Annotated in this window: 46 protein-coding genes; 23 read left to right on the top strand and 23 right to left on the bottom strand. The window is 58.5% G+C overall.

The window, feature by feature from the left end; genetic code table 11:
- Positions 1 to 38: 38 nt before the first annotated feature.
- From AC4GMC_RS03260 to AC4GMC_RS03270, 3 genes are all read left to right on the top strand, one after another.
- On the top strand, positions 39 to 845 hold the full coding sequence (locus AC4GMC_RS03260; RefSeq protein ID WP_487877679.1) for a taurine ABC transporter ATP-binding protein: 807 nt from the start codon (positions 39 to 41) through the stop codon (positions 843 to 845).
- Entirely contained in the window at positions 846 to 2,117 is a 1,272-nt protein-coding gene (locus AC4GMC_RS03265; RefSeq protein WP_487877678.1) for an ABC transporter permease, read from the top strand.
- A 106-nt stretch (positions 2,118 to 2,223) separates the two neighbouring features.
- Entirely contained in the window at positions 2,224 to 2,529 is a 306-nt protein-coding gene (locus AC4GMC_RS03270; RefSeq protein WP_487877677.1) for a Dabb family protein, read from the top strand.
- Here the strand turns inward: AC4GMC_RS03270 and mnmA are convergent.
- Positions 2,526 to 3,665 (bottom strand): tRNA 2-thiouridine(34) synthase MnmA, encoded by a 1,140-nt coding sequence (gene mnmA / locus AC4GMC_RS03275; RefSeq protein WP_487877683.1) that lies wholly within the window; start codon positions 3,663 to 3,665, stop codon positions 2,526 to 2,528. The genes AC4GMC_RS03270 and mnmA overlap by 4 nt on opposite strands.
- Positions 3,666 to 3,791: 126 nt before the next feature.
- On the opposite strand from mnmA, the gene sciP reads away from it, so the two are divergent.
- From sciP to recG, 4 genes are all read left to right on the top strand, one after another.
- Complete coding sequence (gene sciP / locus AC4GMC_RS03280) at positions 3,792 to 4,064, top strand: CtrA inhibitor SciP (RefSeq protein ID WP_487879044.1); 273 nt, start codon at positions 3,792 to 3,794, stop codon at positions 4,062 to 4,064.
- A gap of 100 nt (positions 4,065 to 4,164) precedes the next feature.
- On the top strand, positions 4,165 to 4,878 hold the full coding sequence (ctrA, locus tag AC4GMC_RS03285; protein ID WP_487879043.1) for a response regulator transcription factor CtrA: 714 nt from the start codon (positions 4,165 to 4,167) through the stop codon (positions 4,876 to 4,878).
- A gap of 69 nt (positions 4,879 to 4,947) precedes the next feature.
- Complete coding sequence (gene ligA / locus AC4GMC_RS03290; RefSeq protein ID WP_487876808.1) at positions 4,948 to 7,068, top strand: NAD-dependent DNA ligase LigA; 2,121 nt, start codon at positions 4,948 to 4,950, stop codon at positions 7,066 to 7,068.
- Positions 7,065 to 9,149 carry an ATP-dependent DNA helicase RecG gene (gene recG, locus AC4GMC_RS03295; RefSeq protein WP_487876797.1) on the top strand — a complete coding sequence of 695 codons (2,085 nt, stop codon included), beginning with the start codon at positions 7,065 to 7,067 and terminating at the stop codon, positions 9,147 to 9,149. The genes ligA and recG overlap by 4 nt, the downstream gene beginning before the upstream one ends.
- Positions 9,150 to 9,522: 373 nt before the next feature.
- On the opposite strand, the gene AC4GMC_RS03300 is transcribed toward recG, so the two are convergent.
- Complete coding sequence (locus tag AC4GMC_RS03300; RefSeq protein ID WP_487876798.1) at positions 9,523 to 10,944, bottom strand: methyl-accepting chemotaxis protein; 1,422 nt, start codon at positions 10,942 to 10,944, stop codon at positions 9,523 to 9,525.
- A 45-nt stretch (positions 10,945 to 10,989) separates the two neighbouring features.
- Complete coding sequence (locus tag AC4GMC_RS03305; RefSeq protein ID WP_487876799.1) at positions 10,990 to 11,460, bottom strand: iron-sulfur cluster assembly scaffold protein; 471 nt, start codon at positions 11,458 to 11,460, stop codon at positions 10,990 to 10,992.
- A 92-nt stretch (positions 11,461 to 11,552) separates the two neighbouring features.
- Between AC4GMC_RS03305 and hisI the strand changes: the two genes are divergently transcribed.
- The 3 genes from hisI to eda all read left to right on the top strand — a co-directional run bounded on the left by hisI (position 11,553) and on the right by eda (position 14,505).
- Positions 11,553 to 11,912 (top strand): phosphoribosyl-AMP cyclohydrolase, encoded by a 360-nt coding sequence (hisI, locus tag AC4GMC_RS03310; RefSeq protein ID WP_487876800.1) that lies wholly within the window; start codon positions 11,553 to 11,555, stop codon positions 11,910 to 11,912.
- 74 nt (positions 11,913 to 11,986) lie between these two features.
- Positions 11,987 to 13,792: a phosphogluconate dehydratase gene (edd, locus tag AC4GMC_RS03315; protein WP_487876801.1), complete on the top strand. Its 1,806-nt coding sequence runs from the start codon at positions 11,987 to 11,989 to the stop codon at positions 13,790 to 13,792.
- Positions 13,793 to 13,863: 71 nt separating this feature from the next.
- On the top strand, positions 13,864 to 14,505 hold the full coding sequence (gene eda / locus AC4GMC_RS03320; RefSeq protein WP_487876802.1) for a bifunctional 4-hydroxy-2-oxoglutarate aldolase/2-dehydro-3-deoxy-phosphogluconate aldolase: 642 nt from the start codon (positions 13,864 to 13,866) through the stop codon (positions 14,503 to 14,505).
- Between the two features lie 3 nt (positions 14,506 to 14,508).
- Here the strand turns inward: eda and AC4GMC_RS03325 are convergent, their stop codons facing one another.
- The 3 genes from AC4GMC_RS03325 to AC4GMC_RS03335 form a co-directional block, all read right to left on the bottom strand.
- Positions 14,509 to 16,059, bottom strand: a complete 1,551-nt coding sequence (locus AC4GMC_RS03325) for a trimethylamine methyltransferase family protein (protein WP_487876803.1) — start codon at positions 16,057 to 16,059, stop codon at positions 14,509 to 14,511.
- 242 nt (positions 16,060 to 16,301) lie between these two features.
- On the bottom strand, positions 16,302 to 17,489 hold the full coding sequence (locus AC4GMC_RS03330) for a pyridoxal phosphate-dependent aminotransferase (RefSeq protein ID WP_487876804.1): 1,188 nt from the start codon (positions 17,487 to 17,489) through the stop codon (positions 16,302 to 16,304).
- A gap of 75 nt (positions 17,490 to 17,564) precedes the next feature.
- Entirely contained in the window at positions 17,565 to 17,915 is a 351-nt protein-coding gene (locus AC4GMC_RS03335) for an MmcQ/YjbR family DNA-binding protein (protein ID WP_487876805.1), read from the bottom strand.
- A 155-nt stretch (positions 17,916 to 18,070) separates the two neighbouring features.
- On the opposite strand from AC4GMC_RS03335, the gene cysS reads away from it, so the two are divergent.
- Genes cysS through AC4GMC_RS03350 form a run of 3 tightly spaced genes read left to right on the top strand, consistent with a single transcriptional unit; the run spans position 18,071 to position 21,826 of the window.
- Positions 18,071 to 19,438, top strand: a complete 1,368-nt coding sequence (gene cysS / locus AC4GMC_RS03340; protein WP_487876806.1) for a cysteine--tRNA ligase — start codon at positions 18,071 to 18,073, stop codon at positions 19,436 to 19,438.
- A gap of 46 nt (positions 19,439 to 19,484) precedes the next feature.
- On the top strand, positions 19,485 to 21,092 hold the full coding sequence (cimA, locus tag AC4GMC_RS03345) for a citramalate synthase (protein WP_487879138.1): 1,608 nt from the start codon (positions 19,485 to 19,487) through the stop codon (positions 21,090 to 21,092).
- Positions 21,089 to 21,826 (top strand): squalene/phytoene synthase family protein, encoded by a 738-nt coding sequence (locus tag AC4GMC_RS03350; RefSeq protein ID WP_487879137.1) that lies wholly within the window; start codon positions 21,089 to 21,091, stop codon positions 21,824 to 21,826. The genes cimA and AC4GMC_RS03350 overlap by 4 nt, the downstream gene beginning before the upstream one ends.
- A 72-nt stretch (positions 21,827 to 21,898) precedes the next feature.
- Here AC4GMC_RS03350 and AC4GMC_RS03355 read toward each other — a convergent pair whose 3' ends face one another.
- Genes AC4GMC_RS03355 through cobA form a run of 3 tightly spaced genes read right to left on the bottom strand, consistent with a single transcriptional unit; the run spans position 21,899 to position 25,288 of the window.
- On the bottom strand, positions 21,899 to 23,119 hold the full coding sequence (locus AC4GMC_RS03355) for an MFS transporter (protein ID WP_487879136.1): 1,221 nt from the start codon (positions 23,117 to 23,119) through the stop codon (positions 21,899 to 21,901).
- Between the two features lie 49 nt (positions 23,120 to 23,168).
- Positions 23,169 to 24,440, bottom strand: a complete 1,272-nt coding sequence (locus AC4GMC_RS03360; RefSeq protein WP_487878521.1) for a cobyrinic acid a,c-diamide synthase CobB — start codon at positions 24,438 to 24,440, stop codon at positions 23,169 to 23,171.
- Positions 24,437 to 25,288 (bottom strand): uroporphyrinogen-III C-methyltransferase, encoded by an 852-nt coding sequence (gene cobA / locus AC4GMC_RS03365; protein WP_487878522.1) that lies wholly within the window; start codon positions 25,286 to 25,288, stop codon positions 24,437 to 24,439. The genes AC4GMC_RS03360 and cobA overlap by 4 nt, the downstream gene beginning before the upstream one ends.
- 97 nt (positions 25,289 to 25,385) lie before the next feature.
- On the opposite strand from cobA, the gene AC4GMC_RS03370 reads away from it, so the two are divergent.
- From AC4GMC_RS03370 to AC4GMC_RS03390, 5 genes are all read left to right on the top strand, one after another.
- Positions 25,386 to 26,423 carry a cobalt-precorrin-5B (C(1))-methyltransferase gene (locus AC4GMC_RS03370; RefSeq protein WP_487880194.1) on the top strand — a complete coding sequence of 346 codons (1,038 nt, stop codon included), beginning with the start codon at positions 25,386 to 25,388 and terminating at the stop codon, positions 26,421 to 26,423.
- A complete protein-coding gene (locus tag AC4GMC_RS03375) occupies positions 26,420 to 27,145 on the top strand; it encodes a precorrin-6A/cobalt-precorrin-6A reductase (protein WP_487878732.1) in 726 nt (241 codons plus the stop codon). The genes AC4GMC_RS03370 and AC4GMC_RS03375 overlap by 4 nt, the downstream gene beginning before the upstream one ends.
- Complete coding sequence (locus AC4GMC_RS03380) at positions 27,135 to 27,770, top strand: DNA-3-methyladenine glycosylase family protein (RefSeq protein WP_487878733.1); 636 nt, start codon at positions 27,135 to 27,137, stop codon at positions 27,768 to 27,770. The genes AC4GMC_RS03375 and AC4GMC_RS03380 overlap by 11 nt, the downstream gene beginning before the upstream one ends.
- Positions 27,767 to 28,435 carry an alpha/beta hydrolase gene (locus AC4GMC_RS03385; protein ID WP_487878734.1) on the top strand — a complete coding sequence of 223 codons (669 nt, stop codon included), beginning with the start codon at positions 27,767 to 27,769 and terminating at the stop codon, positions 28,433 to 28,435. Before AC4GMC_RS03380 ends, AC4GMC_RS03385 begins: the two co-directional genes overlap by 4 nt.
- Before the next feature lie 156 nt (positions 28,436 to 28,591).
- On the top strand, positions 28,592 to 29,233 hold the full coding sequence (locus AC4GMC_RS03390; protein ID WP_487878580.1) for an HNH endonuclease: 642 nt from the start codon (positions 28,592 to 28,594) through the stop codon (positions 29,231 to 29,233).
- On the opposite strand, the gene AC4GMC_RS03395 is transcribed toward AC4GMC_RS03390, so the two are convergent.
- From AC4GMC_RS03395 to mazG, 8 genes are all read right to left on the bottom strand, one after another.
- Positions 29,230 to 29,673 (bottom strand): cupin domain-containing protein, encoded by a 444-nt coding sequence (locus AC4GMC_RS03395; RefSeq protein WP_487878581.1) that lies wholly within the window; start codon positions 29,671 to 29,673, stop codon positions 29,230 to 29,232. The genes AC4GMC_RS03390 and AC4GMC_RS03395 overlap by 4 nt on opposite strands.
- Positions 29,670 to 30,569 carry a DMT family transporter gene (locus AC4GMC_RS03400; protein WP_487878582.1) on the bottom strand — a complete coding sequence of 300 codons (900 nt, stop codon included), beginning with the start codon at positions 30,567 to 30,569 and terminating at the stop codon, positions 29,670 to 29,672. The genes AC4GMC_RS03395 and AC4GMC_RS03400 overlap by 4 nt, the downstream gene beginning before the upstream one ends.
- A gap of 45 nt (positions 30,570 to 30,614) precedes the next feature.
- On the bottom strand, positions 30,615 to 31,892 hold the full coding sequence (gene eno / locus AC4GMC_RS03405) for a phosphopyruvate hydratase (protein ID WP_038003404.1): 1,278 nt from the start codon (positions 31,890 to 31,892) through the stop codon (positions 30,615 to 30,617).
- Between the two features lie 57 nt (positions 31,893 to 31,949).
- Positions 31,950 to 32,837: a DMT family transporter gene (locus tag AC4GMC_RS03410; protein WP_487877296.1), complete on the bottom strand. Its 888-nt coding sequence runs from the start codon at positions 32,835 to 32,837 to the stop codon at positions 31,950 to 31,952.
- A gap of 43 nt (positions 32,838 to 32,880) precedes the next feature.
- Positions 32,881 to 33,291, bottom strand: coding sequence for a Fur family transcriptional regulator (locus AC4GMC_RS03415; RefSeq protein WP_038003401.1), 411 nt, complete (start codon positions 33,289 to 33,291; stop codon positions 32,881 to 32,883).
- A 66-nt stretch (positions 33,292 to 33,357) separates the two neighbouring features.
- The gene (locus tag AC4GMC_RS03420) at positions 33,358 to 34,749 is read right to left on the bottom strand and encodes a protein adenylyltransferase SelO (RefSeq protein WP_487877295.1); all 1,392 of its coding nucleotides are present in this window, start codon (positions 34,747 to 34,749) and stop codon (positions 33,358 to 33,360) included.
- Positions 34,750 to 34,797: 48 nt separating this feature from the next.
- A complete protein-coding gene (locus AC4GMC_RS03425) occupies positions 34,798 to 35,733 on the bottom strand; it encodes a nucleoside hydrolase (RefSeq protein ID WP_487877294.1) in 936 nt (311 codons plus the stop codon).
- 65 nt (positions 35,734 to 35,798) lie between these two features.
- A complete protein-coding gene (gene mazG / locus AC4GMC_RS03430; RefSeq protein WP_487877293.1) occupies positions 35,799 to 36,617 on the bottom strand; it encodes a nucleoside triphosphate pyrophosphohydrolase in 819 nt (272 codons plus the stop codon).
- A gap of 63 nt (positions 36,618 to 36,680) precedes the next feature.
- Between mazG and AC4GMC_RS03435 the strand changes: the two genes are divergently transcribed.
- A complete protein-coding gene (locus tag AC4GMC_RS03435; RefSeq protein WP_487877292.1) occupies positions 36,681 to 37,841 on the top strand; it encodes a M20 aminoacylase family protein in 1,161 nt (386 codons plus the stop codon).
- 13 nt (positions 37,842 to 37,854) lie between these two features.
- Here AC4GMC_RS03435 and ocd read toward each other — a convergent pair whose 3' ends face one another.
- Both ocd and rocF read right to left on the bottom strand, forming a co-directional pair.
- Positions 37,855 to 38,907: an ornithine cyclodeaminase gene (gene ocd, locus AC4GMC_RS03440; RefSeq protein ID WP_487877291.1), complete on the bottom strand. Its 1,053-nt coding sequence runs from the start codon at positions 38,905 to 38,907 to the stop codon at positions 37,855 to 37,857.
- A 13-nt stretch (positions 38,908 to 38,920) separates the two neighbouring features.
- Complete coding sequence (rocF, locus tag AC4GMC_RS03445; RefSeq protein WP_487877290.1) at positions 38,921 to 39,847, bottom strand: arginase; 927 nt, start codon at positions 39,845 to 39,847, stop codon at positions 38,921 to 38,923.
- 122 nt (positions 39,848 to 39,969) lie between these two features.
- On the opposite strand from rocF, the gene AC4GMC_RS03450 reads away from it, so the two are divergent.
- Positions 39,970 to 40,395, top strand: coding sequence for an Lrp/AsnC family transcriptional regulator (locus AC4GMC_RS03450; RefSeq protein WP_487877289.1), 426 nt, complete (start codon positions 39,970 to 39,972; stop codon positions 40,393 to 40,395).
- Between the two features lie 2 nt (positions 40,396 to 40,397).
- On the opposite strand, the gene AC4GMC_RS03455 is transcribed toward AC4GMC_RS03450, so the two are convergent.
- Both AC4GMC_RS03455 and AC4GMC_RS03460 read right to left on the bottom strand, forming a co-directional pair.
- The gene (locus AC4GMC_RS03455; RefSeq protein WP_487877288.1) at positions 40,398 to 41,036 is read right to left on the bottom strand and encodes a response regulator transcription factor; all 639 of its coding nucleotides are present in this window, start codon (positions 41,034 to 41,036) and stop codon (positions 40,398 to 40,400) included.
- Positions 41,033 to 42,499, bottom strand: coding sequence for a cache domain-containing protein (locus tag AC4GMC_RS03460; protein ID WP_487877287.1), 1,467 nt, complete (start codon positions 42,497 to 42,499; stop codon positions 41,033 to 41,035). Before AC4GMC_RS03460 ends, AC4GMC_RS03455 begins: the two co-directional genes overlap by 4 nt.
- A gap of 191 nt (positions 42,500 to 42,690) precedes the next feature.
- Between AC4GMC_RS03460 and AC4GMC_RS03465 the strand changes: the two genes are divergently transcribed.
- The 3 genes from AC4GMC_RS03465 to AC4GMC_RS03475 all read left to right on the top strand — a co-directional run bounded on the left by AC4GMC_RS03465 (position 42,691) and on the right by AC4GMC_RS03475 (position 47,245).
- A complete protein-coding gene (locus AC4GMC_RS03465) occupies positions 42,691 to 43,773 on the top strand; it encodes a TRAP transporter substrate-binding protein (protein ID WP_487876659.1) in 1,083 nt (360 codons plus the stop codon).
- Between the two features lie 206 nt (positions 43,774 to 43,979).
- Positions 43,980 to 44,876, top strand: a complete 897-nt coding sequence (locus tag AC4GMC_RS03470; RefSeq protein ID WP_487876660.1) for a TRAP transporter small permease subunit — start codon at positions 43,980 to 43,982, stop codon at positions 44,874 to 44,876.
- A gap of 11 nt (positions 44,877 to 44,887) precedes the next feature.
- The gene (locus AC4GMC_RS03475) at positions 44,888 to 47,245 is read left to right on the top strand and encodes a TRAP transporter large permease (RefSeq protein ID WP_487876661.1); all 2,358 of its coding nucleotides are present in this window, start codon (positions 44,888 to 44,890) and stop codon (positions 47,243 to 47,245) included.
- Positions 47,246 to 47,310: 65 nt separating this feature from the next.
- On the opposite strand, the gene AC4GMC_RS03480 is transcribed toward AC4GMC_RS03475, so the two are convergent.
- A complete protein-coding gene (locus tag AC4GMC_RS03480; RefSeq protein WP_487876662.1) occupies positions 47,311 to 48,135 on the bottom strand; it encodes an arginyltransferase in 825 nt (274 codons plus the stop codon).
- 93 nt (positions 48,136 to 48,228) lie between these two features.
- Positions 48,229 to 48,595 (bottom strand): RDD family protein (locus AC4GMC_RS03485; protein ID WP_488047505.1); only part of this gene is annotated, 367 nt, incomplete at its 5' end.

A 48,595-nucleotide genomic window follows, 5' to 3' on the forward strand; every position in this document is an offset into this window, starting at 1 on the left:
TTTTCTATTGTCTGACCTTTTCAGAATTGGAGACCCCGATGACCACCGGGCTCGCAATCGAGAACCTCTCGATGCGGTTTGACCTTCCTAACGGAGGTCATGTGCAAGCATTGAAGGATGTGTCCCTTCAGCTTCAAAAAGGCGAATTAATGAGTGTGCTGGGCCCTTCGGGCTGCGGTAAGACGACGCTTTTGAACATTGTCGCAGGTTTTCTGGCGCCAACCGAAGGTAAGATCGTTCTGAACGATCACACGGTTCATGGCCCTGACGCCGAACGCGGAATGGTGTTTCAGCAGGGCGCTTTGTTCGAATGGATGTCAGTGCGCGACAACGTCGAGTTTGGCCCCCGTATGAAGGGTACGCCAGAGGCTGAGCGCCGCGAAAGTTCGGACCACCTGTTGGAAATCACAGGTCTGGGCGACTTTAAGGACAAGGCTATCTACGAATTGTCCGGCGGGATGCAGCAGCGTGTGGCTTTGGCCCGCTGTCTTGCAAATGACCCCGACGTTATCTTGATGGATGAGCCGCTTGGCGCGCTGGACGCGTTGACGCGTGAAAAGATGCAAGGCCTTGTGCTGAAGCTGTGGAAGGAGACTGGCAAGACCGTGATCCTGATCACGCACTCTGTGGAGGAAGCGCTGCTTTTGGGTGAGCGTTTGCTGGTCATGGCTCCGCGCCCTGGCCGTATCCACAAGGAATATCGTCTGCCGTTCGCAGAGATGGGTGTGAACTCGGATCTGCGCGATGTCAAAAAGGACCCTCGGTTTGCCGAAACCCGTGAGGAAATCCTTGGCATGATCTGGGAGATGGAAGAAGAAATCATGGGTCGGGCGGAGGACGTATAAATGACTGCTCTTGTTATTCTGCTCGCGTATGTGGCGTTGTTCGTCGCCTCGATGGTGATTGTGAACACGCTCACCGCGAAAAGCCGCCCCAAGGATTTCACCTCACTAAAGACGGTGACATTTGGGGATGAAAGTGCGGTCCGCCCTAATCGGTTTGCTTCGGTTATTTCGGTGGTCGTCCTGTTCTTGATTTGGGGCGCGTTTACGGGCTCCGTGATTTCTCCGATTCATGTGCCTGGCCCGTTTGAGGGTGAAACATCGTTCGAATACACTGCGCAAAACGCGGCCGGTGAGACGGACGATGCTGAAGTCCGGGTTATCGTATTCCCCGTCGGTACCGAAGTTGAACCACCAGAAGTCGCCCCCGGTGAGGGTTTTGCCCTGAACGACAGCGACGAAGTCGGTGTGTGGCGCTCCAAGCTGATCCGGGTGCAGGCCAACGATGTTGGTTCCAAAGAAGACGGCTATGCCATTATAGCTGTGAACGGTGAGGCGATTGCCCCCGGTGGCTCCGTCAGCGTGGCCGATGGACAGGTCAACATGACCGATAAAGGCTCTCTCAACTTTATCCCCGCGACGGGTTTGCAGATGCAGCCCCTGTACCTGCCATCGCCTGAGCGTGTGGTTGAGGCGATGGTCGAAGTTGCAACCGATGGTTTCCGTAACTTTACCTTGGTTGAGCACCTTGGTTGGTCGCTGATCCGGGTGTTGGGTGGCTTTGCCCTAGGCGCGCTGGTGGGTATTCCGCTTGGCTACGCGATGGGCCTAAGCAACTGGTTCCGCGGTTGGTTCGACCCAATTGTTGAGTTCATGCGCCCAGTGCCACCCTTGGCATTGATCCCGCTGATCATCATCTGGTTCGGGATTGATGAAACCGGCAAGATCGTTCTGCTGTTCCTTGCGGCCCTTTGGATCATGGCCATTGGCGCGCGTGCAGGGGTGTCTGGTGTGAACATCACCAAGGTTCATGCGGCGTATTCGCTGGGTGCATCCAAATGGCAAATCCTGCGCCATGTGATTGTGCCTAACTCCCTGCCGGAGATCTTTACGGCGGCGCGCGTTGCGATGGGCGTATGCTGGGGGACCGTTGTGGCGGCTGAACTGGTTGCGGCGAATGTGGGTGCCGGCATGATGATCACCGCCGCGAGTAAGTTCCAACAGACTTACATCGTGGTGATGGGGATTATCCTCATCGGGATCATCGGCTTTGGGATCGATATCTTGATGCGCAAAGCGGAGAACTGGCTCGTACCTTGGAAGGGCCGGAGCTAAGATCGCTAGACACTATAAAGGGGCGCCGTTTGGCGCCCTTTTTCATGGTGCATCTGCTTGCCGGATCATGTGCGCCAAGGCTATCAAGGCCTAAAGGAGGACACGAATGACTGACCCTAAAGACGCCCGTGATTTTATTCGCCATGTTGTGTTTTTCACAGCGAAAGATCCAGCGGACCTTCCGGCGATCATGGACGGGCTAGAGATATTGGGGCGCATCCCCGGTGTTCAAAATTTCGACGTTTCGCAAAGCAGCAACACCGACCCGCTGACGGAGCGGGTGGATGTTGTGGTCTATGGTGAGTTTGCGGATGAGGCCGCGTTGACGGCCTATCGCACGCATCCATTGTACCAAGAAAGTATTCGCCGGGTGCGACCCTTGCGCGACACACGTGTGGCGGCTGATTTTTAGTTGCCGCGCCAGATCCAGCCACCGCCAAAGATGCGGCTGCTGTCGAGATCATAGAACACACACGCCTGCCCGGGGCTGACGCCCTCTTCGGCTGTCATCAGTTCAACCGTCGCTTCGGTGGCTGAAATGGGCCGAATGATCGCCTCACGCGGGGGGCGCGTAGAGCGCACTTTGACGCCGACATGCCATTCATCCCGCGCGGTCAGGGGCGTGTCACCCAACCAGTTGATCTCACGCACAGGGACTGACCGGGTGGCGAGCATGCTCTTGGGGCCGACGACGACTTGCTTTGTGTCTGCATCCAGTTTGACCACATAGAGCGGATCGGCCAAGCCGCCGATACCCAGCCCACGACGTTGACCAATGGTGTAGTTGATCACCCCGGTGTGGCTGGCCAAGACGCGGCCCTCTGTGTCGACGATATCGCCGGGTTGACCCGCGCCGGGGCGCAGTTTTTCGATCACGGCGGCGTAGTCGCCATTGGGCACAAAACAGATGTCCTGACTGTCTGGCTTGTCCGCCACGCTCAGCCCGTATTTTGCGGCCAGTGCACGGGTCGCTTCCTTGGAGGGCAGGTGCCCCAAAGGGAAACGCAGGTAGTCAAGTTGCTCTGCTGTCGTGGAGAATAGGAAATAGCTTTGGTCCCGCGCTGCATCTGCGGCTGAGTGCAGCTCGGCCCCTGCGGTGCCCATCTTGCGTTGGATATAGTGACCTGTGGCCATGCAATCTGCGTCTAGGTCTTTGGCTGTTTCGAGGAGGTCCTTGAATTTGACCCGCTCATTGCACCGAATACAGGGCACAGGTGTGGCCCCGCCCAGATAGCTGTCGGCGAATTCATCGATCACCGCCTCGCGGAAGGTGTTTTCATAATCCAGCACATAATGCGGAAAGCCCATATCCTCGGCCACGCGGCGCGCGTCGTGAATGTCACGGCCTGCGCAGCACGCGCCTTTTTTGGCTAAGGCCGCACCGTGGTCATACAATTGGAGTGTAACACCGACGACATCGTAGCCCTCTTCGGCCAGTTGCGCGGCCACAACGGAGCTGTCCACGCCGCCCGACATCGCCACGACAACGCGTGTGTCAGCGGGGGATTTTGCAAATCCGAGGGAATTCAAACTCTTGTCGAGGGGCATGCGGCAATCTCCGGGAAACTCTGCGCAGATATATGAAAATCTGAACTATTCTCAAGGGATGACTTCATTTGTCCTTAAAACATTAGGCTGCATGTGGGTGCGGAAACAGCACACGAGATAGTTAACATGTTTATTCGACGCCCTAAACAACCCCATTCTGTCACACTGCCGGATGGCCGCCAGATGACCCGCGAAGACCTGCCTTCGCCCAATACCCGTCGCTGGGTTGCCAGCCGAAAAGCCTCGGTCGTGATCGGGGTTCAGTCTGGACTATTGACACTGGAAGAGGCGTTAGAGGCCTATTCTTTGACAGAAGAAGAGTATGCGTCTTGGGTTTATGGTGTGTCGGCCCATGGGGTTTCTGGGCTGAAAACCACTCAAATACAGCGATTTCGGTAATGTTACTTAGGATTTTGTCTATTTGGCCATACAGTAACCAGTAGTTAACCATTTCGAGTCAATCTCTCGTTAACGCCGGGGGCAAACATGGAGATTTGAGATGCGCGTTTTGTTGGTTGAAGACGACCCTACGACATCGAAAAGCATCGAAATGATGCTGACGAATGCAAACCTGAACGTCTATTGCACAGACATGGGTGAGGAGGGGATCGATCTCGCCAAACTGTATGACTACGATCTCATTCTGCTTGATCTGAACTTGCCGGACATGAACGGTCATGAGGTGTTGCGGCAATTGCGAATGAGTCGGATTGAAACACCGATCCTGATTTTGTCTGGTGCCGACGATACCGAAAACAAACTCAAAGGGTTTGGATTCGGGGCCGATGACTACATGACCAAACCGTTCCACCGCGAAGAGTTGGTGGCGCGTATTCATGCGATTATCCGGCGGTCGAAAGGTCATTCCCAGTCGGTGATCAAGACAGGCCGGGTGACGGTTAATCTGGATGCAAAGACAGTCGATGTGGACAATCAGACGGTTCATTTGACAGGCAAAGAGTACCAGATGCTGGAGCTGCTTTCCCTGCGCAAAGGGACCACCCTGACCAAGGAGATGTTCCTGAACCACCTCTATGGCGGCATGGATGAGCCAGAGTTGAAGATCATCGATGTGTTCATCTGCAAGCTTAGGAAAAAGCTGTCCGAGGCCACCGGCGGTGAGACGCATATCGAAACGGTTTGGGGCCGTGGGTATGTGTTGCGCGACCCGGTTGAGGATGAATCGGCGAAACCAATCGCCATCGGCGCTTAATCGTACGACGCGGACTGGAAAAGCGGGCAACACCCTCCTATCACTACCGTGATGAGCGGAGGGGATACTATGCAGCTTGATGACACTCTTGAGGCGTTGACACAGACAGAAGCTGCCGCCGAGCTGGAACGCTTGGCGGCACTTTTGCGCGAGGCCAACCGCGCTTATCACCAATCAGACGCGCCGATTATGTCGGACGCGGAGTTTGATGCCTTGCGCCTACGTAATGCGGCGCTTGAAGCACGCTTTCCAGACCTTGTTCGACAAGACAGTCCCTCTGCTAGTGTTGGCGCACCTGCGGCGGATGGCTTTGGCAAAATCACACATGCACAGCGGATGTTGTCACTTGGCAATGCATTCACAGACGAAGACGTTCACGATTTCGTAAAACGTATCCGTAAGTACCTGGGGCTAAACGCGAACGAGCCGCTTTGGTTTACATCTGAGCCAAAGATCGACGGGCTGTCGCTGTCGTTGCGGTACGAACATGGCCAGTTGGTGCAGGCGGCCACGCGCGGTGACGGGGCCATCGGTGAAAATGTGACGCAAAACGCGAAAACAATCGCGGATATTCCCCACGTTTTGCCAGCTTCAGCGCCTCAAGTTCTAGAAGTGCGCGGCGAAGTTTATATGAGCCACCAAGATTTTGCGGCTCTTAACCAAAGACAAGAAGCCGCTGGGGCAAAAACCTTTGCCAATCCCCGCAACGCAGCTGCGGGGTCTTTGCGGCAGTTGGATGTGGGCGTCACTCGGAGCCGTCCGTTGCGGTTCTTCGCATATGCTTGGGGGGAAACGTCGGCCCCAATCGCGACGTCACAGGCTGCCGCGATTGAGCAATTGGCCGAGTGGGGGTTTAGTACCAACACCCTCACGCAACGCGATAGCAGTGCCAACGCCCTGATCGCGCATTACCATAAAATCGAAGAACAGCGTGCCGACCTCGGCTACGATATTGATGGGGTGGTCTACAAAGTTGACGATCTGGCCTATCAGGACCGACTTGGCCTACGCTCGACCACGCCGCGGTGGGCTATTGCTCATAAGTTTGCCGCTGAATTGGCGTGGACAAAAATCGAAGCCATCGACATTCAAGTTGGGCGGACAGGGGCGCTTAGTCCGGTTGCACGGCTGCTTCCGGTGACTGTGGGCGGGGTGGTGGTGTCGAACGCGACGCTGCACAACGAAGACTACATTGCGGGTCGAAACGCCCAAGGTGCTGAAATTCGTGATGGCCGCGATATTCGCGTCGGCGACACGGTGCAGGTCTATCGCGCAGGGGACGTGATCCCGAAAATCAAAGACGTCGATCTGTCCCGCCGACCTGAAGGTGCTCTACCTTTTGAATTTCCGACTTTGTGTCCCGAGTGCGGATCACAGGCGGAGCGAGAGGCAGGTGACGCCGTGCGCCGATGCACCGGTGGTATGATCTGCCCCGCGCAAGCTGTTGAAAAGCTAAAGCACTTTGTGTCTCGTGCTGCCTTTGACATTGAAGGGTTGGGTGCAAAGCAAGTTGAGCAATTTTACCGGGATGAGTGGATTTCTGAGCCTGCGGATATTTTCACGCTTAAGGCTCGTTACGGCTCAGGCCTTCAGGCGTTGAAAAACAAGACAGGGTGGGGGGATCGCTCTGCTGAAAACTTGTTTGCCGCCATCGATGAAAAGCGCAAAATCCCACTTAATCGGCTCATCTTTGCGCTCGGATTGCGTCACACCGGTGAGGCGGCGAGCAATCTGTTGGCGCGCCATTACAACACGTGGCCCCGCTTGGTCGCTGCGATGGATGCCGCAACCAACACCGAAAGCGCGGCGTGGACAGACTTGATCGACATCGATGGTATAGGGCCCGTGATGGCGCATGCCTTGGTCACAGCCTTTTCCAACCCACGTGAACGGGCCGCCATCGACAGGCTTGTGGCGCACTTGGATGTACAGCGGGTTGAAGCCCCGGCCAGTGACGGAAGCCCAGTCGCAGGCAAAACGATCGTGTTTACGGGGACGCTCGAAAAACAAACAAGGGCAGAGGCCAAGGCCCGCGCGGAGCGTATGGGAGCGAAAGTGTCGGGTTCGGTGTCTGCCAAAACGGATATTTTGGTTGCTGGCCCTGGTGCAGGGTCCAAGGCGAAAAAGGCTGCAGATCTGGGCATCGAGATCCTTGATGAGGACGCGTGGCTGGCTCTGAGCCAAGCATGAGCAGCCGTCCCGAGCTTCTTTTCCCGCTGTTTGCCAGCCCCGAAACTCTTGCGGGTATTGGCCCAAAAACAGCGAAGGCGTTGACGAATTTGGGCGTTGAGGCGCCCATTGACCTGCTGTTAACGCTGCCAAGTTCCATCATTGATCGGCGCCCGGTGTCGACGGTGCAAGGGGCGCCAACTGGAGCCGTTGTGACCACTGAGATTGAGGTGAGCGCGCATATTCCGCCGCGCAGTCGTGGCCGTCCCTACCGGATAGAAGTGCACGACAGCCAGACCGATTTCACGCTCATCTTTTTTCATGCACGTACCGATTATCTTGAACGAATTCTGCCGGTTGGCGCACGTCGTATTGTCTCTGGCAGGGTTGAGTACTTTGATGGTGGCATCCAGATGTCGCACCCGGATCATGTGGTGGCGCCGGACGAGGCCGGATCGTTGCCGACATTTGAGCCGGTTTACCCGCTGACGGCAGGGATCACGCAAAAGGCTATGTTCAAGGCCACGAGTGACGCATTGGCGCGTGCGCCAGTCCTGACGGAGTGGATCGATCGTTCCCTTTTGGAACAACGCGTTTGGCCTGATTGGCGCACGGCCTTAATGATGGTACATCGCCCGACGCCTGAGGATGACGCGCATCCCGGGGCGCGCGTTCGTTTGGCCTATGATGAGTTTTTTGCACACCAACTGACGCTGGGGCTCGCGCGGGCGCGGGATCGGGCGCAACCGGGGATCGCATCGCATGGATCGGGTGCCCTGATTGCGAAAATTATGAAGGCTTTGCCCTACACGCCCACGGGCGCGCAATCCCGCGCCGTGGAGGAAATCGCTGCTGATTTGGCCCGGCCGCTTCGGATGTCACGGCTTTTGCAGGGCGATGTGGGGGCGGGCAAAACGTTGGTCGCGCTTTTGTCGATGGTCACTGTTGTAGAGGCTGCCGGGCAGACGGTCATGATGGCACCCACAGAAATACTGGCGCGCCAACATCTGGCAGGGCTGCGTCCTTTGGCGGAAGAAGCCGGCATTGTGGTTGAAATATTAACGGGCCGTGACAAGGGGGCTGAAAGACGTGCAAAGCTTGCGGCACTGGCGGCGGGCGACATTCACATTCTGGTGGGCACGCACGCCGTGTTCCAGCCGGATGTTGTTTTCTTTGATCTTCGCCTCGCGATTGTGGACGAACAGCACAGATTTGGTGTTGCTCAGCGTCAGATGTTGGGGGAGAAGAACCGCGCCGTTGATATGTTGGTCATGACTGCGACGCCAATCCCGCGTTCCCTTTCGTTGGCGCAGTATGGTCATATGGATGTGTCCGTTTTGGATGAAAAGCCGCCCGGTCGGACACCAGTTCGAACGGCTCTTGCGGCACATACTCGTCTGGATGAAATCGTCGGAAATTTACGCGGAGCAATTGAAGAGGGCCGGCAGGCATATTGGGTTTGCCCGCTGGTTGAGGAGAGTGAGGTCGTGGACCTGACCTCTGCAGAAACGCGTTTCAAACTTCTTCGCGCTGAGTTGGGCGAGGGAAAGGTTGGGCTGGTTCACGGTCAGATGCCTCCCAGCGAAAAAGACGCAACCATGGCTGCGTTTGCCGCCGGTGAATTGTTGGTTTTGGTGGCAACAACAGTAATTGAGGTTGGTGTTGATGTGCCCAATGCCTCGATTATGGTGATCGAACGGGCTGAGACGTTCGGGATGGCCCAGTTACACCAGCTTCGGGGGAGGGTGGGCCGTGGGGCCGCGGCCTCTACGTGCGTTTTGATGTACAAAGCGCCCTTGTCTAAAATAGCGGAGCATCGTTTGCGGACTTTGCGCGACAGCGAAGATGGGTTCTTTATCGCAGAGCAAGATTTACAAATGCGCGGGGCGGGAGATGCGATTGGTACGGCGCAAAGCGGCGTTCCTCGGTTTCGAATTGCGGACTTGGAACAACAGGCTGATCTGATGGCGATTGCACAATCTGATGCGCGTAAACTTCTTCATGATGACCCTGAGTTGAAAAGCCCTCGGGGCCTCGCTGCGCGGCAGCTGCTATGGCTTTTGCGTCAAGATCGGGCGATCCAATTGATTTCGGTTGGTTAGGACTTCGACGCTTCCCTTATGAATGTTCTCATAAAGTTCTTTACATGCGTGTGTGTATATGAGAACAAAGTGACAACACTTATGAATAAAGCCTAAAGGAGCCTCCTATGACGAACCTTGTGTCTATGATCCGCCGCGCCCCTGAACAGCTTATGATGGATATGCTGGGTGGAGTTTGGCTTGTCGCCCTCGTGCTGGGCGCGCTGCATCTTCCCTCGTTTTTCTGAGCGATCGTTTTCTGCCGCTGATTTTGCCCAAGCGCACAACTGTCCCCCTTCGGTGCGCTGACTTCTGCTCGTCCACTGCCTCTGGACGTAAAAACCATGTGAAAATCAGCGGGCTTGCCGCCGCCTCTTCGGAGAGCGGCGGTTTTTTATAATTTGTAGCCCATTCGCAATCCGCCCCAATGCTTACCCTGCACCGTGATCGGAACGGCAAGGTCTTTCATAAGGATGAACTCTCCGCTGCCCATGTCACGGCGATACACTTGCAATAGGAAGGGGTCTTGGTTCTGACCCGCCTTCAGGCCAACACGGTCGTCAAACACTCGGCGATTTCGGCAGTTGCCAGCGTTCCATTCTGGATCATGCCCTTGGGGGTTTGAGAACTTCTTGTTGTGTGTGGGCAGATACCCGGTTCGCGTCACGGCAGCACAAAATGCAACGCGCGCATCGATTTGGAGGGCCGCTTCTAGAATTGGCGGCAGGACCTGGTCGGTGAAGTTGGTGAATGGTGCCATGTGTTGCTGCGGTGCGGTGTCGCTTATCGGGGTCAGTTGGTGACTGAACAGATCGCTTTGCGAAATGGTGCCAGCCTCAATCGCCTGCTCAAAAATATCGGCGATCTGTTCTGCCATATCCATTCCAGCCGCGATAAAGGCGCTGTCCGGGGTCTCTGCGCCCAATCCAGTGGTCGCTTGGACGATTTTTTCGCAACTATCTACCATTCCTTCAAGCCGGCCGCGCGCCTTGGTAATTCCGTCCCCCACGGTTGTTGCACTCGCCTCAATCAGTTTGAACGGGGCGGCGAATGCTGCGGTTGCGGCCTCAACATCACGGGCGCGGGCCGAGATGTTGGTCGCGTCCTGATGGGTGCGTTCGGTGCTATGGGTGATATCGCGCAGGGCCGCGTGCGTGCTATCGGCAGCGTCGACCAAATGGGCTGTCTGTTCCGCGGTTGTCTGGGCGTCCACGCGCATTGCGGTCGTCCAATCACCGAGGTTGGTGATGTTGTCACCAATGCCTGCAGCCGCCTGTGCGGTCTGACGAGACAAGTCTTTGATCGCATCGGCGACAACAGCAAAACCTTTGCCGGCGTCACCTGCGCGCGCGGCCTCAATCGTGGCGTTGATCGCGAGGATGTTGACCTGTTTGGCAATCGTTGTGATCTGTCCATTCGATTGCACAATCGACTTTAGCGTGGCGTCTAACTCAGCCACGCGGTCTTCTATGCCTGCGACCCAGGCGGCCATGTTTTTGGTCGTATCCAGGGATGCTTCGATCGACGCTGAAGAGGCTTTTACCTTCTCTAGAGTTTCCGTCGCAGCTTGGGTGACCGAAACGACCGTTTCGATGACGCCTTGGTTCGCGGTCTCAATATCTTGTGCACCACTGCGCGCGGCCTTTAGGCTGATCATCTGGTTCTGGGCGAGGCCGTCTACCTCATCAAAGAAGCCAGCCAAATCCACGACATCGTAGCCCGTGCGGGAGGCAAGGGCGGCAAGCCGGGTCACGGCGGCGGTATCAATTTCTGTGGTCTGTACGCCTAATTCAGGGCCCTCGGGCAAAGCGACCATTACGAATCTCCCGTGGTTTCTTTTCAAACCATAGGCGCAGATCAGTTACGGAGCCGTTAAATGCGATCCACCTGTTTCGCTTAGCGCGATCTGTTCGGCGGCCTCAAGGGCTGCGTCAAATGCCAGCAGGATCGACGCATGGCGGTTCTTGTATTCGCGCGCGGGCAGCAATACTTCCAACTCGTTGAATGGCGCATCCGGGGTAGGGCCTTCATTGCGCAGCATTTCAACCAATTGTGCCCGTGCTGCACTGACCTCATCTATCGTGCGACCGATAATCCCGGCCCCCACAACAGACGCCGCAGCTTGACCAAGGGCACAGGCTTTAACGTCTTGGCCATATTCGCTAATGCGCCCGTCCTGCATCGCCAGATCCACGGTCACCATCGACCCGCACATCGGCGAACGCTTGCGTGCAGTCGCCTGTGGCGCGGTCAGTCGTGCCGTATGGGGCATATTGGCTGCGAGTGCCAAAATTCGTCCGCTGTAAAGCTTGATCAGGTCTGTATCGCTCATCGGCCAATGCCTTGATGTTTTGGACAAAAGGGGGTGCGCCCGCGCCTCGCCATAGATAGACTGTTTATGGACTTTTGCAATGGAGCACCCTGATGGCCTTTGACCCTGCTACCCTGACCTACAATGCACAAGGGCTTATCCCTGTGATCGCCCAAGACTGCGACACCCATGAGGTCTTGATGATGGCATGGATGAATGCCGAGGCCGTCACCAAAACACTTGAAACACGGCGCGTAACCTATTGGTCTCGCTCACGTCAGGCATTTTGGGTCAAGGGCGAAAGCTCGGGCAACACCCAAGCTCTTGAGGCGCTTCGTGTCGATTGCGACCGCGATTGTTTGCTGGCCTTGGTGCGCCAAACCGGACCTGCGTGTCACACCAATCGGCGGGTCTGTTTTTACACTGATATCACGGACGAGGGCGAGCATGTGTTGATGGAGCCAATGGTCTGATCATAACCCGTGTTCAGAGGGTTGACCGTTAGCGCTAACATTGGTAATTGGCGGTGACGAAAGAGGAGAGACGCATGCCTGTTAACGACACAATTGCCGCCATTACTGAGCGTGTTGTGGCGCGTTCTAAATCCGCCCGGACCCAATATATGGACCGTATGCGCCGCGCTGCCGAAGACGGCCCGCGCCGGGCGCATTTGTCTTGCTCGAACCAAGCCCATGCCTACGCCGCGATGGGCGATGACAAAGATGCGCTGGTCGCTGAGCGCGCGCCCAACATCGGGATCGTGACGGCGTACAACGATATGCTCTCGGCGCACCAACCGTTCAAGGATTATCCTGACCGGATCAAAGATGCGGCTCGCAGGGTTGGGGCCACCGCGCAAATTGCCGGTGGCGTGCCCGCCATGTGTGATGGCGTCACGCAAGGGCAGGTCGGGATGGAGCTTTCGCTCTTTTCGCGCGACGTGATCGCCTTGGCGACCGGTGTCGCGCTGACGCACAACACGTTTGATGCCGCCCTCTACCTTGGGGTCTGTGACAAGATCGTACCCGGCCTGATCATTGGGGCCGCAACTTTTGGCTATCTACCGGGCATTTTTGTTCCCGCTGGGCCAATGGTTTCGGGGTTGCCAAACGATGAAAAGGCGATGATCCGCCAGCAATTCGCCAAGGGCGAAATTGATCGCGCCACTCTGATGAAGGCTGAGATGGACAGCTATCACGGTCCCGGCACCTGCACCTTCTACGGCACGGCCAATTCGAACCAAATGTTGATGGAGTTCATGGGCTTACACATGCCCGGTGCGTCCTTTATCAATCCCGGCACACCGCTGCGTGATGCTCTGACGGATGCTGCCACCGAACGCGCAGCTGCGATCACCGGCCTCGGGAATGCTTATACCCCCGTTTGTGATATTCTGGATGAAAAGGCGATTGTGAACGGCCTTGTAGGGTTGATGGCTACGGGCGGTTCGACGAACCTTGTGATCCATATGATCGCCATGGCACGTGCGGCTGGTGTCATCATTGATCTACAAGATTTCGCCGACATATCAGAGGCAACGCCCCTGATGGCGCGGGTTTATCCCAATGGTTTGGCGGATGTGAACCATTTCCACGCAGCGGGTGGCCTTGCATACATCATCCACGATCTGCTGCAGACTGGGCATCTGCATGAGGATGTTAAAACAGTCGCAGGCCCTGGCTTGTCCAACTATGCAACGGAGCCGAAACTCAACGGCGACCGCGTCGCGTGGGAGCCTGGCCCACGAGAGACGCTCAACCCCAAGATCCTCCGTTCCGCGTCAGAGGCTTTCCAGCCCTCCGGCGGTCTCAAACAGCTTTCGGGCAATTTGGGGCGCGGGGTGATGAAAGTCTCCGCTGTTGATCCAGCCTACCATAGTCTTGAGGCACCGGCGCGTGTGTTTGAGGATCAAGAACAGGTCAAAGCCGCCTTCAAGGCGGGCACGTTGACCGATGATGTGGTGATCGTCGTCCGCTATCAAGGCCCCAAGGCCAATGGCATGCCCGAACTACACGGGTTGACCCCAGTCCTATCGATCCTCCAAGGGCGCGGGCAGCGCGTCGCCCTCGTAACCGATGGGCGGATGTCCGGCGCGTCTGGCAAAATCGCCTCTGCGATTCACGTCTCGCCAGAGGCGCTTGATGGCGGTGTGATTGCCCAAGTCCAAGATGGCGACATCGTCCGTGTGGATGCCACAAACGGGGTGCTCGAAGTCCTGACACCCGGTGTCGCAGACCGTCCGATCACCCACCCCGACCTCACCGCCAATCAATCCGGCATTGGCAGGGAACTGTTTGATATCTTCCGCCAAACGGCCGGCAGTGCCGACACAGGCGCGGGCGTGGTTGTCTAGCGCGCCCCGCCTCCTTTGTCCCTAAAATACTCCCGCCGGAGGCACCCGACCTCTCAATACAGGATCACGCTATGACCCCTCTCGAACAATCCTCCGCCACCCGCTCCATCTGTGCCGCAGCGCCCGTCGTGCCCGTCCTCGTGCTGGACGACGCAGATACCGCCGCTGATCTGGCTCGGGCTTTGGTGGCCGGCGGCTTGCCCGCGCTTGAGGTCACATTGCGCACAGACGCAGCCCTCGATGCCATTCGTGAGATGGCGCAGGTTGAGGGCGGCATCGTTGGTGCGGGCACGCTGCTGACCGCAGCCGACGTAAAAGCCGCTAAGGAAGCAGGTGCGCAGTTTGGTGTCTCACCGGGTGCTACGCCTCATCTTTTGGCGGCGTGCCAAGAATACGGCCTGCCACTCTTGCCCGGGGCGGCCACTGCGACTGAAGCGATGGCCTTGCTGGAGCAGGGCTATGATATGCTCAAGTTCTTCCCGGCTGAAGCCGCAGGCGGTGCACCGGCGTTGAAATCATTGGCCAGCCCGCTTCCACAAATCACCTTTTGCCCCACGGGCGGTGTGTCCCCGCAGAACGCGGGCAGCTATTTGGCGCTGCCCAACGTTGTCTGTGTCGGTGGCTCTTGGGTCGCGCCTGCGTCCGCAATTGCGGCGCGGGATTGGACCGGGATCGAGGCGTTGGCGCGCGAGGCAGCAAGCCTCACGGCCTAGCGGTTATTGGACAGGCAGTTTGACCGGGAATTGGGCGCGCAGGCGTGCGTCCAAATCGGGATCGAAAACTGCGTTAGATCGCTGCCCAAGAATTTCCTCTTTGCGCGCCGTCGCCTTTTTCAGCAATTCTGGGCGACCGTTTTCCTCCCACTCCTTGGGAGAACTGCGGTCCGCCAGCGCGGGATAGATAAATTCCGTCTGCATCAACCTGAGCGTTTGATCCGTTCCTAGGTAGTGGCCGGGCCCAGCGAGGCAGGTGCTGCGCATTGTGTCCAACGCAAGGGTGTCGGCATTGACCTCAATTCCGCGCACACACCTCAGGGCCTGCCCGATCAGGTCATCGCCCAAAATCAGACTTTCAAGGCAAAACCCGAGCAAAGAGGCGTGCATTCCCGCAGCCTCATAGACCATATTCAACCCGGCCAAGCCTGCCAGCGTGTTGGAAATCCCTTGTTCCCAGCCCGCCTGCATGTCGGGTAACTTGGCATCGGCAATGCCAGCAGCAGCCCCACCAGGTAGCCCGTAAAAACGGTGCATCTGCGCGCAGCCAGCGGTCAACAACGCTTGCTCGCCCGAGCCACCGGACATCGCCCCGGTGCGTAAATCGGACACAAATGGCCATGTGCCAAAAATCGCCGGATGCCCCGGCGCCATCGCATTTACATAGACCACGCCCGCTAGGCACTCCGCCACGGCCTGCACAATTGCGCCCGCGATCGGGGCAGGGGCCGTCGCGCCCGCTTGGCCCGCCGATAGGAGTAAAACAGGCATGCCGGCCTCAATGCAGGCCTCCATCACAAGGCAGCTTTCTGTGGCAAACTTCATGGGGGGGACGACAAAGCAATTTGAGTTCGACACAAAGGGTCGTGCGCGCCATGCCTCATCACTGCCTGCAACCTCGCGCAAGAAGTCGAGGCACATGGGGACAGTAACGGCATCCACAAATGAGGTCCCGATATGCTTGGTCGTGCCAGCAACGCAGGCGTAAAGCGTATTGAGGTCCATTTCCTGTGCGTCGGGAATATCGCGCGGGACCATGGGCCGTTGCAAAAAGTGGACGTTGTCCAGCCGGTCCGCAATGCGGGCCGCATCATAAAGGTCCTGTAGGGTGCTTTCCCGGTAGGTGCCGGTTTCAACATCGACCATGTGTACCGCTGCACCGGCTGTTCCGTAGTGCACTTTGCTGCCGCTTAGGTGCAGATCATGGACCGGGTCGCGCCCCATGAGCGTGATTTCACGCGCAGCCAATTCGAGCGATTGCATCACCAATGCGCGAGGGAACCTCAGCCGTTTATCGTCGCCCAACGTGGCCCCTGCGCGGGTCATGATCTCCACGCCAGAGGGTGGGGCATCTGCCAGACCTATTTCCTCTAGGGCTGTAAGTGCGGCTTCGTGGATGGCTAGGATGTCATCTTGGCTGAGTGGGTTGAACGTTCCACCGGGCAGTCCGGCGCGAACAGGTGTCACATCTGCGGCAAGGGGGGCTGCGCGCAGCGCATGACGCGCGGCACGGCCGCCGGCGCGCGGGCTGCGCCGTTTGGGTTCTGCATTCATGTTTGATCTCAATCTGGGATAAGGGCAGGGAAGGGTGATCAACCCATCTTTGGTCTGCCCCGCGCCGCACGTCCCCTGTCCGCACCGATGGTGCGGCTCACAAGCGCGATCTTCCAATCATTATCGCGGTGGTGTTTTTTCTTGCGGCTCATGGTGCCAGCTATGCATGCGATTCCCTGCGCCGCGCGCTTAGAAGCGACAAAGTGTCGTTTTCAGACTTCTAGTGTTTTACTGCCGAGGGTCTAGGCAGCTTCGGATGCCAGTTCCGCTGCAAACTGTAAAAGCGTGTCTACCGCCAAGCGCAGTGCCGCGTCATCCACCGTCAGCGCGAGCCGGATGTGACCTGCCGCTGATGCACCAAAGCTTTCGCCGGGCATGGTTGCGATGTGGTGGGCGTCTAGCAAGGCATCTGCAAACGCCTCACCGCTGAGCCCCGTGGCGCGGATATCCAGCATCAGATACATCGCGCCCCCGGACGGCAGGGCGCGCACGACGTCTTGGGAGCCAATCTGGGCCAGCGTCTGGTCCCGGCGTCGCTGGAACGGTGCGGCGATTTCTGCTTCGAACGCATTCCCTTGGCGCAAAGCCCAGAGGGCGGCATCCTGCAAGAACCCCGGCACGCCGTAGGTTGTGTGGGTCGACAGGTTGATGAGGTGCGCGATGATATCCTCGGGCCCGACCAGCCACCCGACCCGAGAGCCTGTCATCGCGTGGCTCTTGGACATTGAACCGACGACCAAGGTCCGCTCCGCCATGCCGGGCAATGCGCGCGGCGACAGGTGCGTACCGGTCCACACTTGGGTGTCATAAACCTCATCTGAGATGAGCCACATGTCGTTGGTGCGGGTGAAATCGGCAATGATGCCCAGCGTTTCGGGGCCATAGATCACGCCCGTGGGGTTATTGGGCGTGTTAATCAAAAGGCTGCGGGCAGGTGTGTCACCCAAGGCTGCATCAAGGGCCGCACGAGTGGGCTGAAAATCAGCCTCCGACCGGGTGGGAACGGGCACGGCCACGCCCCCTGCGCCGCGGATCGTACCGGGATAGGTCGCGTAGTAGGGGTCTAAGAACATCGCGCGCTCGCCGGGGTCGAGTGCTGCCATATGTGCGGCGAAGAGTGCAGACTGACCACCCGGTGTGATAACAACGTTTTGCGGTCCCGTTGGGACGCCCGTGCGGGCCTGTACTCTTGCAGCCACCGCAGCGCGCAAATCGGCGGTACCCGGTATGGCGGCATAGCCCGTGTGACCTGCACTGGCCGCCTTGTGCATTTCATCCAAAATCGCGGGGTTTGTGCGAATGTCATGCTCTCCGATGGTCAGTTCCACTACCGGCGCGCCTGCGGCCTTCATGGCGCGCGCTTTGTAAAACACACCCCACCCGTCGGAGCCGCCGCCGTTCAATCCACTCAACCTGCGTGATACATTCATTGCGGCGTCCCCCACTGTAATTCGCGCACACAAAGCCACGGGGCCGCGCCCATGTCAAACCAAGCCGTCGGGGTGTTAACGTGCGGCGCTGCCTGCGCTTAGCCGTCGCGAGGGCGACAGGGTGGACAGCACGACTTCATAGGATGTGGTCACCCGGTCCATGATCTCATAAGGGGGGCGATTCCAGCCAATCATGACCCAACCGCCTTCACGTAGGTAGGGAGGTTGGGTCGCTTTGCCCAATTCAATCAGGACCGAGGCGCTGTGGGCTGTCCTGCATTTTACGGATATTCCTGAGCCATCTGTGGCGTAGGCGGCAAACATTTTGCTCCCGACTTTCCAGACCTTGATTTCAGGCCCGAAAGGGAAGTCCAGCGTAGTGCCCCGCAGGCTCGCACAATGTGTATCTACGTCAGCAGCTAACATGAAATACAACCTATTGGAGAATTAATGATTTGCAAACCTTTTTCAGCGCGATCTGAGCGGTGGAAGCGGGCGGCGGGTTTTAAGATGCAGCGCAACCTGATAACCGAGCGCGGCAGGCGGGTGGATGTGCTCGCCCCTGACAAGGAGATCCGGCCATGACGGCGCCCCAGATCCGTTTGCGCAATTCGCTCACGCGCAAAGTTGAGCCCTTTGAACCGGTGACGCCCGGCGAAGTGAGCATGTATCTGTGTGGACCCACGGTCTATGATCGCGCCCACCTTGGTAACGCCCGAAACGTGATCCTGTTCGACGTTCTTTTCCGTTTATTCCAAGAGGTTTACGGCGCCGACCACGTCACCTACGTGCGGAATTTTACCGATGTGGACGACAAGATTAATGCGCGTGCCGCCCAGTCGGAACGGGCCATTGGCGACATCACCGATGAAACGATCAGCTGGTATTTGGACGATATGGGGGCGCTTGGCGCGCTGGAACCCACGCACATGCCTCGCGCCACCCAATACATCCCGCAGATGGTCGCGATGATCGAAGACTTGATCGCCAAAGGCCATGCCTATGCGGCCGAGGGGCACGTGCTGTTTCGGGTCGCAAGCTATAGCGAATACGGCCAGCTTTCGGGGCGGTCCGTGGATGACATGATCGCAGGCGCACGGGTAGAAGTGGCACCCTACAAAGACGATCCAATGGATTTTGTCCTGTGGAAGCCGTCGGACGCTGAGACGCCCGGTTGGGACAGTCCGTGGGGTCGGGGACGTCCGGGCTGGCACATCGAATGCTCCGCTATGGCCTATGAATTGTTGGGCGAGACTTTTGATATCCACGGCGGTGGCAACGATCTGATGTTCCCGCACCATGAAAATGAGATCGCACAATCGTGTTGTGCCAACCCCGGCGCGGGTTTTGCGAACGTTTGGCTCCACAATGAAATGTTGCTGGTGGAGGGCAAAAAGATGTCCAAATCCTTGGGCAACTTTTTTACTGTGCGGGATTTGTTGGACAAGGGCGTTCCGGGTGAGGTGATCCGGTTTGTGTTCCTGTCTACGCACTACGCCAAACCGATGGACTGGACCGAGCGGAAAGCCGAGGACGCCGCGAAAACGTTGCGCAAGTGGCGGGCGCTCACGGCGGGCGTTGATCCCACCGCGACCGCGGCCCCTGAGGTGATCGCAGCGCTGTGTGATGATGTGAATACCGCCGGGGCCATTGCCGCGTTGCACAAAATGGCAGGCGCAGGGGATGCGGCAGGTTTGTTGGCCTCTGCCCGTGTGATGGGCTTGATGACCGACGATTTGTGCGGCTGGGATAGCGTAGACCTATCAATCTATGAAGCCGCGCTGAGCGAGGCCCGCGCCACTGCCATGGAGACCAAGGATTTCGCTGAAGTGGACCGATTAAAATCCGCACTTTTGGCGGCTGGCGTCGAAGTCCGGATGAGCAAAGAGGGTGTTTCTTTGTCCGCAGGCACGGGGTTCGATCCGGCAGCATTGGAGGGGTTGGTATGAAGTACTCGCTCAGAACTGCCCTGCGTGCCGAAAAGGGGCAGGCCCTATGACCCGCGCAAAACTGTCCCTCTATGACACGACGCTGCGCGATGGCCAGCAGACCCAAGGCGTTCAGTTCTCAACGGCTGAGAAACAAGCGATTGCGGCCATGCTCGACACACTCGGCGTCGACTATATCGAGGGCGGTTGGCCCGGAGCGAACCCAACAGACAGCGCCTTTTTTGAGACAGCCCAGACCCAGCACGCGACCCTGACGGCCTTTGGCATGACCAAACGCGTTGGCCGCTCGGCGGAGAATGACGATGTGCTGGCCGCCGTGTTGAACGCAGGCACCCCGGCGGTCTGCTTAGTGGGTAAAACGCACCCGTTCCATGTGGATACGGCACTAGGCTGCACGCTCGACGAAAACCTTGAGGCGATCCGCGCCTCCATCGCGCATGTCACCGCCCAAGGGCGCGAGGCACTGTTTGACGCAGAGCATTTCTTTGACGGCTACACAGCCGACCCCGACTACGCGATTGCCTGCGCCACCACAGCACTGGCCGCTGGCGCGCGCTGGATTGTTCTGTGCGACACAAACGGCGGCACAATGCCCGGCCGCATCGCAGAAGTAACCCGGGCGGTCATTGCAGCTGGTGTGCCGGGCAGCCATCTGGGCATCCACACGCATAACGATACCGAACAGGCCGTCGCTGGCAGCCTTGCGGCGGTGGAAGCCGGGGCGCGCCAGATCCAAGGCACGCTCAACGGGTTGGGGGAGCGCTGCGGGAACGCCAACCTGACGGCATTGATCCCGACGCTGGTCCTGAAATCTCCCTATCGTGAGATGTTCGATACTGGCATTTCAATCGAGGGTCTTGCGGACCTGACGCGGATTTCGCGTAAACTGGACGATATCCTTAACCGCGTGCCACGGCGCGAAGCGGCCTACGTGGGGGCGTCAGCATTCGCCCATAAGGCTGGCCTGCACGCGAGCGCGATTGCGAAGAACCCCGCAACCTACGAACACATTCCGCCCGAAACAGTTGGCAATGCGCGCATCATTCCGATGTCAAACCAAGCGGGCCTGTCGAACCTGCGCAAACGGCTTGAAGGCGCGGGCCTGCCGTCAAGCGATACGGACGCACTGCGGCTGATTTTGGAGCAGATAAAAACGCGTGAAGACGCGGGCTACAGCTATGATACCGCGCAGGCCAGCTTTGAGCTGCTCGCACGCAAGGCACTTGGCCTGCTGCCCGACTTTTTTGAGGTTAAACGCTACCGCGTCACGGTTGAGCGGCGCAAAAACAAATACGATCAGATGGTCAGCCTGTCGGAGGCCGTGGTGGTCGTGAAAGTTGGCGGAGAGAAGAAACTGTCGGTCAGCGAAAGCATGGACGCCGAAGGCACAGACCGTGGCCCCGTCAATGCGCTTGCTAAGGCTTTGACCAAGGACCTTGGCGCCTACCAAGATCTGATCGAAGACATCCGCCTGGTGGATTTTAAGGTTCGAATTACACAGGGCGGCACTGAGGCTGTCACCCGTGTGATCATCGATAGTGAGGACGACAAGGGTCGTCGTTGGTCCACCGTGGGCGTTTCGGCCAACATAGTGGACGCAAGTTTCGAAGCCTTGGTCGATGCGATCCGCTGGAAGCTGGTGCAAGACACGTGAGCTTACAGGCCTGCGCCGAACTGGTCGAACGGGGCGATCCTGACCGCTTTTTGGCCACGATGGCCGCGCCGCCGGCGCTGCGCGCGACCTTGTTCCCGCTTTATGCGTTCAACGTTGAAATTGCGCGCGCTCCTTGGGTCACCCAAGAGCCAATGATCGCTGAAATGCGGTTGCAATGGTGGCGTGACGCGCTTGAGGAAATAGAGGCAGGCGGTGCGGTGCGCCGTCATGAAGTTGTCTCACCACTGGCTGACCTTCTTGATGCAGAAGCCTGCGCGACGCTTGATCTGGCTGTGGCGGCCCGTCGATGGGATATTTACAAAGATCCGTTCGAAGACGCCGCGCATTTCGAGAAATACCTTGATGAGACCAGCGCCGGTGTCCTTTGGACAGCCGCCCGGCTTACTGGTGCGCGTGCCTGCGAAGAGCAAACCATTCGTGCATGGGGCAGGGCGCTTGGCCTCATCAATTGGTTCCGTGCGGTTCCGGCGCTAGAGGCTGCCAATCGTATTCCATTGGTGGACGGTCGCTCTGATGCTATTCGGATGCTCGCGTCCCAAGCCCTCAACCTGCCCAAACTACCGAAATACCCGGCGCTATTGCCCGCGTGGCAGGTTAAACCGCTGTTGCAACAAGTCGCTCAAAACCCAACGCGCGTTGCCGATGGGAGCCTAGGCCAATCCGAATTCAGAAAACGGATCAGCCTCGCAAAGGCGGCAATACTGGGCCTCTAGCGCGCTCCTTTGTTCCACAAATACTCATAAGCGCCAGAGGCGCGCATCGCGTTGCGATCAAAGGCAGGCGTGTTAGGCAACTTTCATCGGGCGCAACCGAAGCCAGATCAACGCGGCCCCCGCCAGTGTCAGGAACGGCACCATCGCGATGTTTACAGCCGTCCAACCCGCAACCATGTCGGCCCCCGAGTTCACCAACCCACCCGAGCTGAGCGAGGCCAGTGTCACGAACCCGAACACGATCAAATCGTTCAGGCCTTGGGCGGTGCCGCGTTCCTCTGGCGCGTGGTTTGCGGTTAGCATGGCCGTGGCACCGATAAAACCAAAGTTCCACCCAAGCCCTAGCAGCACCAACGCGCCGTAAAAGTTGAACAGATCTACTCCCGCGATCGCCACAACGCCGGCAAGGCCAAGGGATAGCAATCCAACCGAAACAACTTTGCTGGCGCCAAAGCGCGCGATGAGGTGTCCGGTGAAAAACGACGGCGCGAACATGGCGATCACATGCGCTGATACGATGTCGGCCGCGTCTCCGGTCGTAAAGCCGCAGCCCACGACAGCCAGTGGCGTCGAGGTCATGATGAGGTTCATCAATGAATAGGTCACCATCCCGCAAATGATTGCCACCAACACGGCAGGGTCACGCAACAGTTCCATCCGTGTGCGGCCTCTGGGGGCTTTGCCGGCAACCGGTGCGGGTTTTGGCATGTCGAGGAACCAAAACAGCGACATCCCAACGATGTTAAGAACCGCCGCCGCTAGATAGGTGCCCAAGAACGGATAGATAAACGCTTCGTTCGTCACTTTTACCAGTTGCGGCCCCAGCAATGCTGCCACGAGGCCGCCTGCCATTACGTAGGAAATGGCCTTAGGTCTGTAGGCATCTGATGCGCCATCGGCCGCTGCAAAGCGGTAGAACCCTTGGGCAGACATGTAGATGCCGGTGCAATAGCTGCCCAGCAGGAACAGCGCAAAGCTATCGAGGTAAAGTGCCGCGGCACAGATAAGCCCCCCGGCAGCGCCGCCAAGCGCGCCAATCACAAATCCCACCTGTCGCCCCATCCGTTGCATCAGGGGGGAAATCCACGGCGCGGTGGTCATTGAACCAAATACAATCAGCGAAATCGGGAGCGTCGCCAGCAATGGGGTCGGCGCAATCGTCAGACCCGCCAAGCCGCCGACCACAAAGAGCATGGGCATTTGCGCGCCCAAAATGGCCTGGGCCATGACCAAGACCATTACATTGCGCTTGGCGCGGGCGTCGTTTGTCGACGGTTCAATGATTGCTGTCATGCTCTTGTCCTACAGTCTGCTCTGCACCGCGTCCAGCGCGCGGTGCGGGTCACAGCGGTGCGATCAAATGTGCGAACGACCCGCTGACCGGGCCATCGCGCAGCCCCATCGGGGATAATTTGGTGCCTTCGGCGTCTTGGGCAGTAAAGAGTGGCGAGCCCTTGGCCCTAACGGTTGTGGCGTAGTGAAATTCATGGCCCGCCCATGTGCCGGGGAACGCCCCGTGGTCTGCATGCAGCTTGCGATAGCCAAGGTGCAGCTTTCGTACGGAAAAGCTTGTTTCTAGATCCAACAGACCCGCCATGGCATGGGGCGTGCCGGTTGCATCGATCAAGGTCTGGCCCAGCACCATGTAGCCGCCGCATTCTCCGTAGATCTGCGCGGTTTCACTGGCCCGCCGCAGCGAATGAAGGAACACCGCATTGGCGGCCAGAGTGCCTGCGTGCAATTCGGGGTAGCCGCCGGGTAAGTACACAAGATCGCATTCTGGTACCGCGTTATCGGCAAGGGGTGAAAAGGGGACCACTTGCGCCCCCGCGGCACGCCATGCGTCCAGCAGGTGGGGATAGGCGAAATCGAACGCCGCGTCTGAGGCGACTGCAATCCGCTGGGCAGGGGGCTTTACCGGCTGTAGCGCAGGCACGGCGGCCAAGGGTGCCGCTAGGTCATGCAACTTGTCCAAATCGACCGTCAGGGCAAGCGTGTCGGCGGCACGATCCAAGAACGCATCCAAATCTGGGCGCTCTTGTGCTTGGACTAATCCCAAATGCCTGTCGGGGTGTTCCAGTCCGCGCACGCGCGGGACTGCACCAAGGACTGGCATGCCAAGTGGTTCAAGTGCCGTGCGCAGCATGCGCGTATGTCGAGGAGAGCCGACGCGGTTGAGGATCACGCCCGCAATCGTGACCTCTGGATGAAAGTTGGCAAAACCGGCCACCAAAGGCGCGATGGAATGTGCCATGCGCCCGGCATCAACGACCAAAACGACAGGTAGGCCAAGTGTCCGCGCGAGGTCAGCGGTGGATCCGCGACCGTTCGGCGGGGCGCCGTCAAACAGCCCCATTGCCCCTTCGATCAACAGCAGTTCAGGTGTGCCTGTGGCGGCCAGCGCGCGCAGGTGTTCGGGACCCATTGCCCAAGCGTCCAAAGACATACAAGGCCGCCCACAGGCGGCCTCATGAAAACGGGGATCAATGTAGTCAGGACCGGATTTTGCGCCTCTTACTTTGACGCCGGCCTCGCTGAGGGCGCGCAACAGGCCAAGCGTGACCGTTGTCTTGCCGGACCCAGAGGTGGGCGCGGCTAGGATCAGGCCTTTCATGACACTTCTGCCGGGCGCCCACGGTCCAACGGGTCTAGGCTGCGCGGGGCCTCTCCGGCGGCCATAGCCTGCCAATCTAGGGCTTGGCGCAGGCTCACGGCGCGGCCTACGCAGATGATCGCAGGTGCGCCCATACCGCTGGCCTCAACGTCGATTGCCGCGCGTGAAAGCGTGGTCTCCAACACTTCTTGGGTTTCGTGTGTGGCGTAGCGCACCACGGCCACGGGTTCATCCGGATGCCGGCCGCCCGCGATGATGGCTTCGGTGATCTGGGCGATATGTTTGATGCCCATGTAGATCACGATGACCTCACTGCCGCGCCCGATTGCAGCCCAATCTAGACCACAGGGCGTGTTGCCGCTGGCGTCATGGCCAGTCACAAAGGTCACGGATTGGTTCACATCGCGGTGGGTGACGGGAATGCCCGCGTAGGCCAAGCCGCCGACACCTGCGGTGATGCCGGGGATGATACGGATCGGAATTCCGTGCTGCACGAGAGTCTGGGCCTCTTCGCCGCCGCGGCCAAACACAAACGGATCGCCCCCCTTGAGCCGCAAGACCCGTTTGCCCGCACGCGCCAGCTCCACCAGCCGCAGCGAAATATCGCGCTGTTTGGACGAAGGTTTGCCGCCGCGCTTGCCCGCATAGATATGCTCGGCTTGTGGCGCCCATTCCAATAGGCGGTCCCCCACAAGCGCGTCATAGACAATGACATCAGCCTGACGCAGCGCGTTCAGCCCATGCAGCGTCATCAGCCCGGGGTCACCCGGGCCTGCACCACAAAGCCACACCCAGCCAGCACGCATCTCGGGCCAGTTGCCGCCCGGAAAGGAAACAGAGTCGTTCATGGCGCGCTTATGCCTGTTCTTTGGCGCGGCGAAAAGATGCGCTGACGACAAGCCTTTGCCCATTGGCGACGCATCCACCTGTCGCTAGGGTGCGAGTATGACTGATGCTGTCACTTTGCGCCGTGGTTGGACCACTGGCACCTGCGCCACCGCAGCCACAAAGGCCGCGTTGATGGGGCTGTGGGGTGGCGACGTGCCGGGGCGGGTGTCGATCATTCTGCCCAAAGGGGAAAAGCCAGAATTTGAAGTGGTTGGGGCACGTTCTTCATGTAATGAGGCTGAGGCCGGGATCATTAAGGACGCAGGCGATGACCCCGATGTGACCCACGGTGCCGAGGTCCGCGTGACGGTCCGCCCTAGTGCCGGTGGGGTGGTGTTTCGCGCAGGCGCTGGGGTGGGTACGGTAACCAAACCCGGCCTGCCAATTGACGTGGGTGAGCCTGCAATTAATCCCGTTCCACGCAAGATGATGGAAGAAGAGGTCGTGGCCCTTGCCGTAGCGCATGATCGCGCCCCAGACATTGAGATTACCGTCAGCGTTATCGGCGGTGCGGAACTGGCCCTCAAGACGTGGAACCCGCGCCTTGGGATCGAGGGCGGATTGTCGATTTTGGGCACAACGGGCGTTGTGCGACCGTTCTCTTGTGCGGCATGGATCGCCTCGATCCACCGTGGGATTGATGTGGCGCGAGCCAGTGGGCTGCCTCATGTTGCGGGCTGCACAGGGGCTACGTCTGAGCGGATCGTTCAAGGGGTTCACGGCCTGCCGGATCACGCGATGCTGGACATGGGGGATTTCGCTGGCGGCCTGCTGAAATACTTGCGCCGTCACCCCGTTCCGCGTCTTACGATTGGTGGCGGCATCGGCAAGATGTGCAAATTGGCACAAGGCGCGATGGATCTTCATTCAGGTCGCTCGCAGGTAGACTTGGGTGCGCTTTCGTCTTGGGTCGGGCAGGATCTAACCGACTGCAATACCGCGCTTGAGGCATATACGCGCGTAGGGCCCGACCTTGCAGAGGCGGTTGCGCGCAGGGGGCTGGATCAGATTAAGATCACGTTGCAAGGCGCTGATATTAAAGTTGATACAATTGTTATTGATCGTAAGGGCACCATCATTGGGCGGGCCGAATGACGGTTTTGTTGCTAGGAGGAACGGGTGAGGCGCGTGTGCTGAGCCACCGGCTCACTGGGCATCCGGTCATCGCATCTTTGGCGGGTGTGACGCGTAAGCCCAAACCGTATGGCGTGCCCACTCGGATAGGTGGTTTTGGGGGGGCTGAGGGGTTTCATTCCTTTCTAAAGGATGAAGGCATCACCGCAATTCTTGACGCAACACACCCCTATGCTGCGCATATGCCGAAACGAACGGCTTCTATCTGCGCCGAACGAGCCTTGCCGTATTTGCGGCTTTTGCGTCCTGAGTGGCAGCCGCAACCCGGAGATCAATGGCATGAGGTGGACAGGCTGAAAGCGGCGGCGTCGGTTATTCCAAAGGACAGCACCATATTCCTTGCGACAGGCGGGCAAAGTGCAGAGCAGACAGCGCCCTTGTACGAACATACGATTTGGCTGCGGCGCGTGGACGACACGGGCCCGGCGCCCTGGCCTAAGGGCGGTGTAATTGTGGGCTTGCCATCCAACGACCCACAGGTCGAGGCCGCACTTTTGGAGCGCTACGGCATCACCCACATGATCGCAAAGAATGCAGGTGGACCAATGGGCTATGCAAAGCTGGAAGCTGCGCGTGTCCTTGGTTTGCCGGTCTTTTTGCTGTCTCGCCCACCTTTGCCAGACGCGGCAATGACCACATCCCTCGATACCGCGGAAAGCTTTGTCAAAGCCCATGCCGCATAGCGAACGGATTATAGTTACACCGGCATGTGTGACCGAAGGGGCCATGGCCTTGGCCGCGGCGTGCCCGCGCATGGCATATGCTCTGACCCAAACCGGACCGTTGCCATTGCGCCGCAAGCCCGACGGATTTGCGCCGCTGCTTGATGCTATCGTGAGCCAGCAAATCTCGGTCGCTGCGGCGGATGCGATTTGGGGGCGGATGAAGGCCGCTAAACTGACGGGGCCGCGCAAAATTATGTGGGCGCGCGATGAGGACCTGCGCGCCTGCGGGCTTTCGGCACAGAAAATTCGCTATGCTCGGGCACTGGCAGAGGCGCGGATCGACTTTAAGGCGTTGCGCGATGCGCCCACCGAGGCTGTGATCGAAGAGTTAACCCAAGTGTCGGGCATCGGGCGGTGGACGGCGGAAATATACGCGATGTTCGCGCTGGGGCGCGCGGACGTGTTCGCGCCCGGTGACCTTGCTCTACAAGAAGGCGTGCGGATTTTGTACAATCTAGACACGCGCCCAAAGGAAAAAGAAATCCGCGCCATGGCAGAGGCTTGGGCCCCGTGGCGCGCCGTTGCAGCCCGCGTCCTTTGGGCCTACTACGGGGTGGCTAAATCAAGGGAAGGGACCCGATGACACGCACGCTCGACCAGCAAAGCCGCGCGCCCCAGTCGGGGACGACCAAAAACCTTGTGGTATTTCTGCATGGATATGGCGCCGATGGCCCAGACCTATTGGGGTTGGCCGATCCGCTGGCCGAACACCTGCCGGACACTGCCTTTGCCGCGCCCAACGCCCCAGAGCGGTCTGTGGCCAATCCTATGGGATTTCAATGGTTTCCGATCCCTTGGATCGATGGCTCCTCCGAGGAGGAATCGCGCAAGGGCATGATGCTTGCGGTTGATGATCTGAATGCGTTTCTTGATGACCTGATGGACGAGCACGGGGTTACCCCTGCGCAAACGGTCCTCTTTGGTTTTAGCCAAGGCACGATGATGGCGTTGCACGTGGCGCCGCGCCGGGCCGAAGCCTTTGCGGGCGTCGTGGCGTTTTCTGGCCGCCTGTTGGAGCCAGAAAGCCTTGCCGATGAGGTCGTATCCCGCCCGCCGGTCATGCTGGTCCATGGGGACGCGGATGATGTCGTGCCAGTCGAAAGCCTGCCCAAAGCCGCCGAAGCCCTACAGGAGGCGGGTTGGGAAAAAGTGTTCGCGCACGTTCAAAAGGGAACAGGTCACGGGATCGCGCCCGATGGGCTAAGCGTTTCGCTGGCGTTCATGCGGTCCGTTCTGGGACTGGAATAGCGTCACGCGCCCGTTACATCGTCTTTGTATGACACTCTTGGAAGCTGCCATCTAGGGTCTTGCCAGATGGCAGCCGCCATATATAGTGGATGTTGCTGGGGCGGGGCTCCCGCTCCGGTGGCCACTGCGGCATACGGAGCGAGGACGGAGTCTTTGATGGACGCACGACCAAACGACGTTGGGCTTAGCCCCCCGACGCATCCCACGCCCCCGACGGGCGATGATTTCAAAACCGCGTTTTTACGCGATCCCCAAACACTGAAACGCTATCCAGCACTGGTGCTGAATGCGGATTATCGGCCGCTGAGCTACCTGCCGCTGAGCCTTTGGCCGTGGCAAGATGCGGTCAAGGCGGCGTTTTTGGACAGGGTGGATATCGTGGCGGAGTACGATCATACCGTGCGCAGCCCCACGACGGAAATTCGTGTGCCTTCGGTTGTGGTTCTAAAGGACTATGTAAAGCCGCAAAAGCGCGTGGCGTTCACCCGGTTTAACCTGTTCTTGCGCGATGAATTCACCTGTCAGTATTGCTCATCCAAGGGCGATTTGACCTTTGACCACGTGGTGCCTCGCGCCAGCGGTGGGGTCACGTCGTGGGAAAATGTGGTGGCGTCATGCTCGCGGTGCAATTTAAGAAAGGGCTCTAAGTCTTTGAAACAGTGCGGGTTTAGTTTGCGCCGTGCGCCGCGTCAGCCTGCAAGTGCCGAGTTGATGAACTTGGGGCGCAAGTTTCCACCCAACTATTTGCACGAAAGCTGGATGGATTATCTGTATTGGGACGCAGAGCTGGATGCCTAGACCGCGTCGGGGATGTCAAAGCTAGGCTCCGCGAGGTCAAAGCCTTCAAACTGAAAGCCAGGTGTGACGGTGCAACTGACCAACGCCCAGGCAGTTTTGGGTGCATCCGCTGGTAGGCGAGCTGCCTGCCAGGCGTCTTTGGGCACCAGTGCTTGGGGCCGCATATGGGGCAGGTCAGGACCCAAGAGGTGAACGTTGGCCGGGCCTGTGTCATCCACTGCCACGCGCAGTTCTAACGCATGGCCCGCATGCCAAAACCACATCTCATCCGCGTCGACCCGGTGCCAATGGCTGCGTTCATCCGCCTTTAACAGAAAGTAAATCGCTGTTCCTGCGAGACGCTTGCCGCATGGGGCCTCGGCTTTCCATGTTTCTCGATAATGGCCGCCCTCTGGATGGGGCTTTAGGTCGAGCTCGGCAATGATCTGATCGGCGGTCATGCAGACCTCCCCTTGTTTTCGCGAAGAATGATATAAAGGCCAGTTAGAACCGTGACGCAAATCCCGAAAGCCGCGAGGCCGTTGGGCAGGTCGCCAAATGCCGCAAACCCGATGATAGTTGCGACCGGAATTTCGAGGTATTGCATCGGGGCAAGCGTGGATGCAGGTGCCAACCGTAACGACCATGTCATGCACAGGTGCCCCAAAGTGCCCAATGCACCAAGGGCAAAAAGCCATAGGATGTCAGAGCCTTGGGGGACCGGCCATGTTCCGTGCGCCCCTGTGAGCAGGACAGCAGCCCCCACCAGCACACTGGCTTGCGCGCCATTAACAGCCTGTAGCGTGATTGGGTCGATTTCTTTGGAAATTTGACGAGTGACCAGCATAAACAGCGCAAAGACCACGGCTACGACCAGTGGCAGCATTGCCGGCCAGCCGACGTTCGCAAAGCTGGGTTGGATCACCATCAGCGTGCCCATGAAACCGACGATGCAAGCCCCCATGCGGTGGGGGCCGACCTCTTCACCCATTACGAAGTGCCCCAGCAAAAGAAGGATGAACGGCATCACGAATGCAATCGCGATGGCGTCCGCCAGCGGCAGATACGTGAGCGAGGCGAACATCGCCCAAATCCCGAGAATATGCAGGCAGGCGCGCAGGAGTGTCAGGCGCCAGAGCCGCGGTGAAAGGCGCAGCGATGCGAGGTTGCGCGCAACAAGCGGGGCCAGCAATGCTGTCTGTGTTGTTGTGCGCACGAACACCAGCATCAACACGGGAAACGTCCCGGCCAAGGCCTTTGCCATCCCATCCCCCAACGGTGCCATAAGGCAAAAACCAAGCATAAAAGCGATGCCCAACATGGGCCGGTCAAGCGAAGGGGCGGGCAGGTGGGTCATGACGCGACCCTAGGCCGCGTCATGTGATGGTACAAGAGCCGGCGCTTAGCCGCGCAGGATGGAGGTGCCCGCGTAAACAGCGGTTTCGCCGAGGGCTTCTTCGATGCGGATCAGCTGGTTGTATTTCGCGAGCCGGTCAGAGCGCGCAAGGCTACCTGTTTTGATCTGGCCGCAATTGGTTGCAACTGCGAGGTCCGCGATGGTCGCATCCTCAGTCTCACCGGAGCGGTGGGACATTACGCATGTCATTTGTGTGCGCTGCGCAAGGCTAACGGCCTCTAGGGTCTCAGACAGGGTGCCGATCTGGTTCACTTTTACCAGCAAGGAGTTGGCGCAACCTTGCTCGATGCCCATTTCAAGGCGCGCAGGGTTTGTGACAAACAGATCGTCGCCGACTAGTTGCACCTTGTCGCCGATGGCATCGGTCAAGATTTTCCAACCTTCCCAATCATCTTCGGACATGCCGTCCTCGATCGAGATAATGGGGTAGTCGTTTACAAGCGCCTCAAGGTAGGCCGCGTTTTCCGCTGGGGTGAGAGTTTTTCCTTCACCGGCAAGCACATATGCGCCGTCCTTGAAGTATTCTGTCGCGGCGCAATCGAGTGCCAGATAGATGTCTTCACCGGGTTTGTAGCCAGCTTTTTCGACGGCCTTTAGGATGAAATCCAGCGCGTCGCGGGTCGAGCTTAGGTTGGGTGCAAAGCCACCCTCGTCGCCGATGCCCGTGCTGTAACCTGCGTTAGACAATTCTTTTTTCAGGGTGTGAAACACTTCAGATCCCATGCGCACGGCCTCGGCGATTGAGGTGGCCGAGACGGGCATGATCATGAATTCTTGGATGTCGATTGGGTTATCTGCGTGTTCACCACCGTTAATGATGTTCATCATTGGCACGGGCAGAACGCGGGCGGATGTGCCCCCGATATAACGGTAAAGCGGCTGACCGACATAGTCGGCGGCAGCATGCGCGACGGCCATTGAAACACCCAAGATGGCATTCGCACCAAGGCGGGCTTTGTTGGGGGTGCCGTCAAGTTCGATCATAGCTGCGTCGATGGCTTCTTGTTCGGTGGCCTCAAACCCTACAAGCGCATCGGCGATTTCGCCGTTCACAGCGGCCACGGCGTTTAGAACACCCTTGCCCATGTAGCGGCTTTTGTCGCCATCACGCAGTTCGACCGCCTCATGCACGCCAGTGGATGCGCCCGATGGCACAGCCGCGCGGCCCATGGTCCCGTCTTCGAGGGTGACGTCAACTTCCACGGTCGGGTTGCCGCGGCTATCAAGGATTTCGCGGGCGTGGACGTCGATAATGGTGCTCATGAACTGGTCTCCGGTGGTCGATAAAATGGGATGAGGTCGTCCTACCGGGTCGCGTCCTTAAGGGGAAGGGGTCTTGGAGGCGCGCCTTGCCACACGTGCCTCGCGCATGAGGGTGTAAATGCCCGATGCAAGCACGATAGCCGCACCCACAAGTGTTAACGCGTCAGGGCGTTCCTTAAAGATCACAACCGCGATGATGAGGCCAAAGAGCAGCCGGGTGTAGCGAAATGACGTGACCACGGCGACATCACCCAGCCGCATCGCCGTGACGATAGCGTAATAGCCCGCCAGCCCTGAAAACAACGCCAACACCAAACCGGTCAAGCCCAGCCCGCTGGGCAGGGGGCTTCCGCCAGTCCACAGCAACAGGACCCCACCGACAGGAATAATTGCGGCCAGTCCGTGTGCGGCCAGCACCATTGATGGCACGGTTGAGGGTACGGCACGCGTGGCCAAATCCCGGATAGACAGGCCAATCGCGGCGCCAACGCACAATAAAAGATACGGATCAAATGCAACGGTACCGGGGCGCACGATTATCAGAACGCCTATAAAACCCACGATGATCGCGCTCCAACGGCGCCAACCAACGGGCGCCCCAAGGAACATCGCGGCCCCAAGCGTAACGATCAAAGGCCCCGATTGGAAAATCGCGATGACCGTGGCAAGGGGCACCAAGGCAAGCGCGCTGACAAAGCACAACGTGCCCACGGCCTCACCTGCGATTCGCAGCCCAACCGGCCGTGTGGCCAATTCCGCAGACCACAATGCATGGCCCTGTGCCCGCGCGATGGCCGCAAACAGCACAAAGCCGATTACGCCGATCACGAGAATGATGAAACCGACGGTGACTTCACCCGACACCCATTTGATAAAGGCGTCTTCGATAGCGAATAACCCCATCGCAAGGGTCATCACAGCCGCACCACGCAGCGTATCGTTCATACATTGGCTCCGAAAAATAGAGGGGCGATGCGCCGGGATCGTGTCATCCTTTGCGCCGAACGCCGTACAGCTCCAACCGATGGCCCTTGAGCGTAAACCCAAGCCGTGCGGCGATTTTTTCCTGCAAGGCCTCGATCTCTGGGTCGACGAATTCGATGACCTCACCGGTTGTCATATCAATCAGGTGGTCGTGGTGATCCCGGTCGGCGTCTTCGTACCGGGCGCGGCCATCGCCGAACTCCAGCTTTTCTAGAATACCTGCTTCCTCAAACAATTTGACCGTGCGGTAGACCGTCGCGATGGAGATATTCGGATCCTGCGCCGAGGCGCGGGTGTAGAGATCTTCGACATCGGGGTGGTCATCGGCTGCTTCAAGCACGCCTGCAATGATGCGGCGCTGTTCGGTCATGCGCAGGCCCTTGGCCTCGCAGCGGCTTAAAATTGTTTCTCGCATCAAACTTCCCTCTCAACACCCAAGGTCTAGGGGCGCGCACTGCCGTTTGCAATTCGCGCCTTTGGGTCAGGTCCCGCAAAAGGTGCGGGTGACGGCTTCTTCGGGGGTTGCGGGCAGGCGATAGGCCGCATTGGCCTCCGTTTCGGCGAAGGGGTCGCGCAAAACCTCCCAGAGCGCGTTGAACGGCGCGTCATCGCCTGCGTCACAGGCCGTGATCGCCTCTTGGATGCGGTGATTGCGCGGGATCACAGCGGGGTTGGTGCGCGCCATCAGCGCGGGGTCTGGCGCGTGAGCTTGCCATTTGGCGTGCCACTCAGCGTAGGCGGTAGTATCGCTAAACAGTGTTTGCGCAGTATCCGCTGCCAACGCCCGGAACGTGTTGGTGAAATCCGCGCGTTCAGTCGCCATCAATTCCAGCAACTCGACACCCAGTCCAAAATGCGCGCGCTCTAACCCGATTTTTGCTGCTAGTTTTGTTTCCCACGCGGCGGCGTAGGCAGTGTGAAATTGTTCCAACGCGTCGGTCATTTCGGCAATGCCCGCCTCTTGGTCATCCCACAACGGCAGGAGGGCTGTGGCCAGTTGCGCAAGGTTCCAAAGGGCGATGTTGGGCTGATTGCTATAGGCATAGCGGCCCATTTGGTCGATCGATGAGAATACTTGGCCCGGAGTATACGCCTCCATAAAGGCGCAGGGGCCGTAGTCGATGGTTTCGCCCGAAAGGGTCATGTTATCTGTGTTCATGACGCCGTGGATAAACCCCAGTCCCATCCATTCCGCGATCAAGTGCGCTTGGGCCTGCATCGTGTGCGCCAGCAGGCCAAGGGGGCCTTTGCGGTCGGGGGCGTGGCGGTTAAGCGTGTAATCAACCAGCGCGGCGACACCTTCGCGGTCGCCTTGGCTGGCAAGCCACTGGAATGTGCCTACGCGGATGTGGCTTGCGGCCACACGGGTCAGAACACCACCGGGTTCCCACCCGGACTGACGCAGCACTTGCTGGCCTGTCCGTACGGCGCAAAGCGCGCGGGTGGTGGGCACGCCAAGAGCGGCCATTGCCTCACTAACCAAGAATTCACGTACAACGGGGCCAAGCGCGGACCGGCCATCGCCAGAGCGGGAGTAGGGCGTAGGGCCCGCGCCCTTGAGTTGCACGTCGCGTCGGTCCCCTTGGGTGTCGATAACTTCACCCAGCAAAAGCGCGCGACCGTCGCCCAATTGCCCAGACCAATGGCCAAACTGATGCCCGCCATAGACCTGCGCCAATGGCCGCGCCCCCGGTGGCGGAGCGTTGCCTGCAAAGACATCCAGAGCCGCGCGGATGTCCGCCCCGTTGGTGCCAAGGTCTTGGGCCAAGTCGTCATTCACGGCCAACCAAGACGGGTCCGCGACGGCAGTGGCTTGCATCGGGGTATAGAACCGGGCGGGCAGATCCGCATAGGTGCTCTCAAACGCTAACATCGCCCACCTCATGGGTTAATTTGTGAATTGTGCCGCGTGCAGGGGCGGTCAAAGCCGCGCCAAACGCTCGACCAAGAGGGCAAAAAAACCGTCGGCGTCAAGATCGCCAAGAAACAGCGCGTTGGGCGCACGGTCCGTCACGCGCCACCAGTCGGCAACGGTCATGCCACGGGTGAGGGGGCTGTTGACCTCAATCTCAACATTGACGAAGCGCCCTGTGAACAGCTCTGGTTTCAGCAGATAGGCAATCACGCATGGGTCATGCAAAGGAGCGCCGGCACTGCCATATTTTTCTTTGTCAAAGCGCTCAAAGAAATCGGTCCACTCGGCGACCATGCGCCCGACTTCGGTGCCAAGCGCGCGGAAAGCGGCCACGCGCGGGGCGGTGGCCAGTGCTTTGTGCGTTACATCCAATGGCGCGACGACCAAGGGCACACCAGCGGCAAATACAGCCTGCGCGGCCTCTGGGTCGACATAGATGTTAAATTCCGCGGCGGGAGTGATGTTTCCCACCTGAAAATACGCCCCGCCCATCAAGACGATTTCCTGCACCCGCTCAATGATATCGGGGGCACGGGCAAAGGCGGTCGCGATGTTGGTCAATGGGCCCAATGGGCATAGCGTCACGGTGCCCGATGGTTCGGCCCGGAGTGTGTCGATGATGAAATCGACGCCGTGTTGTTCCTGCAAGGGCATCACCGGATCGGCCATCTGCGGTCCGTCGAGCCCCGTCTTGCCGTGCACATGTTCTGCCGTCACCAGCGGCTGGCGCAGGGGGCGATCGCAGCCCGCAAACACAGGCAGGTCGGGGCGTCCCGCCAGCTCACACACGATGCGCGCGTTTTTCTGGGTCAAGGGCAGGGGCACATTTCCCGCCACCGCCGTTAGGCCAAGAACCTCTAACTCTGGTGATCCGAGGGCCAATAGGATCGCTACGGCGTCATCTTGTCCGGGATCAGTGTCTATGATGATTTTGCGGGTCATTGTCGCGCCTCCCTTGGCGTTGGTCTCGCTGCGGCGGCGCGCATGTGCAAGGTGTTTTTGCGGGCCTAGGCGGTTTTTTCGGCGTGTTTGGCGGCGTCCCAAAGTGCGTCCATCTCGGCTAGATCGCTGTCTTCGGGGCGACGACCCTGCGCGGCCAGAGCGGCCTCAATCGTGCCAAACCGGCGCACAAATTTGGCGTTAGCGGCTCGCAAAGCGGCCTCTGGGTCGACCCCCATGTGGCGGGCAAGGTTTGCCATGACAAACAACAGATCGCCCATTTCTTCGGTCACTTCGTCTGCCGAAAGGTGGTCTTGGGCTTCGATCAGCTCGGCGGCTTCTTCTTGCATTTTAGCGAGCACTTGCGTGGTTTCCGGCCAGTCAAACCCAACCCGTGCGGCGCGCTTTTGTAGCTTGACGGCGCGCAACAGCGCAGGCAGCCCAAGCGCCACATCATCCAACACACCACCACGCGCCTTGGCCGCGCGCTCGCGGGCCTTTTGTGCCTCCCAGTCGGCAACTTGTTGTTCGGCTGATTTATCGCGGCTTTCGTCTCCGAAAATATGGGGGTGCCGGTCGACCATTTTCTGCGCCACGCCCTCGGCCACGGCATCAAAGTCGAAATGCCCGGCCTCTGAGCCGATTTCACCGTGATAGACGACCTGCAAAAGCAGATCGCCCAGTTCACCTTTAAGCTCAGCCATATCGCCACGCTCGATTGCATCGGCGACCTCATAGGCTTCTTCTATGGTGTAGGGTGCGATGGTTTCAAATGTCTGTTCGATATCCCACGGGCAGCCGGTTTTCGGGTCGCGCAGGCGGCGCATGATCTCTAGCAAACGGGGTAATCCGCCGCCGGGGGTCTTGCAAAGTGTGTCACTGTCCATTGCGGGTCCCCGTCTGTGCTTTACAGTCTCGATCAAAGCCCAGAATCCAGATGAGGACAACCCATGCCCGTGCTCAATTCCATCGCGGACCTTGCACCGCAAATGACCGAATGGCGGCGCTGGTTGCACCAAAACCCCGAAATCGATTTTGCCTGTCACAAAACAGCGGAGTTTGTGGCTGCAAAGCTGCGTGAATTTGGGGTGGATGAGGTGCATGAAGGGATTGCGCAGACCGGACTGGTCGCGATCATCAATGGTGGAGCGGAGGGTCCGACGATTGGGCTGCGCGCGGACATGGATGCGCTTCCGATGCAGGAGGAAACAGGTGTCGATTGGGCCAGCCAGACACCCGGTGCAATGCATGCCTGTGGTCACGATGGGCACACGACAATGTTGTTGGGGGCGGCCAAATACCTCAGTGAAACGCGCCGTTTTTCGGGCCGGGTCGCGCTTATTTTTCAACCCGCCGAAGAGGGCAGCGGCGGTGGTCGTGTTATGGTGCAAGAGGGCGTGATGGACCGCTTTGATATCCATGAGGTCTATGCACTGCACAACGGGCCGGGTGTAGCGGCTGGTGCATTTTGGACCACGCCGGGCCCGATTATGGCGGCCGCTGATACATTCCGGATTGATATCACAGGCAAGGGCGGGCATGGGGCCGCCCCCCAAAACACATTTGATCCGATCACAGCCGCATTGGCCATTGGCAACGCGCTACACACTATTACCAGCCGCAATTTGCGCTCGGGCGATGATTTGGTCCTGTCTGTGACGCAGATACACGCAGGTACAGCCGACAATATTATTCCCGCCCACGCTTGGCTTGAGGGAACCGTGCGTACATTCACGCCCGAGGTTCGCGACATGGCCGAGACCCGCTTGGCCGAAATTGTGACGGGGCAGGCGGCAAGCTTTGGGGTGCAAGCCGTTGTCGATTATGATCGGGGGTATCCCCCGACGGTTAACCACCCTGCGCAAGCGCAGTTTGCTGCTGATGTTGCCGCAGAAATTGTGGGGCAAAGCAATGTGACCCCGGATGGTCGTCCCGAAATGGTGGCCGAAGACTTTGCCTATATGCTAGAGGCGCGCCCCGGCGCATATCTGTTCATCGGGAACGGCGATAGCGCGGGGTTGCATCACCCCAAGTATGATTTCAACGATGCGGTTGCGCCGGTCGGGGCCAGTTTCTTGGCCCGTCTGGTCGAGACCGCACAGCCGCTATGACGGGTCCGCGACCTTAACCCGCCCGCATCAACATTCCCCAAAGGTCACGCGTATCATCAGGGTCCGCGAGCATATCGAGCGGCTCATAGAACGGGTGATCGTTTAGCTGGGCGTGCACATATCGCAGGGCGCTAAAATCCTCAGTGGCAAAGCCGACGCTGTCGAACAGTGTGATCTGATCGTCGCGGGTCCGTCCCGATGTTTGGCCGGCAAACACCTGCCAAAGCTCGGTCACGGGGTGGTCGGGGTCTAGCTGTTGTATCTCTCCCTCAACGCGGGTTTGCGGCGGATATTCCACAAAGATATCAGAGCGGTGTAGAATATCTGGGTGCAGTTCTGTCTTGCCGGGGCAATCCCCACCAATGGCGTTTATATGCACGCCGCTGCCGATCATATTGTCGGTCAAGATGGTGGCAAATTGCTTGTCAGCGGTGCAGGTCGTGATGACCTGTGCGCCTGTGACCGCCTCTTCGGGGCTGGTGTGAGTGGTGACGTCAAATCCCTGGGCGCGCAAGTTATTGGCGGCCTTGGTCGTGGCTTTGGCGTCAATGTCATACAGGCGGAGGGTATTAATCTTGCATAGCTCGCGTATGGCAACGGCCTGAAACTCGCACTGAGCGCCATTGCCGATCAACGCCATGGTGTGCGCGTCCTGGGGGGCCAAAAGCCGCGTAACCAAGGCCGAGGTTGCTGCCGTGCGTAGCGCTGTTAGTAACGTCATTTCCGTCAGCATAACTGGATAGCCGGTATCGACTCGGCTGAGCACGCCAAAGGCCGTCACGGTTTGAAATCCGCGCGCCATGTTTGCGGGATGGCCGTTGACGTATTTGAAGCCATATTGCGCACCGTCCGAGGTGGGCATCAGCTCAATCACCCCTTCCTCAGAATGGGCCGCGATGCGGGGTGTTTTGTCAAACTCGGGCCAGCGCTTGAAATCTGCCTCAATTACAGATGCCATGTCGGCCATCATCTGGCCGGGTCCTATCGTATGGATCAAGCGCATCATGTTTGCGACGCTCACAAAGGGAACATACGCCAGATCAGAGGGTTGTAGTATGTCTTTCACGTCATTTTTTCCTTTATGCACTGCGTGTGACCCTGTCCAAAATCGTCCGACCCGCGAGAGATCCGCACAGATCCACCATCAGTTTCGCAGTCCGGCCTCGGTCATCGAGAAAGGGGTTCAACTCTACGAGATCAATCGCATTCACGAGCCCGCTTTCGTGCAGGACTTCCATGATCAGGTGGGCCTCACGGAAAGTGGCGCCACCGGGTACCGTGGTGCCGACAGCGGGCGCGATGCTTGGGTCAAGAAAATCTACGTCGAGGCTGACATGCAGACGGCCGTTGGCAGCACGCACACGGGCCAAGAACTCTTCGAGCGGTGCGCGCACGCCAGTTTCATCAATGGCGCGCATGTCATGTGCGTCGATCCCAAGGCGCTGGATCGCCGCACGCTCAGCCTGATCAACGCTGCGCAGGCCCATCATACAGATGTTTGGGCCGGGAATTGGGGCGTTTAGGGGCGTATAAATCCCCTCAAACCCTGCGCCGCCTGTCAGATAACCCATTGGCGTGCCGTGCAAATTTCCGCTCTCGGTCGTGTCGAGTGTGTGCAGGTCGGGATGGGCATCTAGCCACAGCACGAAAAGGGGGCGGCCATCGTGATGCGCCGCGTTTGCGTGCCCGCCGATTGACCCGGCTGCCATTGCGTGATCGCCGCCCATGAAAATGGGGATGTGATCGGTGCGGCAGACATGAAAACTGAACTCAGCGATTTGGTTCGTCCAGGCCACAACCTCGGCAAGGTGATGCACAGAGGGATTTGGATGCGGAATGTCTGGGCCAACCTCGACCCAAAGGGAGCCCACATCTTGGACATCGTGCCCCAAGGCGGCAAGCGACGGCCCAAGCCCCGCTGTGCGGTAGGCATCCGGCCCCATAAGGCAACCGCCACGGCCTGCGCCGATTTCAATGGGAATGCCGATCAATTGGTAACTGGGCACGCGCGTGATCCTGTGCTGGGGTCTATTGGCCCTAATATCGCCGCCCAAATCGTCAGGACATAGTGTCAAAGCTGTACAAAATGTGCCATATTGTTGGCATATTGTTAGGGTAATCTCACATAATGTTTGACTTGGATGACACCGACCGCGCGTTGATCGCGGCACTGAAACGCGACGGGCGGATCGCCACGACGCAGCTTGCGCGGCAGTTGAACCTGTCGCGTGCCACAGTCCAAGCCCGGATTGAGCGGCTGAAGGACCGCGGTGTGATCAAGCGCTTCACGGTTGAGGTCACGCTCGCGAGCGATGATGACGCAATTGCTGCGATCATGTTTATTGCACTGCAAGGTGCAATGAGCCGGGCAGTTATCCGGCAGCTGCGCAAAATGCCCGAGATCGTGACGTTGAATTCAACTAACGGCGGCTGGGACTTGGTCGCTCGGATCGAGGCGCAGGACCTGCGCCGGTTTGACCGGGTCCTTCGTGAGGTGCGCGAGATTGAGGGGGTCGTGAACTCGGAAACTTGCCTTCTGTTGGCAGAGGCGTAGCGTTACAGCAGCGCGCCGGTCCCCTGTAGCACCCCGTGCTCTAACGCATAGCGCGTCAGTCCAGCAGTTGAAGAAATCCCCAACTTGCGCTTGATGTTCTTGCGGTGGGTTTCCACGGTTCGAACCGAAATATCCAACTCAACCGCGACGTCCTTGTTGGATTTACCTTGGGCCAATTGCAGCAAAATCGTCTGCTCCCGTGAGGTAAGCGCCTCGGCCGCGCCGTCCACTGGCGTGAGAGACCCTTCAGCACCGGGGCACAAATACCGCTCTCCTGCCATGACGGTATCAATGGCGCGGCGGATTTCTTCGGTCGGAACATCCTTAAGGACATAGCCCATCGCGCCGTGGTTGAGGGCCGTGTTGATGTATTCGGGCGTGTCATGCATCGACAGGATTAATATGCGGGTATCGGGGTGGTTCTCTAGCAGGATTTCGGTGGCCGACAGCCCGTTGACCAACGGCATGTTCAAATCAAGCAGAATGACATCCGGAGCAAGCGTCGCGGCCTGATCAATGACCTCTTGGCCATTTGCGAGCGTGCCGACAACAACGATATCGTCATAGGTTTCCAGAATGGCGCGGATGCCGTCAGCCACCATCGGGTGGTCATCCACGATAAGAACCTTGATCGAATTCATAGGTTTTGATCCTTCGCTCGTCTTCCTGTGCCATCGCGTCCCGCTTGCGGTGCAAGCAGGTGGCTTAGGGGCACATCCGCCTCAATCACGGTGCCTGCATCCGTGGTGGTTACGCGCAAGGTGCCGTCCAATTGCTCGACGCGTTCTTGCATGTTTCGCAACCCAAGGCCACTGCGCCCGGTGCGCGCAACCGTTTGGTCGCGGCCTGCGGTTAGCCCTTTGCCGTTATCGGCAATGCGTAGCGTGGCCCCGTTGCGATGTCCTGCCACACTGACCGAGACTTCGGTCGCCTCAGCGTGGCGTTCAATGTTTGTCAAAGCCTCTTGCGCGATGCGGTACAGGGCATTCTTGGCCTCCGCATCGAGGCGGTTACGAAAGACCACGGTTTGAAAGTTCACGGGCACTTTGGTGCGGGCTGAAAAATCCTCGGCCAGCGCCTTGAGGGCAGGGCCCAGCCCAAGGTCATCCAAAACGCCGGGGCGTAGATCACGACTGATGCGCCGGACCTCACCGATGGCGCCGTGTAGGCCTTCGATGCCTTCATCCACGGCCTTGGTTGCCCCTGCGCCGCCCTTGGCAGTTAGCCGCTTGGCCAGTTCCAACTTATACCGCACCCCCACAAGGATCTGAGAGATTGAGTCGTGCAATTCGCGCGCGACGCGGCCGCGCTCTTCTTCTTGGGTGTCGAGCACCCGTTGGGTTAGCGCCTTCAGCTTGGCATCCGCCAAACGCCTTTCGCGGACTGTGATTAGGAGCCCCGAGAGAAACACGATCGTGAGGGCCGCACCGGTGATCAGCCCGATCTGCACAAATGTCCGCCGCACACGGCTTTGCGTTTCGGCACGTGCGGCGGCCACACTGGTCAACACCTCGTCAATAAACACGCCGGTACCAATCGCCCATTGCCAGTCCTGCAAGCCGATCACATAGGTGATCATAGTCGCGGTTTCCCCGGTCGATGGTTTTTCCCATTCATAGGTGTGATACCCGCCGCCGGAGCGTGCCACATCGATCAGCGTGTCGGTTATGGACACCCCGTTGGCGTCTGTCATTCCCGTCCAGTTGCGTCCGATCAGCCGCGTTTGCCGCGGCGAAACAAGGTTTGTGCCGTCGTAGTCATAAACAAAGAAAAACCCATCTTGTCCGTAAACCATCGCAGACAGGATCTGTGTTACCCGCAGCTTTGCCAACGCATCATCGGGGGCCGCATTGCCATAGATCGTCACAAAGGCGGTCCGAGCGAGGCTGAGGTAGTTTTTTAACTCTGCCTTTTTCGTTTCAATCAGGGTGCGTTCAAGGGCGGCCAACTCTCGCTCTGCCATGCGGCTGGATTGTATGTTGACCAGTAATGCGATGGCGGCAGCGGCCAAAACCAACGGGATCGTGGCCAGCCCAAAAAGCTGCTGACCGTAAGTCACACGGCGCAGACGGGTTAAGCGAGAAGAACGATGCGCAGGCGACATTGAGGGCCAATTGCCAATGGATTGAGCAACACGCCTAAGAATTTCTGACCGGTAGGGCAAGATTTTTTCAAATATCAGGGTTCTTGGGTATTTCCTTGTGGGGGCGGGGAACCTACCTTCCCGCGACTAACTTGCGTCAGCGTCTTCCGAGGGGGGAGTCGCTGTTCATTAATCCATAGGGGAGGAAAACCATGGATCGTCGTTCGTTTTTGAAGAATTCCGCGCTTGGCGGGACGGCAGCTGCGGCCGCAACGCTGGCCGCACCGGCCTACGCTCAGGGCAAACGCACCCTGACGATGGTGACCACGTGGGGCCGTGGCCTTGCGGGCGTGCACGATGCCGCACAGCGCGTCGCCGACAGCATCACAACCATGACCGATGGCATGCTCACCGTTGACCTGAAGGCTGCTGGCGAACTGGTTGGCGCATTTGAAGTATTTGACGCGGTCAGCTCCGGTCAAGCCGACATGTACCACGGCGCAGACTACTACTTTGTGGGTCAGCACCCTGCCTACGCCTTCTTCACGGCTGTGCCCTTCGGCATGACCGCGCAAGAACTGGCAAACTGGTACTATCACGCCGGCGGCATGGAAAAGCACGACGAACTGGGTCAAATCTTTAACCTCAAGTCATTCCTTGCAGGCAACACCGGCGCACAGGCCGGCGGTTGGTACCGTCAGGAGATCAACGGCCCAGAGGACTTTAACGGCCTGAAGTTCCGTATGCCCGGTCTCGGCGGCAAAGCCCTTGGTAAGCTCGGCGCATCGGTGCAAAACCTGCCCGGTTCCGAAGTGTACCAAGCGCTGGCATCCGGTGCGATCGACGGCACCGAGTGGATTGGTCCATGGGCTGATGAAAAAGCTGGCTTCCAAGAGATCACAAAGACCTACTACACCGCTGGCTTCCACGAGCCAGGTGCAGGTCTGTCTGTGGCGACCAACCGCGAAGTGTTCGAGGGCCTGAGCCCCGCGCACCAGAAGGTCATCGAAATCGCAAGTGCGGAAGCCCACCAGTGGAACCTCGCACAGTTCTTGGCCAACAACGGTACTGCGCTGCAACGTCTGCAGTCCGCTGGCGTTCAGGTCCGCAGCTTCCCTGACAGCGTTTGGGATGCATTCGGTCGCGCGTCGCAAGAAGTGCATGACGAGAACATGGGCGACGAGATCTACAAGTCGGTCTACGACAGTGCAATGTCCTCCATGCGCGCCTCTTCGCGTTGGATCGAAGCTGCCGAAGGTACATACCGCGCACAGCGTGACCGCGTGCTCGGCTAATTGCCAAAAACGTGGGTGGGGCCGTTTGGTCCCGCCCATTTTTCTTATCACGACAGTTGCCGCGTAAGCACAGTCATATTCGATGGTGCTGCGGAGTGCGGTGGGCCACGCCCGCCCAACGATACACCCCGCAATAACATGCGTGGGAGGGGAAGACCGGTCAAAGGGTGCATAAACCCACCGGGTATTATCGCGAGGGAAACGAGATGCTCGACGCAGCGCTTTGGGTCATTACCAACATTGGGGCGGCCTTTTACAACACTGGCTATGCGATCTTGAACCCAAGCACGTGGCTTGATTGGTCCGATCCAGTCGCCAAAGTGCGGTTCATTTACTACGGCGGTTCGGTCGAGTTCTTCTTTGTCGTGTTCACGACGTTCCTTGTTCTAACAGCGATCGGCTTTTGGAAGCGCACGTTCCTATGGGGGTTGGTGCGCGGGCTTGAGGGCTTTGCAAACACACTGGGCCGTTTCGCGGCTTGGGCTGGCCTGTTGATGGTGCTGCAACAGATCATGATCGTGTTCTTGCAGCGTATTTTTCGCGTGTCTGAAATCACGCTTGGGCCATTCGGCACGGTATTCACGCGCGACCTGAGTTGGTACTCAGAAGAGCTTAAGCTTTATAATGCAATGATTGTTTGCTTGTGTGTCTCCTACACGTTTGTGCAGGGCGGCCACGTTCGTGTGGACCTTGTTTACTCGGCGGTGTCGCACCGCACCAAGCGGGTGATCGATATGCTGGGCAGCGTTCTGTTCATGATGCCGGTCATGGTGCTGACCTGGATGTACGCTTGGTTCTTTATGTGGCGTCACCTCGTTACGCCGAAAATCTCGGCCTCCGACAATCTTGATTTGTTGGAGCGCAAAGCGCGCATTTTGAAATGGAATGTTGAGACCATTGGCTTTTCGCCCAATGGGTTTGACGCCTACTTCCTGTTTAAGGTGTTGATCGTCGCGTTCTGCGGCTGCGTGTTCCTGCAGGCGTGCGCCTTTTTCTGGCGTAGCTATCTCGAATGGTTCGAGGGTGAGGCCTCTGCGGGGAAATATCTGGACAAAGACAAGCTGGGCGACGCGGAAGCGGAACGCGCGGCAGAAATCCACTAAGGGGCAGACAGATGATTTTGGGGTTGGACGGGATCGAAGTCGGTCTGTTGATCGTTTTTATGTGCCTTTTCGGGGGCATTATGTCGGGTTTTCCGGTGGCTTTTGCCATCGGTGGGGCAGGGATCATTTCGTTTGGGATCATCGCGGCGCTCGATAGTGCAGGGATTTTGATCCACCAAGCGATCGACTCTGGCTCGGCCGAGTATGGTGCGCTGGTGGCCGACGGGATCGCGCGGGATGCGATTTCGGTCTTCCGGTATCCTGAATTGCCGCGCGTCGAAGAGGCCTTGTTCCCCGGCGGGTGGGAGTTGGCGGTTGACCGCAACCTCAGCTTTATCGTGAACCGCATGAATGAGCGCGTGATCGCGGGCGCCTCAATCGAGACACTACTGGCTGTTGCGATGTTTGTGATGATGGGCATCACGCTGGAACGCTCTAAAATCGCGAATGATCTGCTGACAACAATGGCACGTTTGTTTGGGCCATTGCCCGGCGGGCTTGCTGTGTCGATCGTGATTGTGGGTGCGTTTTTGGCGGCTTCCACCGGGATCGTCGGTGCGACTGTTGTGACGATGGGTTTGTTGGCTTTGCCGACAATGCTGCGCAACGGCTATTCGCCCGAACTGTCCACTGGTGTGATTGCGGCGTCGGGCACCTTGGGGCAGATCATCCCGCCCTCTATCGTCATCGTGCTGCTGGGCACCTTGGCTGGTGATTTGTATTCAACTGCCCAAGAACAGCGCGCGCAGTTTGTTGGCTGCGGCGATGCCCTGACATATCTTGGCAAGCCTGCGGTTGTGTCTGTTGGGACCCTGTTCCAAGCCGCCTTGCTGCCCGGCATCATGCTCGCCTTCCTGTACGCAGCCTATGCGTTTGGCTTTGCGCTGTTGAACCCGTCCAAGGCGCCGCCGGTGATCTTTGCCGACGATAAACCATCGTTGATTACGCGTTCCGATGCGTTGACTTGGTTCTTGTTTGCACCTGTGGGCATCATCGTGGCTGTCGTAATCGCGGTGCAGGCAGGCATTGTTGGCTCACAATCCGTCCAAGTCAGCGCGTTCTCGGCGTCGGGTGAAACGGCGTCTTTGCGGACCAATGTGTCCGAGCAATGCTCGGCTGCGATGATCGATCTGCATGGCCAAGAAGCCTGGGACATGGCCGTAGCAGAGCAGGCAGAGATTGAGGCATCAGGCGGGGTTGTCGCGTCACGCGAGCTTACGACTGAGGAGCGTGATGTCTTGCGCCAAGAGGTCGTGGCCAACGCGCCCGCGATTGGCTCGGGCATCGCGACATTGTTCATCCTTTTGGCCTTGGTCCTGACGACTGCGCGGGGTGTGAACCCTATGGCGTCACCTGCGCCGCTGATTGTGGGCGGCCTTGGCGTTGTGCTTGCCTTTGTCATAGACATCGCACTGCTTGGCCCGCTGACATCCTCTGGGACAACGTTTGTGTTGATGGCTATCCCCTTGGCTTTGGTGGCCTATGGGTTGCGCACAGCCTTTGGCCGTTTGGCGCAGAACGAATTGCTTCGCGTGGTGTTCCCGCCGCTGGTGTTGATCGTGGCGGTGCTTGGATCGATCCTTGGTGGTATTACGAACCCAACGCCCGCTGCGGCCTTGGGGGCAGGTGGGGCCATCATGCTGGCCGCCTACCGCAAGCTGCGAGAGGATCAAAAATCCGGAAAATGGATCCTGATTGCGAGCTTCTCGATCATTATCCTGATCATCTTTGGCGTGAATTTTGATTTGCGCGTGGGTGTTGGCACCACCACGATAGCCGACCAGATCGCGATGCTGATCGCACAGGCCTCGTACCACATCGCATTTGGTGGTCTGCTGTACGCGTGCTGGGTGCTGTTCAAGACTGGCGTTCTGCCACCTGTGGTGCGCGAAACCGCCAAGGTTACGTCTATGGTGTTCACCATCCTGATCGGTTCGCAATTGCTGAACCTTGTGGTGATTTCCTTCGGGGGTGAACACTACATCCAAGAGTTCCTGCGCAGCTTTGATTCAGAGATCAAAGTGTTCCTGATCGTTATGCTGGTGCTGTTCATTCTTGGGTTCGTGCTCGATTTCCTTGAGATCATTTATATCGTAATCCCCATCGTTGGCCCCGTTATCTATGGCGGGACGATGGACCCTAAGTGGGTAACGATCATGATCGCCGTGAACCTTCAGACATCGTTCCTGACACCGCCATTTGGTTTTGCGCTGTTCTATCTGCGGGGCGTCGCACCGAAGGAGGTCACGACAGGCCATATTTACCGCGGGGTCCTGCCGTTCGTCTTGATCCAAATCGCTGGACTGGGGCTGCTTTGGATGTTCCCCGGGGTCGTCTCTATCATCCCGGATTTGCTCCCGAATAACTGATAAGAAAAGGGCGCCCTGCGGGGCGCCTTTTTTATGTCCGGGGGCTCGTGATTTAGTCCAGGCCGCTAACGAGCAGGCTGGCTGTTCGGTAGGGTGATTTTGGCCACTTGTTCCGCGATAGGGTCCACGGACAGCGGGTGCATTTCGGCGGTATGGTCATCCGGGTCGCCGATATCCTGCCACTCACCGTTCTTGTAAATCTCAAGACCCGAGAAGTTGGCCTTGTATCCCATTTTGGACGATCCAGGCACCCAGTAGCCCAAATAGACGTAAGGCAGGTCGGCATCGAGCGCGATGCGTACATGATCCAAAATGACATAAGTCCCCAGCGAGGCCTTCACCATAGCCGGATCATAGAAGGAGTAGACCATCGACAGGCCATCCTCGAGGACGTCTGTCAGGCACACTGCGTGCAATTTCCGCTCATGGGCGGATTTCTGCCAATACTCCACAACGCGGGACCGGATTGGCGTTTCTTCGACCATGGCCGCGAACTCAAATATGTCCATATCTGCCATGCCGCCGTCCGCGTGTCGGCTATCTAGATACGACCGAAAAAGCGCGTATTGCTCTTCTGTCGCCCAAGGTGAAATAGCCTCCCGCTCAAGGTTTTTGTTGCGGCGCATGGTCCGGCGCTGGCTCTTGGAGAGTTCAAAATCAGCAACCCGTATACGGGCCGACATACAGGCCGCACAATCTGCGCAAGATGGGCGGTACAGCACGTTTTGCGACCGACGGAACCCTTGCTGTGAAAGTGTGTCGTTTAGCTGTTTTGCGTTGTCCCCTTGAAGGGCGGTGAACAACTTCCGTTCCTTCCGGTCCGCAAGATACGGACACGGTTGCGGCGCAGTCACATAGAACTGCGGGGCAATGGGAAGGGTGTGGCGCATGGAGATCCGACTGTTAATTTCGCTAAACGTAACATTGCGCAAACTGTGTGACCAATGGTTTTTGGGCACAGCGCGGTCATCCGGTTTTGCGCCCTAGAGCCGGGGGCGATTGATGGCTGCGGTGCCTAGCAACACATCATGCAGGCCCTGACGACGTTGTGTCATTAACATCATTCCCCAAGAGATTACCTGGGGTAGGAAAAAGGTTAAGCTGATCAGATAGAAAATCGTGTGCAGCGCGGCCTCTCCAGAGGTGAGTTGGTGGCCCTCGCTGTTGCGAAATTCGATGCCGACAACACGCATGCCCGGCGTCGCGGATTTGGCAGCAATCGTGGTGATCCGGTAGACAACCGAAAGGGCTAAAAACACCACCGGAAAAAAGAAAAACCCCACAAACAGCGTCGCAAAACCAAAAAGGACCGTCAGTGTCCCGATGACGGCTGTGTCTAGCATCCAAGCC

This window comes from Thalassobacter sp. (genome assembly GCF_982993085.1).

Bases quoted from the DNA above. Each gene is read 5' to 3' on its own strand.
- AC4GMC_RS03385 (WP_487878734.1), top strand. From the start codon at position 27,767: ATGACACGCACGCTCGACCAGCAAAGCCGCGCGCCCCAGTCGGGGACG.
- AC4GMC_RS03400 (WP_487878582.1), bottom strand. From the start codon at position 30,569: ATGACCCACCTGCCCGCCCCTTCGCTTGACCGGCCCATGTTGGGCATC.
- AC4GMC_RS03260 (WP_487877679.1), top strand. From the start codon at position 39: ATGACCACCGGGCTCGCAATCGAGAACCTCTCGATGCGGTTTGACCTT.
- AC4GMC_RS03265 (WP_487877678.1), top strand. From the start codon at position 846: ATGACTGCTCTTGTTATTCTGCTCGCGTATGTGGCGTTGTTCGTCGCC.
- AC4GMC_RS03305 (WP_487876799.1), bottom strand. From the start codon at position 11,460: ATGAGCGATACAGACCTGATCAAGCTTTACAGCGGACGAATTTTGGCA.
- cysS (WP_487876806.1), top strand. From the start codon at position 18,071: ATGACGGCGCCCCAGATCCGTTTGCGCAATTCGCTCACGCGCAAAGTT.
- AC4GMC_RS03355 (WP_487879136.1), bottom strand. From the start codon at position 23,119: ATGACAGCAATCATTGAACCGTCGACAAACGACGCCCGCGCCAAGCGC.
- AC4GMC_RS03270 (WP_487877677.1), top strand. From the start codon at position 2,224: ATGACTGACCCTAAAGACGCCCGTGATTTTATTCGCCATGTTGTGTTT.
- AC4GMC_RS03480 (WP_487876662.1), bottom strand. From the start codon at position 48,135: ATGCGCCACACCCTTCCCATTGCCCCGCAGTTCTATGTGACTGCGCCG.
- AC4GMC_RS03455 (WP_487877288.1), bottom strand. From the start codon at position 41,036: ATGAATTCGATCAAGGTTCTTATCGTGGATGACCACCCGATGGTGGCT.
- AC4GMC_RS03435 (WP_487877292.1), top strand. From the start codon at position 36,681: ATGCCCGTGCTCAATTCCATCGCGGACCTTGCACCGCAAATGACCGAA.
- AC4GMC_RS03425 (WP_487877294.1), bottom strand. From the start codon at position 35,733: ATGACCCGCAAAATCATCATAGACACTGATCCCGGACAAGATGACGCC.
- AC4GMC_RS03410 (WP_487877296.1), bottom strand. From the start codon at position 32,837: ATGAACGATACGCTGCGTGGTGCGGCTGTGATGACCCTTGCGATGGGG.
- hisI (WP_487876800.1), top strand. From the start codon at position 11,553: ATGGCCTTTGACCCTGCTACCCTGACCTACAATGCACAAGGGCTTATC.
- sciP (WP_487879044.1), top strand. From the start codon at position 3,792: ATGTTTATTCGACGCCCTAAACAACCCCATTCTGTCACACTGCCGGAT.
- AC4GMC_RS03370 (WP_487880194.1), top strand. From the start codon at position 25,386: ATGACTGATGCTGTCACTTTGCGCCGTGGTTGGACCACTGGCACCTGC.
- mnmA (WP_487877683.1), bottom strand. From the start codon at position 3,665: ATGCCCCTCGACAAGAGTTTGAATTCCCTCGGATTTGCAAAATCCCCC.
- AC4GMC_RS03475 (WP_487876661.1), top strand. From the start codon at position 44,888: ATGATTTTGGGGTTGGACGGGATCGAAGTCGGTCTGTTGATCGTTTTT.
- AC4GMC_RS03360 (WP_487878521.1), bottom strand. From the start codon at position 24,440: ATGAAAGGCCTGATCCTAGCCGCGCCCACCTCTGGGTCCGGCAAGACA.
- AC4GMC_RS03380 (WP_487878733.1), top strand. From the start codon at position 27,135: ATGCCGCATAGCGAACGGATTATAGTTACACCGGCATGTGTGACCGAA.
- AC4GMC_RS03465 (WP_487876659.1), top strand. From the start codon at position 42,691: ATGGATCGTCGTTCGTTTTTGAAGAATTCCGCGCTTGGCGGGACGGCA.
- eno (WP_038003404.1), bottom strand. From the start codon at position 31,892: ATGAGCACCATTATCGACGTCCACGCCCGCGAAATCCTTGATAGCCGC.
- eda (WP_487876802.1), top strand. From the start codon at position 13,864: ATGACCCCTCTCGAACAATCCTCCGCCACCCGCTCCATCTGTGCCGCA.
- AC4GMC_RS03375 (WP_487878732.1), top strand. From the start codon at position 26,420: ATGACGGTTTTGTTGCTAGGAGGAACGGGTGAGGCGCGTGTGCTGAGC.
- AC4GMC_RS03415 (WP_038003401.1), bottom strand. From the start codon at position 33,291: ATGCGAGAAACAATTTTAAGCCGCTGCGAGGCCAAGGGCCTGCGCATG.
- AC4GMC_RS03470 (WP_487876660.1), top strand. From the start codon at position 43,980: ATGCTCGACGCAGCGCTTTGGGTCATTACCAACATTGGGGCGGCCTTT.
- AC4GMC_RS03335 (WP_487876805.1), bottom strand. From the start codon at position 17,915: ATGTTAGCTGCTGACGTAGATACACATTGTGCGAGCCTGCGGGGCACT.
- ctrA (WP_487879043.1), top strand. From the start codon at position 4,165: ATGCGCGTTTTGTTGGTTGAAGACGACCCTACGACATCGAAAAGCATC.
- edd (WP_487876801.1), top strand. From the start codon at position 11,987: ATGCCTGTTAACGACACAATTGCCGCCATTACTGAGCGTGTTGTGGCG.
- AC4GMC_RS03300 (WP_487876798.1), bottom strand. From the start codon at position 10,944: ATGGTCGCTTTGCCCGAGGGCCCTGAATTAGGCGTACAGACCACAGAA.
- AC4GMC_RS03390 (WP_487878580.1), top strand. From the start codon at position 28,592: ATGGACGCACGACCAAACGACGTTGGGCTTAGCCCCCCGACGCATCCC.
- AC4GMC_RS03325 (WP_487876803.1), bottom strand. From the start codon at position 16,059: ATGAATGCAGAACCCAAACGGCGCAGCCCGCGCGCCGGCGGCCGTGCC.
- AC4GMC_RS03450 (WP_487877289.1), top strand. From the start codon at position 39,970: ATGTTTGACTTGGATGACACCGACCGCGCGTTGATCGCGGCACTGAAA.
- AC4GMC_RS03395 (WP_487878581.1), bottom strand. From the start codon at position 29,673: ATGACCGCCGATCAGATCATTGCCGAGCTCGACCTAAAGCCCCATCCA.
- cobA (WP_487878522.1), bottom strand. From the start codon at position 25,288: ATGAACGACTCTGTTTCCTTTCCGGGCGGCAACTGGCCCGAGATGCGT.
- AC4GMC_RS03420 (WP_487877295.1), bottom strand. From the start codon at position 34,749: ATGTTAGCGTTTGAGAGCACCTATGCGGATCTGCCCGCCCGGTTCTAT.
- AC4GMC_RS03330 (WP_487876804.1), bottom strand. From the start codon at position 17,489: ATGAATGTATCACGCAGGTTGAGTGGATTGAACGGCGGCGGCTCCGAC.
- cimA (WP_487879138.1), top strand. From the start codon at position 19,485: ATGACCCGCGCAAAACTGTCCCTCTATGACACGACGCTGCGCGATGGC.
- recG (WP_487876797.1), top strand. From the start codon at position 7,065: ATGAGCAGCCGTCCCGAGCTTCTTTTCCCGCTGTTTGCCAGCCCCGAA.
- mazG (WP_487877293.1), bottom strand. From the start codon at position 36,617: ATGGACAGTGACACACTTTGCAAGACCCCCGGCGGCGGATTACCCCGT.
- ligA (WP_487876808.1), top strand. From the start codon at position 4,948: ATGCAGCTTGATGACACTCTTGAGGCGTTGACACAGACAGAAGCTGCC.
- AC4GMC_RS03460 (WP_487877287.1), bottom strand. From the start codon at position 42,499: ATGTCGCCTGCGCATCGTTCTTCTCGCTTAACCCGTCTGCGCCGTGTG.